Here is a 56,400-nt window from a genome sequence, read left to right as displayed (position 1 = left end):
GCTCACGGAGCTGGTGACGCAGCTTATTGAACTCAATGTCGGCACGTCCGCTGTTAGAGAGGCTGTCGATGCGGTCCTGAATGCGCAATCGCTCCGTTTCGAATTTGAAAAGCTTTGAGCGCTCTTCTTTGAGCGCTCCAACTCGGCCGATCTCGGACTGAACCTCCACCAGCTGTTTCGTCAGCGCCTGCACTGCGGTCACCAGTTGGTCGACGCCTGTAGATGCCGGCGAGTCCAGTTTTTCAACCAGCACATGGCGCTCCGCGCGCAGGTCCTTCAGAACCTCTTCGAGTTGTTCGATTCGCATCTCCGCCCGCAACGCATTTCGGTCAAGGTCTTTGAGTTGATCGCGAAGGTATAGCAGATTCTTGCCATACGACTCAGTGCTGCCGATGAAGAGGCCGCAGTTTGGGGCATTACAAATCTCACCAAACGAAGAGAACACGCGACGGGCCTCCTCGTTGAGACCGAGTGTCTTGACCTCGCCTTCAATCTCGGTTCGAATGGCGTCAATTCCTGAAACGCGACTTTGAAGGTCAGAAAGTTCGATTTGCTTTGACCTAATCTGCTGCTCCTTTTGCCGAAGGATTTCGGTTAGGGTAGAACTTGCCGTGCCCTTGGCATCGACCGAGTCGCGCAGGGCGGCAATTTGACCGGTCAGGTCCATTGCACGGCGCTCAAGCACCTCCTGGTTGGCAAGGCTATCGTCGACACCTCGAGATTGGTATTCAAATACGCGCTGCGCGGCAACGATCTTTCGGGTCTGCGCCTCCAGCGCCGCCCTTTCTTCAATGAGATTTCTTTTGACGTCGAACGAATGCTTGGGATTCAGGCCAAATACGAAGCGGACCATCTCGACGAACTGGTCCACAATAAACGGGTTGGCTGATTTGTAGGCTGCGGTATAGCCATCACCCTGATTCAGGTAGAAAACAGGCAGGACGGTTGATATGTAGGGTTGTGCAGCCTCCCCTTTGTTCGATACGAGTCGAGGAGGCTCCAAACCAAGGGCTTCAAAGAGCGCTAGCGAGAACGAGCCTTCATCGAAGTGCTCGGACTCCTCGCCTCGATAAGTCAAGGTCGCGTGGAAGTCACGATTGTTGGTTCCGAGAATCCGGTGAACGACGAACGGCTCACCTCCGTTCTCAGCCTCCAGAGTTACCGCCGCGCATTTGCTGAACATTTCATCGCGGAATCGCGGCGGGAATCCAAGGCTAGCAGCTAGCGATTGAATGATCGGTGTCTTGCCGCTGCCGTTCCTTGCAAAGATGAGCGTAGTCCGCCGTCCAAATTCGAGCAGCGGACTTTCCCAGCCGTTCTGTCCGAGCGGCTCAACTTTGAGTGACCTCAATCTCAATTGACTTCCCCCCTGACTCGAGCCTCGTCTCTTATGTACTGGTAGCTGAGTTCAATAGTTTCCATGGACATGGCCAACGGGCTCTCGCCAGCAATGGCGCTTTGGTAGACTTTCTTGCCAAGCTCAGTGGCAGAAATCCGCCGCGTGCGTTTGTCGACGCTGATCTGTCTCGTAGCTTCCAAGAAGGTCAGCGCTTTAATGGTCCGGATGCGCAAATTCCCAGACCAGCCGATGTCTTGCGATGACCCCTTAAAGCCGGGCACAGTACGTTCCAGGCATTCGCCGACCAGTTGGCCAATTTCCGGCAACAGGGGTTTTGCTGCCCCCTTGGTTATTGCCAGAATAGTCATCGCTAAAAGGGGCAACTGAAACAATGCCTCGTTGCTTAACGAATGCGCAGGCACCGACAACTCGGCCGGAAGGTCCAGTCGGAGATTGAGCCTTTTCGCTTCATCAAAGAATTCGACGGTATTCATCGCGTGGCCCTTCGAACAATTGATGCACAAAAACCACCGAGCAAAAGGTCGATGCTTAGCGGCGGAAACTTCCCGGCTAAATCTGATTTGAGCATTTCATCGATCGTTACTCGAAGATCCCCAAGTACGCTGCCGCTCAAAATCCATGCCTTACATCTGGCGTCGATGTCGCTGAGCAGCAGTTCAAGGTCGAACTCAGCAAACGTGTGACGGGCTGTGCGAAGCCAGACATCCCAAGAAACCTTCGCACGAGATGCAATTTCAATCATGCTGTCCGGCGCGCCAGCGTCCTTCAGTTGGCGTTGCAATATGGAAGCCGCCTTGATTGCTCCCGGGTCGCCTCCGCTGAGCAAGTTCCTGTAAACCGCAGTGGAGATGCTCAGCACCTCCAGTAGGTCATCAATCCCAACGCCCGTAACGATGTCGATCTTGTCTTTGGTAAGGCCGCTGATTGGTGCACAGGATTTCGACTCAACCAGCGAAACGAGACTGTTTGCTATCTCGTCGACCTCGTGCTTATGCAGGTCAATCTCACTGTGCTTCCAAATCGCGTTTCGCGCCGCGTCAGCAAACGGTTCGAGGGTTTCACCTAGATGGGAAACCTGCACGAGAGACAGCTTCGACGTTGCAGCCTTTAACTTGTCTTCGGACAGAGGTACGCCAGGCGAGAAAATTTCGCCGAACTTTTCGATGAATTGCGTGATGTACGCGCGATTCGACGCTCCGACCTTAAGGTGATCTTGAACCTCGAAAACGTCATCTTGAAAGTGGACGTTGCTAAGAACGGTCACCTCTCGGCACTCCTCGCCAAACTCAATCGTATGCACGAAAAGCTTGCCTGCGATGCTGTCGCGGATCGCCGTCAGCTTTTCCTCGGTGTCGAGCTTTCCTTTCTTCTTCAGCGAAAAAATCTCGTCAACTTTCCACTGCTGATTGGCTCGGCCTTTAGTCTTGACCTGGAAGAAGTGATATTCGACGGAACCGCCCACGTTGTGCCGCACGACAAAATCATCGTGATAATCGCAATAAACGCGGTCCACATCCCTACCGCTAAGAATCTCCAGAGCTGCGAATGCCGCAGCTTGAAATTGCATTCGAAAACGGTTGGTGGTCTCTCGGCCGACGGTCTCCCGCGGCGTCTTGTCATGGATTATGTTCAAGGCTTCTTCTCTGGTCTGCCTGCCTGCCATGGGGGCTACTTTTAACAGATTCGCGTATGTAGCACCATCCCATTTTCCGTGCCGTCGGGCCGGAAGGAAGGACAGGCGTGAGACGAGCATGTTCCCTCGCCCCCGCTGCGGGAGAAGAGCCTTCAAGAAGATAACAGGATGGATTCTCATGACTGTATAAATATACAGTCATTGGGCTTTGTTGCAGTTGCAATTCCGAACGAATTTGCGCCGTAGACCGACATGTGTTCGGACTCCGCTCTCAGCGACCTTATTTCGGCTCATCTAGGTTCCGACCAAATGCGCGCCAGTGGACCAGCGATGGGCGGCCGCATGGCCGCGGCACGCTGTGGTCGGCGACCGCAGCTCACATTCCGCAATCCGCCTGAAGCGGACATCCAAGTGACGATCCCGGCGGTCTGCTCCTGGCTGCACCGGACTTTAGGTAGTGGGCGACGGTCCGACCTGCTTATGTGCACCGGGGCTGAGCAAAATGTCGTTCTCGACTTGTGCTGCTCAGGCCGCCATTCGGTGTCCGTAGTAAGGGCGATAGCGATCGTCGAGGATCGCGTATTGTGCCGCGAGATTGCGTGGATCGGGATTGAGCCACGCGTCAATATGCTCCGGCTTGATGGGAATGATGCAGCGATCGTGGCCGGCTGCGGCAACTTCAGGGGGCGGCTCATCAGTGATGGCCGCGAAGGAGAGCAGATCAGGCTCGCCGGGGCTTTGCCAGTGCGACCCCAGGCAGGCGATAAGCATGTCCTGAGCAGGCTGCGGCTTGAATTCCAGGACCACGTTTTCCTCCAGTTCGCCTTCAGCGAGCTCGCGTCCTTCCAGGCGATGTCGTTTCACGTTTTCATAGAACGCATTCGCGACGATAAGACCGTGCGAATACTCAAAAAGTCCTTTCCAGAAGCCTTCAAGGTTGTCAAACCTGGCATTGTAAAGTCCGGGATATTTCTTGTCGTAGACCGCAGGCTTGCCAACCGGGCGACAGTGATATCGCATCGGCTTGATGACACGCTTGCCGTCTTCCATGATCATCACCGGAGCATAGTTGCCGGGGAAAATTCTCGAATCGCGGTCTTTCAGTTCGGTGCGCCGGAGATCGTCGATCCCGCGCAGCGCCGCCTCGATCTTGTTAATCGCGATCCGTTTGCTTTCGGTGGCCGCCTTCGTCGTTTTGCCCTGAAGTGTGCGTTCCGCGTCGGCGAGTCGCGCGCGCTGTTTGAACAATTCCTGCTCCAGTCGTGTTGCCTGCTCGACGTTGAACCGGTCGATCGCTTCCTTGATCCGCCGTTCCTCGTCGGTCTGGGGAGCCGAGAACGCGGCGTCCATCGCCTTCGGAATCCTGACATTGCTGCCCTCGGCGCGCTCCCAGTACAGCTGCGCGAACTCCCGGATGCTCATGTGCGCGCCAAACATCCTGACGTACTTGCGGTAGTCCGCCTGGATCTGGGCTGAATAGCACATGGTTGCTCTCCCTGAAGAAAGTTGCGCCAATATGGTACGCTGGTTCCTAATGGAAGTTTCGCGTCGACGTGACGAGCGTGCCCAGTAGGTGTGACATGTCTACCAGCCGCTGTGCAATCAGGTGTCGTACTTCCCCCTGGCATTGCCACGTACCATAGACGGCTAGCAGTGACGCACCCAGCGCTTCCTGCCGCTGTTTTTCAAGCAAACCCGGCCACACGATCACGTTCACGTTACCGGTCTCGTCTTCGAGCGTCACGAACATCACACCCTTGGCCGTGCCCGGACGCTGACGCACGGTGACGAGCCCGCAGCCACGGGCGAGTCGTCCATCGCGATAGGTGCGCAGCGTCGACGCCGGCATCAGCCTGTTCGCGAGGAGTTGCGGCCTGAGCAGTTCAAGTGGGTGCCGGCTAAGCGTCAGGCCCACTGAACGGTAATCAGCAACGATGTCGTTTGCCTCGGTTGGCGCACCGAGAGCTGGCGTCTCGTCCTGAACGGCCGCTGTCGCGAGCATGTCCTTGTCTGGTACCGCTGCAACGGATTGCCACAGCGCTTCACGGCGATTGCCGGCGAGGGAGGTGAGCGCGTTGGCATCGGCCAGTACATGAAGATCCTTGCGGTCCAGTTGCGCGCGGCGTGCAAGATCGTTGACGCTTTCGAAAGGCCGAACCGCGCGTGCATTCTCGATGCGTTCCGCCGCGCCGTCTTTCATGCCTCGCAGTAGCGACATACCGAGCCGGACGGCAGGTCTTCCGGCGCCTTGCAGATTTACCAGTGCGGAGTCCCAGCCACTGATTGTCACGTCGACGGGCAGGACTTTGACACCGTGACGTTGCGCGTCCTGCACCAATTGTGATGGTGAGTAAAAGCCCATCGGCTGTGAATTCAGCATGGCTGCCAGAAACGCCTCCGGCTCGTGGCACTTCAACCAGCTGCTTGCGTACACGAGCAACGCAAAACTGGCCGCGTGACTCTCCGGAAAACCGTATTCACCGAAGCCTTTGATCTGTTCGAAAATGGATTCGGCGAAGGCGAGGGTATAGCCGCGCTCCTGCATGCCATGAACGATCCGGTCGTAATATTTTTCCAGTCCGCCTTTACGTTTCCAGGCGGCCATCGCGCGGCGCAGCTGGTCGGCTTCGCCGGCGGTAAAACCGGCCGCCAGAATCGCGACCTGCATGACCTGCTCCTGAAAGATCGGAACGCCGAGGGTTCGTCCCAGTGCGGTCTTCAGCGCGTCGCTCGGGTACGAGACCGGCTCGAATCCCTGGCGTCGCTGCAGGTAGGGATGCACGGCGCCGCCCTGAATCGGACCTGGGCGGACGATCGCCACCTCGATCACGAGGTCATAGAAAGTCCGGGGCTGCATCCGCGGCAGCATGCTCATCTGGGCCCGGGATTCGATCTGGAAAACACCAACCGTGTCTGCAGCCGAAATCATCTCGTAGGTCTGCGGATCCTCGGCAGGTATGTCCTGCATTTCGAAACGCTCGCCGCGCTGCTCCGACACAATATCAAGCGCGCGCCGGATGGCCGAGAGCATGCCGAGTGCAAGGACGTCGATCTTCAGCAGACCGAGCGCTTCGAGGTCGTCCTTGTCCCACTCGATGACCGACCGGTCCTCCATTGCAGCATTCTCGACAGGCACGAGACGCGTCAGCTTGCCGCGACTGATGACAAAACCACCCGAGTGCTGGGAGAGATGGCGCGGGAAGCCAAGCAATTGCGATGTGAGCTTCGCCCACGCCTGAATCAGCGGCTTTTCCGGATCGAGGCCGGATTCCCTGAATCGCGCAAGCAGATCCTGACTCGTATCAAACCAGTGATGCGACTTTGCGACGACGTCAACGATCTGGGGATCAACGCCAAGCGCCTTCCCCGTTTCGCGCAGCGCACCGCGCGGTCGATAGGTTGAGACCGCCGCCGCAATTGCTGCGCGGTCGCGGCCGTACTTGCGATAGATGTACTGGATGACTTCTTCGCGGCGCTGATGTTCAAAGTCGACATCGATATCCGGCGGCTCGCCACGCTCCTTCGAGATGAAGCGCTCAAAAAGCATGTTGCCGCGAGCCGGGTCCACCTCGGTTACGCCGAGGCAATAGCAGACGGCAGAGTTAGCCGCGGAGCCGCGCCCCTGGCAGAGGATGCTCTGGCTACGTGCAAAGCGCACGATGTCGTACACCGTGAGGAAGTAAGGTTCGTACTGGAGGTCCGCTATCAGTTCAAGCTCATGCTCAATCTGTTCCTGCACCTTGTGCGGAATACCCGACGGAAAGCGTCGTTGTGCGCCGATGTACGTTTCCTGCCGCAGATAGGCGGCAGGGGTGAAGCCGGTCGGAACGAGTTCGTCCGGATACTCGTAGCGCAGTTCATCCAGCGAGAAAGTGCAGCGGCTTGCAATATCAACGGTTGCGGCAAGTGCGTCGTCGGGGTACAGGTTCGCCAGCCGTAGTCTGGAGCGCAGGTGCTGCTCGGCATTCTGTGTCAGGTCATAGCCGCACTCATGCACCGGCCTGCGAACGCGGATCGCGGTCATGGTGTCCTGCAGCGGCTTTCGCGAGCGCACATGCATGACGACGTTGCCCAGCGCGACAACCGGGACGTCGTGATTGCGTGCTACAAATTCGACCGAGCCCCGATGGATGTCATCCATCGCACGCTGGTGCAGCACAAGTCCCACCCAGGCGCGACCCGTGAACGTGTCATCGAGCCATTCGGCCTGTGCTGCCAGCACGTCTTCTTTCGCCGGAAAGTCCGGTACGAGAATGGCCAGGCAGTCGGGCAGGCCGCGCAGGTGCCGGTTTTCCCTGTCGGGCCTCGACAGGTCCTGCGGCGTCAGGCGGTATTCGCCTTTCGGTGCGCGTGTACGGGCCAGCGTAATCAGCTCGGACAGGTTGCCGTATCCCTCGCGGTTTCTGGCGAGGAGAATCAGCCCGAACGCGGGTGATCCGTCAGCGTTCACCAGACGGAAGTAGGACCCCACGATAAACGGCAGCTTTGCCTGCTTCGCTGCAACGTGTGCGCGCACGGCGCCAGCCAGCGAGCACTCGTCGGTGACGGCCAGCGCTGAATAGCGCAGTTGCTCCGCGCGCTCAGCCAGTTCTTCCGCATGGGAGGCGCCGTGCAGAAAAGTGAAGTTGGAAAAGCAGAACAGCTCGGCATAAGCCGGCAGGGTGGAAAAGGTGGCGTCCATGGCGTGTCATCCGAACAGGCCATGCAGGAACCACCGCTGGTCTTCTTCGGCGTCCCGACTGCTGACGCGTTCGCGGTATATCCAGAAGCAGCTCTGGTCTTCGCCCTGGGCGACGAAGTAGTCCCGGGTGACCAGTTCGCCATCAAACCACCCGGCCTCGATGCGCTCGCCCGGAGACACCATGCGTAGCGGCGAGCCGTAAAACGGCCGGTGTTTGCGCATGAGCAGACGCACCGGTTTTGCCAGAAGCCATGTGGGTCGTGGAAGTCCTTCAGGCAGCACGGTGCTTTTCGACGCACTTGCGACAGGCACCCATCGATTGGCAATTTCAGGTCTGTAATCCGCGGTTGGCGCAGGCCGGAGTACGTTCTCCTCGCCGAGTCGTGCAACCAGCAATTCGACAAGACGGGAGTGGTCCTCGGCCGAGCCGCCAGGCTCCGGGAACAGCGTGTCCGAAGCAGGCACTGCGGGTTGCACACTGGACGCATCGAGCCGCAAGGCAATGACTGGTGCAGTCAGCTCGATCCGTCCAAGGCGCTCCCTGATGAGGCGAACAAGATGATCCTCACGCCACGTTGGCTCGCCGAGCGCGATCCCGATCGGGGTCGGCTCAATTGCCTGCCGTCCGCGCTCGTGCTCCAGCAGGAGGGTCGCGCCTGTCAGGGCCAGCTGTTTTGCGCACAGCCAGCCACATAGCTGGACGACGAGACGATGCGCGCCAAAGAGCGCTGCTTCCGCATGCTCGATGCGGTCGGGCATTTCAATGCGGGCGGAGAACGTCGGGGGCAGTTCCAGCCAGTCAAAGAGTTCGGGCGCAGTGCCAAAGGCCCGGTCCAGCGAATCAAGGAGGTGTTCGCCGCAACGGCGCTGCAGACCAGCACGCGGCAACCGTCGTACATCGGCGATCGTTTCGCAGCCCAGTCCCGCGAACCAGTCAGCGAACGGTCGAACCTCCGGCACCGACAGCAATGGCAATGCGGACAGTTGCCGCTCAAGCGATTCCATCTTGAGTACACGCCGGTTCCGGTGTTTCGCGAGCAGCCATGCACCTTGACCTGTGGGCGCGGCACTTATTCGCGCGGTCAGTCCAATTGCGTCGAGTATCGCTTTCGCCTGGCGGCACACCGCAAGCAGACCGCCGAACAGACGCAGGCTCGCACCGATGTCGACGACCACGACGGCCTCGTCGAGCATGGCGACATCTGGCGAGAATCTCATGAGCGCGATCGCCACTTCCCGCTGCACTCCATATTCACGGCCCGGCTCGCGTTCGTACATCTCCACTCCCGGAGTGAGCGTCAGCACACCGCCGCGTTTCATGCCAACCCGCACGCCCGCAGACCTGGCTACCCCGTCTGCGATGAGCACCTTGTCCCTGTCCAGGACCACGCAGCCATGTGCGGGCTCAGGCAGCCACTTTGGTCGGAAGACCTCGAGTTGCAACCGGGGCAAGTGGACGGCGAGAAATACGCGCATGGTGCGAAAACAGAACAGGAGTTGGTTGAAGTGGGATGGACAGAGGTTCCGCGCGTGCTGGACCTCGTCGCTTCGCAATATCGACGGTCAGACCGTCGCGTTCTGGCCTGAGCGCCAGTCGTAAAACGGCAGGGGACGCATCCTGCGCGGCCGCCAGGGGACGAACCATGAAAAAAAGCGTCTCCGAAGACTGCGCGGCCAGATGTAGTCGCCGCAGTGAGGCCGTCTGGACGTACTGCGTCCAGAACAGCAACGCGCCGCAACTTCCGGCACGCAGAATCTGCTCGGCGGACCACAATGCGTCGGCCGTCTTTGCGGCGCGAATCTGCAGCAGCTTTTCCGGAGAAAGACCGATGTACTCGAGACCGAGGCCGTTCGGAACATGCGGCGGCTGAACCATCGCAACTGGCCGTTTGCCCAGTGTGCTGAGCGCAGGGCGAAGCAACCGCATCTCTCCCACGCCGGCCTGCTGGACCAGCAGGTCGATGAGCGCGCCGATCGGCCATCCGCCGCCGGGCAGCTCTGCTGAAAGCGCCGCGTAGCCGGTATCGACCGTCCTGCCACGACCGCGCGCAAGCTGCGCAGCCCGCCACAGGGACGGGTGTATTGCTTCCGGAATGGGGGACGGGACGGTCATTGAATTGCGCAAATACCTGTATGAATGTACAGTATCCTACACGGAAATTCGTAGCGATGAACGGACACTTTTTTCGGGAGAAGCTTCATGGATATGCGAGCTCGCAAAACCCGTCAGCCATCCGATGCCAGAAATTGCGGCGTTTGTCGCCGACATGAAATCTGCGTTTGGCGAGCATGAAATCGATGAAGCCATTCGTCGCGGACGAGCCGGGGAGCCGACGTTCTTTGCGTGCGAAAATGGCCGCTCGGTGGGTACCGCTAGTCCGGTGGAAACGGATGTCTGGCTTGTTGACGGTGCCGTGCGCGACCGCCACTACTGTGACGGCTGCGACGGGTCGTGCGTCGGAGGGGAGGTATCCTGCAGCGACAGATTGAATCGCATCGCCAAGGAGAAACGATAGTGAAACTGGTTGGATGCGGGTTGCTTTTACTGGCGTGTACTTCGCCCGTGTTTGCAGGTGAGCGCTACATAGAAATCTGGAATCCGCCCGAAACTCGAGGTGGATTGCTTCAGGGAGCGGGCGCGACGAATTCGCTTACGCACAAGCGGCGTGTGCCCCATTTGTTAAAAGCACGGGCGCATCGCACGCCGACCACCGCCGCCAGGCTCGCCGTGAAGCAGGGAGCTGCCGGTGCAGGTACGCGACGCGTTACGCCTGACGTCTCGGAAATCCCCCGTCTGATCACGCCCGAGGGAAATGTACTGCGTGTTGACGCTCACGACTCGTATGTTGAGGTTGTGCGCTGATGGAATCGGGAAGCTACAACGGATACCGCATCTTCGGTCACGCCATACTTCAGCAAGAGGACGTCCTTTCACCTGAGCAATACGCAGGCAGCGGAACCATCACCCGCGACACAAAGATAGTTGAAGCCTCGGGGGTACTCGGTGTTTTTGATACGGAAGAAGAGGCTCAGTTCGCCGGACTTGGTTGGGCACGTGCGTGGGTCGATAGCCACGGCTAGTACCTCGCTGGCGTCGGTCCGCGGCAACCTATGCAGGGACGAAATCAGTGCTCCAACGTCGGCGACGTGCGTGAAGCTCGTGCTCAAAAACACAGTGCTCCACTCCCAGCTGCTTCTGCTCCACGGCCAGCAGGTCGATGTGCGATCGCTGTTGCCCCCGTCTACACTCGATGTCAAACCGTAGGTCAGCGCGTGCGCTCCTTGAACTGCGGAGAGTTTCTTTCGGGGCCGGTCGTCTCGCAAACCGCATGGCCAACAGACTTTACAAGGTCTTCATCATGCATACGGCACTCGCCGGACAGAGTTGCGCAAACTGCATACTCGCCTGCAGTCCAGAGGACGCGCGGCCACGATTCACCGCTGCATATGCGGCTTGCGGGAAAAAGTCCGTAATCGTCGTTGTAAGCAACCGCAACTCCGATATGCCGGACGCGCTCGCCAGGTCTTCCGCGTGAGTCAGCAGCGGTGACAGACGTGCCCAGTAGGGCTTGCCAGAGAGGCAAGGGGTTCGTACCATGCCTGCACTCGACCGGTTGTCTGGATGGCGTAGAGAAAATTCGTTGTACGCCAAAAATTACAAGGCAGGTGGGCATGTACCGATTCGAAGATTACGACCTCATCATCGACGCGCGCAGCGAACGCGAATACGCCGTGGATCACATCCCTGGCGCAATCAACCTCCCCGTGGTCAGCAATGACGAATACGCCGAGGTCGGCACCTTGCATCGGACCGACAAAATGCGGGCATATCTGATCGGCGTGTCCTATTCGCTGAAAAACATTTCGCGTCACCTTGACACCGTAATTGCGGGCCGCCCACGTCATGGCAGGGTGCTTGTGTATTGCTTTCGCGGCGGAAAGCGCAGTCGACTTTGGTTTGATGCTCTCGATACGGTCGGCTATAAGGTGGACCGTCTACCTGGTGGCTGGAAGGGCTATCGACGGTGGGTCAATGAGCAACTGACAAAGCTACCGCGCGAGTTCTCGTATGTGGTCCTGTCAGGCTCGACTGGTTGTGGAAAGACTCGATTGCTCGATCAACTCGAAGCCGTCGGTGCGCAGGTCTTGAACCTGGAGGCGCTCGCGTCTCACCGGGGCTCGGTTATTGGTGCGATACCTGGTACCCCGCAGCCGACGCAGAAATACTTTGATAGCCTGCTGCAACAAAAGCTTAGTACTTTCTCGCCCGGCCGCACGGTGTGGGTGGAAGCAGAGAGTAAGAAGATTGGCAACGTGCAGTTACCGCAAGCGCTGCTCGAAACGATGCATACGAAGGGCAAGCCAGTCTGCGTGAATGCGCCGATGGTCCAGCGAGTCATATTGTGGCGAGAGGACTATCACCATTTCGAGCAAGATCCGGACGCCTTCGTATCGAAACTCGCCTCTCTGCGGAGCCTTATCGGAGGCAAAGAGTTCGAGGTGTGGCAGGAAATGGCCAGAACACGGCAAATACCCGAGTTGTTCGAGCGGGTTATGGTCGCGCACTACGATCCCGCCTATGCACGTTCGACACGGCGCAGTTATCCCGCACTTGCAGACGCACCAGTCGTTGACTTGCAGGAACTGTCGCCAGACAGTCTCCGCGCCGTGGCGCTTGCGCTCATTCAGCGCTTCGGCTAAACGACCCTTATCTCAATCTCACTAAAACCGTGTCATTGCCCATCGCCCCAGCGATACGGGTGGAATAGGGCATATTTGCCATGTCGTCTATGCGAGAAGCATATGGACGCAGAGAAATTTCCACCTTGTAGCAGTGGGTACCTTTCTTCGTGTTTCCGTTTGTAACTAAATTGGTGGAGGGGAAGGGAGGGCGGGTATGGTCATATCTTATGAATTGATCTAATCGGGACAGATTGACTGATTGGGATTGCTTCAAATATGACCACGACGATCGAAGACCGCATGATCTTGCTCCTGAATGAGCAGGCACGCCTCGCGCCAAGTGAAGACGAAAGGCCAAAGGGCGCACTTCGCAGGGCGTTCGGTACACTCCCGAGGCCCGAGCCTGGCCGGGGTTACTTGGAGCGGCTGACGGAATACACCCGTATTTCCATTCAGCGCTGGCGTAAGGTGTTTCATCGTCGACAACGACCCACGCCAGACATGATCGAGGCGCTGGCACGTCTTTTCCCGCACTATGCTTTCTGGCTTGTCACGGGCATTACAGACGCGGCCAATGGCCATGTTGCACCGGATAACGCGCAAACATTTCCGGAGCGCCTGTATGCGCAGTCAGATGGCGCATCCCACTATTTCCGCAAATCACTGGTTCTATTTCGTCGCCTGTTCGAGGAGTCGGGCGTCAATCTGCAAGATGACCATCAGCGCATGTATGCAGCGGAGCGCACCAGACCGCTCGCTCACTGGCACGACAGCCCGCTTGTCGATGCGGCTTACCGGATTTCTCAATCCTGGGAGTACTGCGAGCTGCATGAGATCTGGGAATCCCGCGAGAAGTACCGGGCTGATGACCTGAAACGCATCTGGCCAACATCCCCTAATGATCGGCCGTGGGTGCAGCGTGCGAAGGAAGCAAAGGAGCAGGGCCTTTCGTTTCCCATACTGGGCTTCGATCCCCGCACATCGCACCAGGACCACTGCGATCTTTACTACGTCCCGCGAGCGCGCTGTCCAACGCGCTTCGCATTGAGCGTTCTAAACATATCGCCGGCGGATCTGACTGACGAGGAGTTGAAGCGCCTGCGAACATGGTTGGAGCAGTTGCAGGACGATGACCTGTTCGTGTTCTTTCAGTATCTCGAGCATCACGGCATCGACCGCGAGTTAATTTTCCCGTTGGAGCCCGGAACCATACGATTCGCATGGCTCGGGATGGCCGACGCCGAGATAGAAAAGTTCGTTAATTACGTGCAAAGCCAGCGTTTGAGTGGACCGCGCGATAAGTATCCAGCGCGGATGGGCAGAAGGCTGGCGTAGCACTCGGGTGCATGACGTGGCCCGGCGATTCGCCGGAGTGAAGATGATTGTTGTATTGGAAACTATGAGCGACTGTATCAGCATTGTGTGCCCTTCTTGTGGGGCCGATCACGGTGATGATGGATGGGAAGTCTTGCAGGAAAACGAAGTCCATCAAATGAAGTGCGAAGTCTGCCGCGTGGAATTTTTCGTATCGATCTTCGAGTGCGAAAGATGCGTGGCCGACAATGTGATTTCGTCTCTGTCTGAGCATGAAGTCAAGAATCGGACGTGTCGAGCGTGCGGACATCGCCCCGAGATCGAAGGCGAGGATTATGAAGAACCTTGTCTATGAACGAGCCGTTAGTGCCGATGTTGAGCAGGTGGGCATTCGTCTCTATCAGGTGCCAGGCGGTTTCATTGCGGAAAGGTATTTGATTCAGGGTGACGAACTTATGCTGGTTCAGATTATGCCGATCTCATCAAAAGGCGAGTTTGAAAAGTTCGCGCTTTCGGACCCACATCATTCGGTGATGCGGGCGATTTATATGGAAGTGCGAAACATTGTCTGGGCGGATGGAATTGGTGAAGTAATCTAGATGGGTCGACCGTAATGGAACTGAGCTTTGATGCCGTTATAAACGCAGCGGATGAATTGGAGTTGATACCGCTTGTTAGCGACGCAATTCGATCGAAGGGAGCGGAATGGTTTGTGTTCGTTTCGTTGCATCCTACCGATCATTCAGCCAGTCGCTCCACTCATCGATTCCTGATCGGTTGTCGCCCTGAATGGTGCCAACTGTACAACGCGAACCGATGGTATTTGACGGACCCTTGTCTCGATTACGCACGATCGAACACTGCGCCGGTGTTGGGCTCGGAGTTGCCAGTCCGGACTGCTGGGCAAAAGCGGATGCTTGAGGTTGCCGCGGAACACGGATTTCTCAGCACGTTCCTCATTCCTGCGCACGCTAGCGAGAAAGGCCGGATCGGAGCTCTCTACCTCGGTTCGAGCGTGAAGCCCGAGGAAGGTGAGCCGAAACTCAGAGAGGGGAGGGCATTTTTCCGGGCCCTGGCGTTGGAGCTCCTCGATTGGTCATCGCGGGGAGTGCGAGAAGATGCGATCAGAAAGTGTGGCCTTTCACAACAGGACGTGCAGCTGATTGGATTCGTAAGATCTGGCTTCAATGCAGGTGCGATCGCCGATGAGCTGAAGGTGTCTTCGACGACTGTCTACAGGCAGTTCCAACGGATCAACGAAAAGATTGGCGTTTCGCACATTACCGCGGCGGTGCGGTTCGCGGAAGAAAATGACATCTTTGCGCAGCAATAAGGGCGGGTTCTGGCTGTCGACGCTATTACCAGCGACCGCGACGGCATTCTTCATTTACCGGCATCCCTGGCTGTTTTTGCTGTTCTTGGTTGCGGTGGTTCCGGCCGCTGACGCGCTTATCGGGCAGGACGTGGAGGTCACAAACCAGAGGGCGAGCCGAGCGCCGAGCGGTCCTGTAGTCCCGGTCACTTACATTTGCGTGTGGGGCGCTGCGGTGCTTGTTGCCCTCGAAAGAGCGATGACCGCGAGGACGCTGGAGTTTGCCGGCCTCGTTATTGCCTCGGGGGTGGTGAGTGCTTTCGCGATGGCGCACATTCACGAGGTAATGCACCGGGGCGGGCGTGTATCCAGGTTGATCTCCGACGTAGCGCTAGCAGTCGCTGGATACCCTCACTACCGAGTCGTACATCAACTCCACCACGGACATGTCGGCGATCCGCGATTTGGCTCAACGGCCCATGTTGACCTGTCGGTTTGGTGTCACGTCGGCCGCTCCTTCTTCTCGGCGCTGAGATCCGCTATTGCTTACGAGCTAAGTCAGGCCCGCAGTTGGAGGGGAAGCCGGCTCCTGCAGATCGTCCCGGTCAGCGTAGCCGTCGTGAGTCTTTTCGCGTGGTTTGGTGGGTGGCGTGGGGCGGTCTTCTACGCGGGGCAGGGCATAGTCTCTGTCTTCGTCGTAGAGGCGGTTGGCTACCTGCAGCACTATGGCCTGTGTGGTAGTCCTGACGACCTGGGCGATCAGATTGCGTGGGACGTTAATTTCTGGTTGTCCAATCGCCTATTCGTAAATAACGGGCTTCACACCCACCATCATCTTGAGCAAACGCAGGCCTATGATCGTCTGGTTCACGCCGGGAGAGCGCTTCCTGGCGGCTATCTGCACATGTTTGGCCTGGCGTTAATTCCACCGCTGTGGTTCTCAGTCATGAACCATAGGCTACCAAAGACAAGCGACTAGCATAAAACACTTGCGGCCGCAAGGCTAAGTGGGCCTCTTGAATTCGTCACATCATCTGTTGGAAAGTGTCACTACGGTGTTGTCTTGGTAGTGCGCTTGCGTGCGACAAGAGCGAGCATGCGTTCGGCGAACATCGTTATCTCATCTGGGGTCATGAGCTCGGCGAGAGACATCGTAGTGACGGTTTCGCGTAATTCGTCGACATCGGTATCGTCGCGGACACTGAGCTGGGGATAGGTCGACTCCAAACGCGCGACCAGCTCAGCGTTGAGTGAGCGCTGATTCTTCGTGGCGGATTCGTTCAACTGGTGGTAGAGGGACCACGGTAGCCGGAATTGTGAGCGGTAGCTGTCTTTCATAGTGACATTTGACACTACGTTGGCGCTGGAATATAGTGACAGTGTGTCACTGAATCGTAGTGACTATAAAGCACCAGAGGAGAGAGAATGGGTGACATCGTTCGCTCGCAGTGTCGACTCCCCCGAGAGCTAAATGAGTGGCTCATCGATCGGGCAAAGCACGAGGCACGGTCAAAAAATGCGCAGCTGATTGTTGAGCTTCGTACTCGTCGGGCCGAACTGGAAGATGAGGCAGTCTGCAAGGAGTGCGCGTCGGATGCGCCCCCCGCATCGCCAACGTCGCGACAGGAGGAGGTGTCAGAAGGAGATTAAGTTGGTTCGCATCGTGTGGGCCGGATCTTGGCGAGGTAACGCCAGACAGGGAAGGGCAGGCGTGGAGGTACGGGTAGTAGAAGCGGTCAGCGTCGATATTGCGAGCATTGACGCCGACCTGACCAGTTGCTGAAACCTGAGAGGTCGACAGTGGCTAAAGCCATTATATCGTTCGGGCGCAGCCAACGATCGAGCGTTGGTGAAGGGGGAAGTCATGCTTGATTTCAACTCCCTGGCCCAGCAATGCGCACCGAACGTCCACCCCACGACACTTCAGGCGGTCGTGAGAACTGAATCCGGCTTCAACCCATACGCGATCGGCGTCGTTGGTGGCCACCTTGTTCGCCAGCCGCGCGATCGCGCTGAAGCGGTGGTGACGGCGAAAGCGCTCAATGCACAAGGCATTAATTTCAGCATGGGGCTTGGACAGGTCAACAAGGCCAATCTTGCCCGCTACGGATTGACCTACGAAACGGCCTTCGATCCGTGTGCGAACCTGCGCGCGGGCAGCGCGATACTGCGCGACTGTTATGAGCGTGCGATTGCGGCATTGGGGCAGGGTGCGCCGGCATTGCGTGCTGCGATCAGCTGCTACTACAGCGGCAATTTCACGCGCGGCGAGTCAGCCGACGCTGGCGGCACCAGTTACGTACAGCGAGTTGTTGCCAACGCCCAGATGGCGGCAGGTTCAACCAACGTCGTTCCTGCGATTCCTGTTGTGATGGACAGTCAGTCCGACAGACCAGCACGCGCAGCAGCGCCCGATGCCAAAACATCTTCCGCGCACCGCAGTGGCGCAAAACAACGGCAGGACATACCGCACCCGTCATGGGACGCATTCGGCGATTCCGCTTGTGACAACGACTGCAACTGACCTGAGCCGCGACGACGCGGCCTGATCTCAACCACGTGAAAGGAGAAGACATGTATCGCAATACGAAGCCCACGACCGTGAAATTAGTACAACTGAAAGGTTATTCATATCGCATATCAATGCGGCGAATCGCAACCCATATGCGCCAGACGATAGCCTTCGGCATCGCAATCGGTCCGGAACTTGCATTCGCGGGTGGTGGGCTCGATTCGGCGACGCAGGGCGCGAACACCTTCAAGATCTGGCTCTACTCGTTCCTTGGCGTCGTCGCGGCCTGCGTGCTGATGTGGAAAGGGGCGGAGTGCTGGGCCGATCGCGCGCACTGGAGCGAGTTTGTGACGATGTGCGGCAAGGTGGCGGCGGTGGGCTCGGTGGTCGGCGTGCTCGCACCGTATCTGTGGAACATGTTCAGCTGAGCACGCCATGTCGGACGAAAAAACCCGCTATCCTGGATTCAACGGCCTTGGCCGCACGGCTGCCATCTGGGGCGTCCCCTATATGGCGATGCTGGTTGTCGTCGTCGCGTCGATGTTTGTCGGCGTGCTGATTTCCTTCTTCGTGGGACCAGGCGGTCTGCTATTCGTTTTCCTGGGCTTTCCGGTGCTGCTGTATTTCAAGCACATCTGCGAAACCGACGACCAAGGCCTGCGGATCATGTGGCTGGAATTGCGTTGCCGCTTCTACTTCTGGCAGCTGCGGGTCCGCGCGCGGCTAAATGCCGGGCGAGCCGCCCCACGCTTCGGCAATACCGCTACGCTCGCGCCGCTGCGATACGGACGGCAGCGCCGCGTCTATCGCGATTTTTTCAAACAGTTGTCCAAGGGTGAGCGCCGGCTGCGTGAGCCCGATTCGGAGGCCTGATGCAAAGCAGACCCGCCGTCACCAGCGAAATCCTCGGCGCGATCGGCGCCGTGGAAGACTGGATTCCGAAGTACGGGCATCCGGTCACGAAACACGTACAGCACCTTGAGGGCAACCGGTTCATGGTGACGCTGGCCATGCGCGGCGTGCCGTTCGAGGTGCACGAGAACGTCGCGATGGAGCGTATGTTCGATCGCGATACGGAAGCGTACAGCAAGCTTGGTCGCGACCTGGGTGGCCGCCTTGGCTATCACGCAACGTTCGTGCGACAGCGCGTGAGTTTTGATCGTGTGTACCGGTTCAAACAACGCTTCCTGCAGTGGTTCGTACGCGAGTACATCGGGCGACGTTTCGGAGACGAAAAGTTCTTTGAGAACCGATACTACCTGTCGCTGATCCTGAAATACGAGGAGTTCGACGACGGGCTGAAAGAAGTCGGGTCTCTCGCACAACAGGCGCTGCTGCAGTTCGCCGAGTATGAAGCCGAGTTGCTTGAAGTGTACGAGCGCAGGCACATGAACGGCACGAAGATGCTGTTCTCGCCCTTGTATGGGCTCGTCAGTTATCTCGTCAATGGAAAGTCTGGCGATCTGCCGGTCGCAGCGGAACCCGGCACCGATGTCATCCTGTCGAGCCATCTGCACTTTGGGTACAACACGCTCGAGATCGGGGCGAGCGACGTGCCGCCGTACCGGCGCGTTGCAACCTGCCTCGACCTTCGCAGTTGCCCGGAGAAACCGGGCTGGGGCCAGCTCGACCCGTTGATCACGTTGAACATGGAATTCACGATTACGCATACGTTCAACTGCATGACGGGCTTCGAGTCCAACCGGACCATCGATTCGGCAATCAACAAGCTGGAGTCGGCCGGTGACAAGGCGAAGCATCAGGTCAAGGAATTGCGCGACGCACAGGGTTATGTGAACACGGGTGAACTCTCGTTCGGCGAATATCACGGCGCGGCAGTTATCTACGGCGAAACAGCGAAAGAGGCACTGGAGAACGCCGACAGGTTTGCATCGCGCTCACGCAACGAGTGTGGGGTTGAATGGTCGCCCGCGACGGGTTCTGCTCCGTTCACGTACTTCTCGCAGGTCCCGGGCGCTGCGGTCAAACCGCGTCCGAAAGTGCAGTCCTCGCGCAATTTTGCGGCGATGTACACCTGCCATGACTACTCGTCGGGCAAGGCGGAAGGTAACCCGATCGGTGACGGGTCAGCCGTCATCCCGTTTCGCTCGGATTCGGGCGTGTACAACTACAGCTCGCACGCGAGCCGGCTGGGGGACATCAACGTCTCGGAGAAAGTGGCCGGGCATTTTGAAGCGAAAGGCACGACCGGCAGCGGGAAATCTACGGTCATCGTAGCGGCGACCGGCATGCTGTCCCGCTTCGATCCGATGCTGTACGTGCTGGACAAGGGGCGGGGCTGGGAAGTGTTCATCCGGGCGATGGGCGGCGCCTATGTCTATCTGGAGAAAGGCAAGCCGACCGAATGGGCGCCGTTCGAGCTCGCCGACACACCAGACAATCGCGAATTCCTGTACGGGCTCGTCGAACTGTGCGGCCGCAAGAACGGTTTCGACCATCAGGGTAAGCCAATCAGGATTGACCTGACGGCCGGCGAGAAGATTCACTGCCGCAACGCCGTCGATGCGGTAATGGGGGTCGATGACGTTCGGCTGCGCCGCTTCAGCCTGCTACTGGACAGCATTCCCGACGAAGGCGACGACGGCCTGCGCGCACGTCTGTCGATCTGGTGCAAGTCGGAGGGCGGCCGGTTCTGGTGGGTGTTCGATAACCCGCCCAATCTCTCATTGAACATGAGCGAGCAACGCTGGATCGGGTTCGATGTTGAGGCGTTTCTTGTCGAAAACTATGAGCCGTCGGAGCCCGCGTTTGCATATCTGTTCCATCTCAAAAAACTGATGCGTCGGGAAGGCACCCTGATGCTGACGGTGATCGAAGAGTACTGGCTGCCGCTGCGCTTTCGCACGATCCGCGAGCAGATCGAGGAAACGCTGGCTAGCGGGCGTAAGGAAGGTGAATTTATGGGACTGATCACGCAACAGCCGGAGCAGGCGCAGCGTGCGGCAGACCTGTTTCCCGCGCTGCGCAGTCTGGTCGCGACGAAGATCTGGCTGGCCGATCCGGCGGCCGAAGAAGAGGCTTATCTGCGTGACGGCATGACCCGCAAGGAGTTCAAGGAATTCAAAAAACTCACGCCACAGTCGCGCCGATTCCTGATCAAGCAGGGCACCCAGTCGGCGTTCGCCAGTTTCGACCTTAACGGGTTTGGGGACGCGATTGCGGTGTTCTCTGGCGATCGCGAGAACGCACTGATCTGCGACGGGGTGCGCGCCGAGTTTGGCGACGATCCGGACGTCTGGCTGCCCGTCTATCTGGAACGCGTGTTCGAACGCAAGCTGCGCACGCGGCTCGCGGCGAAGCACGGCGCCGATGAGTGCTTGTGGTCCGCCGAGCTGCAGCGCGGCCTCGAGCGCAAGCGTGCCGAGCTTGCGCAGATTTATCCACCGGGTAATCAGCCGGTTGACGACGAAGTTTTTGCCTGATGTGCTGCAACCCAAGGAGGGAACGATGAACAGCACCGATGTCTATCCGGCCGTGCGCCGGCCGGTTGACCCAGCGATCTGGAACCTTCGCGAGGCGCTGCGGGCACGATCAACGCGCGCCGGCATGAGCGCCTTTGCCTACCTGCCGGGAATGACGCTTTGGCCTCGTCGGATTCTGGTCGCGTTGTTGTGCGCGTGTGCGTTTTCACAGGCTCACGCGCAGGGTGTGCCGACCATCTCGCCGGCGGAGCTCGCGCAACAGATGATGCAGGTCGAGCAGCTGGGGCAGCAGATCCAGAATCAGGAAGACCAGTACCGTGCGCTGACTGGCAACAGCAGTTTCGGCAACATCATGAACGATGCGTCGCTGCGTAACTACCTTCCGGAACAGTGGCAAAACATTTACGACCAGGCGAAAAACGGCGGTCTCTCGGGTATCAGTTCGTCGATGCGGTCGATCGAGCAGCAGGAAAGCATGACCGGCGCCAGCACGCCCGGTCAGCAGCGCTATTACGACACGCTCGCGGCCAACAAGGCGATGAACGAGCAGGCGTACAGCGCGACGATGGCGCGCCTGAACAACATCCAGGCGCTCATGCAGCAGTCCAACATGACGCAGGATCCGGCGCAAAAGGCTGATCTGCAGAACCGGATGGCGGCCGAAGAGGCGATGGTCACAAATGACCAGACGCGCCTGCAGCTCACCGCGCAGTTGCAGAAAACAGAGCTGCAGCTTGCCGAACAGCAGCGCGACCGTGAATTCGACAACGCATTCCTGGGGAAAACCAATGGTCAATAAGACACTTCTAGGCTCAATCATCGCTTTGCTGGTCGCGATCGCCGGCTACCTCGGATACCTCGCGTGGGATCGTCACCAGCACAACCTGCAGGAAGAGCAACAGCGGCAGCAGGATCTGAAGTTCGATGCGGCGTTTCTCGGCACGACGCCTGAGAAACTTGCCGCTGAGCGTAAGGCGAAGGGTATCAACGCTGCAAGCGACGATGCCGAAGCCCGCGCGGCCGGGCTGAAGTAATCCGGCTCGTCCATCAATCACTGACCGAAGCAGGAGATATCCGTGGCAGACGTCCAGCTTTTCACCTCAATGACCAATTCGTTCGACAAGAACGTTTTGAACACGATCTCGACCGGTTCGAGCAACATCATTGCGCTGATCTCGCCATTGATGGCCACCTGCTTCAGCATCTATGTCCTGTTGATTCTCTGGACGTACTGGCAGGGGCGCAACGACGAGCCGATCAACGATTTCCTGATGCGCATGGCAACCTGGGCGCTCATCCTGACCTGCGGGATGAACATCCGGTTCTACAGTGAGTACGTCGTTCCATTCTTCAATGGTTTTGGCGAACAGATGGCCGGCGCGTTGACCAACGGTAGCAACCCGGTGTCCGGCCTCGACAACCTGCTCAATGCGTACATCAACGCAGCGCAGGCGATCTATGCACAGGCGTCCGGCCTGAAGGTTATTGCGGCCATCTGGACGATCGCGCTGATGATCGTTTTCGGTGGCCCGTTCATGGCGATAGCCATTGCGTACATCATTCTGGCGAAGTTTGCGCTTGGGCTTCTGCTCGCACTCGGTCCGTTGTTCATCTCAGCGGCGCTCTTCCCACCATCGCGACAGTTCTTCTGGAACTGGGTCGGCCAATGCATGAACTACACCCTGCTGGTCGCGCTCTTCGCGGCTGCATGTGCACTCGAAGTCAATTTCGCGATGGGCGTGGTGCCGCTGAATGGATCTCCCTCTATCGCGCAGGTTATTGACCTCGACATCATGGGGCTGGCCTTTTGGGTTATCTCGCTGAACCTGCCGGGTTTGGCTTCGTCTCTCGCGGGCGGTGTCGGTATCTCGACGATGGTGGGCAAGCTGGGTAGCGTCGCGAGATTTGCCGGCTCGCTTGGAAAAATGGGCGGCGGCGGATCGCCGAAGACCGGCGGTCGCTTGAGTGAGGCGTAAAAGATGATCAGGTTATTCAGGACGATCGCACGTTGGTGGCTTATCGCGGCGGTTGTGGCAACGATCGGCGCGATGGTATCGATCAAGCTGTTTTACTAGATGCCACGCAAAACGCCTGTTTTGCTCAATCCAAAGGAGAAACGGAGACCATGAAATCTCCTGTCGCTATTTTACTGATGGCCTGCGCGCTGCAGGCGTGCAGCGCGGCGCCAAAGCCACCCGAGCCGACTGGTCAGTGGGTACCGGTCAATCAACCGTTGGCCCAGCAGTCGGGCCATACGGAACCGAAGTGAGGAACAGGATGGCATCGACTATCAGGCAATGGTTTGCGTCGGGAGCGAACGCGTGCAAACGTAAGGGAAGCCCGGGCGGGTCGACCACGCGCGCAGACGAGCCGGTGAGCGGTGTTGAGTCAGGTGAGCGCGATGTGGTCAGCTGGTACCTGAAACAGGCACAGGCCTTCGAGAAGTCGAAGGTCGAAGCAGCCGAAGAGAAGGCCCGTATTGCGGACAGGCGCTCGGTGTTATCGGGCGTTGTCGCTCTCGCCGCTGTTTCTGGTATGGGGGCTTTAGGACTCCTAAAGCGGCCGAATCCGCCGGCTGTGCTGCGCGTGGACTCGTCGACCGGTAAGGTCGACGTGCTGCCGACAACCGCGAACGGACACGTTACGTTTTCTGAGAAGACCGATCGCGCGGATTTGCATCGTTACGTCGAACTGCGCGAGAGCTACGACTGGGAGACGATTTCGGACACGCACGCCGCGGTGATGTTCATGAGCGACGACCACGAGAAGGAAGCCTATGACGGGCTGGTGCGCGGCCCGGTGGGCCCGCTCAAGCTTCTGAAGGATCAGGCGCGTGTCATCGCACACGTCGGCTCGATCACGTTCGCGCCCGCCGCACAGGTATTTTTCTCGCGCCAGCTGGTTCCGCTGAATCCCGCAGCGAAACGGTCTGATCCGACGTACTGGATTGCGACGGTCGCATTCGAGCGTGTGAATGTTCCGGAAAAGCAGGATCAGCAGGATCTCAACGCGGACGGTTTTCGCTGCACGAGCTACGAGGTCACGCGAGACTGGACCCGGGCGCCCGCTGATGCTGCGCCGGCGTCGAGCTCTGCGGCAGCCGGAGGTGGAACATGAAAGGACGAACGATCCGGATGTCAGCGAGCGCAGCGGCGGTCGCACTGGGCTTCGCGTTGGTGCCGATTCGCGCGCGAGCGCTCGAAACGCCGCGCAGCTGCGGTTCAGACCCGCACATCCAGTGCGCGACCTACGATCCGGACCAGGCCTATCGTGTGGCTACCATGCCGGGGCGTGCGGTAATGATCCAGTTCGAGCCAGGTGAACACATCATCAACAGCGGCGAGGGCATCGGAGACGGCAAGGCCTGGCACGTGGCCATCAACGACAGTGGCGCGATGCTCAAACCGGGTGCGCCGCAGCCGGAAACCAATCTTCTGCTGGTCACCAACCGGCGCACCTATCCGCTCTCGCTTGTTGACGTGTCGGCCGCACAGCCGGCGACATGGATACTGCGTTTCGACTATCCGGACACGCGTGCCAAAGCGGCGAGCGCGCAGCTGCGCCGTCAGCAGGCGGTAAGCGCTGCACTGGGCAGTCAACAGGACAATGGGCCGGCTATTCCCGCATCGATCGTGAGCGTGGGAGTGGCGAAATCCACGCCTGTGGCGTCGGTTCCCGCAGCCAATATCCAGTACATGATGCGCGGCGATCGTGCACTCGCGCCGACCGCGCTGTGGGACGACGGCCGATTCACGTTCTTCAAGTACTCAACCGCGCGTGACCTGCCGACGATCTTCACGAAGCTTCCCGACGGTGGCGAGGCGACGGCGAACTTCCATATGGAGGGCGATACGGTCGTCGTGCACGAAGTGTCGAAGTCGTTTGTCATCCGCTACGGTCAGTCGGTGCTGGGTATCCGCAACGACGGCTATTCGCCTGATGGCCATTACAACCGTGCGGGCTCGTCGGTGCCGGGCAGCGCGCGCATCGCACGTGACCATACCGATGCATCGACGAACTGATCAGGGAGCAAACAGGGTATGACTGAACGAAACGAAATGGAACATGCGGGGGCGACCGACGTCGGCCCGCAGCCTTCGCTCGACCTGCCGGGCCGTCGCAAAACGCGCGTGGGCAAGCTGCGTCTGGTGCTGGTCGCGCTCGCCGTTATTGCGCTGGGTGCATCGGGCGTGACGATCTATCTGCAGCGCCTGTTCCAGCAGCATCAGGACGCGAAACAGGCGGAGCTGACAAAACCGAAAGACAGCGGCGCGAGTGACGCCGGTGCGGAACTGGAGACGCAGAAGGAACGTATCAAACGCGCGGAAGACCAGGCCCGTGCAGCGTCGGAGGCTGCGGCCGCCGCTGCCGCGAATTCCCACCTCGCGACGCCAGCCGGCGCGGCATCGCAGACGAACGGGCAGGCGGTGGCCGTGAGCAACCAGCCGCGGCCGCTCACGCCGGCCGAGCGCCGCCTGCAGGGCAGCGTGCTCGTCGCGAGCGGCAACAACGATTCCGGCCAGAGCAAAGATGGTCCCGTGGCATCAAATGAAGCCGCTGGCGACGGCGACAGTGGCAGCACTGGAGCCGTCGGCCACGATGCCGGTGGTCTGGCAGGTCTGGCGAAGTCGATGGGCATGTCAGCGCTGCGCGGCGGCAGTGCAGGCGGTGCGCCCAGCTCAACCAGCAAGGCGGACGCGGGCGACGGTAAGGGCTCCGCGATCGACCAGTCGTTGCAGCCATCGAAGCTGCAGCCGATGCAGGCCTCGTTCCGACCGAACAGGCATTACCTGCTCGGTCGCAACACGATGATCCGCTGTGGTCAATCGACGGCGATCCGTACAGACCGGCCGGGCCTGATCGGGTGCCCGATCGCGCAGGACGTGTGGTCCGACGATGGCACGACGCTGCTCGTTCGCAAGGGTGCGATGGCGAAGGGCGAGCAGCGCGATGCGGTCCTGCAGGGGCAGGGCGTGATCGGCGCGATCTGGGATGAGATCGACGACGGCGACGTGCACATTCCACTGAACTCGCCCGCTACCGATCCGCTCGGTGCCGCTGGTATTCCGGCCTACGTCGACGAGCACTTCTGGCAGCGCTTCAAAGGAGCGCTGATGGTTAGCCTTATCGGTGACTTCGGCCAGGCGCTCGCGAACAAGGCAACCGGGTCCGGCCAGCAGATCACGTTCTCCAACAGTTCGAACGCCACCCAGGACGTGGCCGCGGAGACGTTGCGTAACACCATCAACATCCCGCCGACGGCGTACTCGAACCAGGGCTCGGTCATCAATATCTTTGTAGCGCGCGACATTGACCTGAGCAGCGTGTATGAAAACGTCGACGCGCAGGGCAACCCGGTTAGCCAGAACCGGGAGCAATGAGGAGCGGACCCATGAACCTGAAGATCACCTACCCGGACGATTTCCCGCTGCATGGCCTCGATCGCGACATGTTCGAGACAAAGCTACGCAACGCCCTGCGTTTCTGTTTCTACGGCAACACGGTCCGCCAGCTGGCCGAGCGGGTGGATGCACGGCGCGCGCGCGAGGTTCCCGATGCGTTGCCACTGCGTCAGATCGCCGACGAGCACGCGTTCGAAGAGTGCATGGCGCTCGATGGGTGCCGGATCGACGACATGTCAGCGCCGCTGCGACGCAACCTGTTGCGTAACGTCGGGGCGCGTTTCGGGCTGACGATCTCGGAGTGGGGCGACAGCGCATTGCCGTCGCTCGATGAGCCAGTCAATCACGCGGCCGATCACGCAATGGAAACGCGCGCAACTAACCGTCAACCCGTCGAGATCCCGGCAATTTACGATCGCCAGGCGCCACGCACATCGCGCGTCCTGCTTGCAGCGGGGTTCTGCGCAGTGGCGATCGGCGGTGCGGCCTGGAAATTGACCCGGCCGGCCGCGCCTCTGAGCGCAACCGTGGTTTCCACGTCGCCGGCGCAAACGCTCCGCGAGCTTGCCAGCAGCGTGCCGGACGATCGACGCCCGTATCGCGTGTCAGTGCAGATCGAGCCGCAGGATACGGGCACCACGCCTCGCTGAACCTGCGCGGCACTTTGATTAACTGATGGGACCCTAAATCATAAAGGAGTGCGAATGAGCGCAGCCGTAATCGATGTGATCGAGAAGGGCACGATCGCCCGCAGCTTTCTCAAACAGATGGGTATCTCGAACTTCTTCGACGGGGGCCTCACCGAGGTGGCGATCAACCGTCCGGGTGAGATCTGGACAAAAGGCGGTGCCGGATGGCGACGACACGACGCGCCTGCCTGCTCGCTCGACGCGTGCTTCAAGCTCGCGAACGCCCTGACGGTGATGAAGGGCGGCAAGTTCTCGACGAAGGAGCCCATTCACCCGGTGGTGCTGCCCGATGGGCAACGCGGGCACGTTCTGATGCAGCCGGCCTGCGAGCAGGACACTATCTCGATCACCATCCGTATCCCGTCGAATGTGCGCTTTACGGCTGAAGAGTATGAGACCAACGGATGGTTTGAGGGATATCGCGACGTCTCGCCGCGCCGCGACATGCCACCGGGGCTCGACCTGCAGCCGTTCGAGCTCGGGATGCTTGAGGCGCAGGGTCAGCGCAACGTCAGGCGCATGCTCGAGCTGGCGGTCACCAACCGGTTGAACATTGCGCTCGTCGGCGGCACCGACTCGGGCAAGACGACACTGAACAAGGCGCTCTCCGACCTCGTGCCGTCCGATGAGCGGATTGGCACGATCGAGGACACGCCGGAGCTATCGCTGCCGAATCACCCGAACCGCGTGCATATGTTCTTCAGCGACACGCTGCCGGCGAAGGAGCTGGTGCGCTCCACCCTGCGCATGACGTTCGATCGTGTTTTTCTCGCCGAACTGCGAGGTGACGAAACATGGGACTACCTGACGCTGCTGAACACGGGCAAACCCGGCGGCATCACGACGGTGCATTGCAACGATGCACGTTCGACCCATTCGCGCATCGCGACGCTGGTCAAGCAGAGCGCGGTCGGCCAGACGCTCGACTGGCAATTCATTATGGACCAGGTGCGGGTCACGGTGGATCTCGTCCTGTTCATGCGCAACAGGCGACTGGCCGAGATCTGGTACGACCCGATCGGCAAGGCGCAGCTGCTGGGTTGTGTCTCATGAGCGCCGATGCAGCGGCGCAGATGATCGAACAGATCGCGATCAGCCTGTGCGGCGCGCTCGCCGTGTTTCTGTCGCAGGACCGGCGTGCGCACTGGCGGCGCTGGGCCTGCATCTTCGGGCTGGCCGCGCAGCCGTTCTGGTTCGACATGGCGTGGCGAGCACATCAGTACGGCGTGCTCGCGCTGTGCTTTGTCTATGCGGCGTCATGGGCGCGCGGTTTTATGGCGCACTGGCTCGTCCGCAGGGAGGACCGTGTATGAACTTCGCGATCAGCGATATCGAGGCGGCGATCGAGGGATGGCGCGTGCGGTCGCCGTCGGACGAAGCATTTGCTGCCAGCACAGAGGTCCGCGCGCTGGCGCGGCTCTACGGCGCCGTGATCGTGCACGGCCGTAAGGGTATCACCGACGCCGGGCTGGACGACGCGCAGCGCGACGCCTTGCGGATCCTGTCCGCCGATCCACTCGGAGAGTTCCCGCAATGAAGGCAGATCTTCCGGTTCCCGCGATTGCCGATGCCGCGGGGTCGTACGATGACAGCCAGTGCAAATGGCGACCGTCCGGCGACTTTGCGCTGGTCCACCCGTCGGGCTGGACGATCGCGCGGTACTCAGTCTATGACGAGTGGCACTACCTGCTGTGGGAGCCGATCAATCGCTGTACGGCGGACAACAGCAACCAGTTCCTTGGACCCTTCGGTAACGTGCGCGACGCGATGCGCCTGCATCGCGACCTGAGCGCGCATCTGCGACAACAGGAGATGGCCGCATGACAACGCATCTGAAATTCCAGGCCGCTATCGACGCGGCCGCGCACTGAGGACCGACCATGCCAAAACCGCTTCGAATTCTGATCCCCGTCGTGGTCTTCCTGCTGATCCTGTGCGGCTTCGCGTTCCTCGGGCAGTTCGCCGGTGGCCAGCTCTTCGCGAAGATACAGAAGCTGCCGGAGGGCAGCGCGGGCGTGTTCACGCTGTACGACTACTGGCATGCCTACGGTGACGTGCCTGCGGTGGTGCGCGCGCTCAAGGTGTGCACGCTGCTGTCAGTGGTCATCACCGGCCTGCCGGTGGCCGTGATCACGATGGCGCTCGTGTCGGGCCGCAAGCGCCTCGCGCAGTTTGGCGAGGCACGCTTCGCAAGCCGTAACGACATCGTCAAGGCTGGCCTGCTGGAGAGGAAATAGCCATGACCACTTCACAACATCTGTATCCGCCGTTCATTGTTGGCAAGTACAAGGGTGAATACCTGAAGTATTACGGCCAGGATTTCCTGATGACGGCCGCCGGCACCCGGTCCGGCAAGGGCACGTCGCTCGTGATCCCGAATCTTCTCACCTATCCCGATTCCGTCGTGGTCGAGGACATCAAGGAAGAGAACTACCACTATACGTCCGGCTATCGGCGGGCATGCGGCCATGAAACCTATCTGTGGGCGCCGTTCTCGGAAGACGGACGCTCTCACGCGTACAACCCGCTCGAATACATTGCAGGCCGACCCGCATATGCGCGCGTGGGCGACGTGATGACGATCGGCGAACACCTGTATCCATCCAACGTCGACGCGCGCCTGAAGTACTGGAACGACAACGCCCGCAACCTGTTCATCGGGATCGTGCTGTATCTGCTGGAAACGCCCTCGCTGCCGTGCACGTTCGGCGAGGTGCTGCGGCAGGCCTCCGGCAAGGGCAGGGCGATCCGTGAACACATCTCGTCGATCGTCAGCACGCGCGTGAACGCGACCGGCGTGCTGCCAGCGCTCACCTTCGAATGTCTCGACGCGCTGAACCGCTTCCTGTCGCAGTCGAAGGAAGCCTTCGCGAACATCGTATCGACGATGACTGCGCCGCTGAACGTCTTCAGCAATCCGGTGGTCGACGCGGCAACCAGCCGCTCGGACTTCGATCTGGCCGATGTGCGCAAAAAGCGCATCTCGATCTATGTGGGCATCAAGCCGGGCGACCTGAAGGCCGGTGCGCTGCTGGTCAATCTCTTTTTCTCGCAGCTGATCGACCTGAACACGCGCGAGCTGCCTGCCGAGAATCCTGCGCTCAAATACCAGTGCGCGTTGATTCTGGACGAGTTTGCAGCGCCCGGCAAGATCGACATCATCGATACGGCCAACCCGTTCATCGCGGGCTACAACCTCCGGCTGATGCTGATCTTTCAGGGCATGTCCCAGCTCGAGGATCCGAAGCTGTACGGCAAGCACGGCACTGAAACGCTCGCCATCAATTGCAAGATGCGCAGCCTGTATGCGCCGCGCACGGTCAAGGAGTCGGAAGAGTATTCGAAGATGCTGGGGACCTTCACGCTGATGGCGCGCTCGCGCAGCCGCAGTCGCGGCCGCAGTTCGTCGATCAGCACCAATGAGTCGGAGCACGGCAGGGCACTGATGATGCCGCAGGAGCTGCGTGCGCTGAAGCACAACAAACAGATCATCACGATGGAGGGGTGCGAGCCGATCCTGTGCGAGAAGGCGTTTTTTTATGAAGACGCCGAACTCGTCGACCGGCTCGTGCGGCAAAGCCCCTACCTGCAGGGTGTGATGGCGAAGCTGGAGAAGAGCAACCGTCGTCGCGCATGGTTCGGTTTCGGTTCGAAGTTTCCGGACGAAACGCAGATGAAACATGCTGCGTTCGTCGCGCGCGAGCTATGCGCGCCCGTGCCAAAGATCGACGTCGAGCGGTGGTGGCAGGCACAGAACGCGGCCCGACGTGCGCAGCAGGCAGCGGCGGCCGCAGACGCCGCCAGACAGTCGGCCGGTCAGGGGCGTGACGTCCGGGAGCACGAAATCGGAGTGCTCGCGCCTGTCCACCTGGCCAACCGTAACAGCATCCGCGCATCGCTGTTCCAGTTGATGCCTTATCTGCGAAAAGTCCTGCCGGACGCGGCGGCCGCCGTGTCGGCGCAAACCGCAGCAACTCAATCACAACCTGAACCGCAAGGAGTGACCGTATGAACGAGATCGAATTTCCCGCTGACGGGATCGACTACCGCGAACGCGACGCGGCAAACGCCGACGATGCGTCGACCATTCGCGCGCGCGTCACGCCGCCGGCGAACGAGCCGGACGCGGGCGCTGTGCCCGGCGCTCCAGAAACGTCGGTCGATGACGCAACCGAAGAGCGCCTGAAGAAGATCCGCGCGGCCGATCGGGAGAAGGTCGAGAAGCTGCTCAAGCGCGACTCATCGACCGACGCAGCGACCAGCACAGCCACCGACGAGGCGGTGAAGCCGGCCGCCGGCACCGGCAAACCGCTCGGGAAGAAGGGCGAGCAGCCGGAGAACACCATTCGCCCGAAGCCGGTTTTCGAGAAGACTGGCTATGAAGTGCCGAAGTCGGTCACTAACCGGTACGTGGCGCATGAGGGCAAGTTTCTCGATCGCAAAAGCGAGACGGTGCACTTCGAGGACAAGGGCCGCTCTCTGTCGACGGCCAGCGAGGACCGCGACGTGATCGCGCACATGGTCGAAGTCGCGAAGGCAAAGAACTGGGGTGAACTGCAGCTTAAGGGCAGCGAAGAGTTTCGTCGGCAGGCTTGGATCGCGGCCGAACTCGCCGGTGTACCGTCGCGTGGCTTCAAGCCTGGTGCGCAGGATCGGGCGGCACTGACCGCTGCGCGCGAGGCGATGCGCATCGGGGCCGGGGACAAATCCAATGATACGGACAAGGCGCGCACGAATGAGATGGAGGCACCAGATGCAGCGGGGCAAAAGCAACCCGCAGCGCCGGGGTCGGCGAAAACGGCCACAACAGGGCGTGAAAACGCCGCGCCCGGAGGCAACCCGACGACCGCCGCGCAACCATCTGCGGCTGCGCCGGCGAGTCCCGTTCAGGGCACGCCAACGCCGGCCGGTGTCACGGCGGGGGTGCTGGTGGCGCACGGTCCCGCCCCGTTCAACCACGATGAAAAGCAGAACGCCAGCTACTACGCGACGGTGCGGACAGAGGATGGCGAGCGCACCGTCTGGGGACTGGACATCGAGCGCGCGATCGGCGAAACCGGTGTGCAGCCCGGTCAGCGGATCGAGCTGGAAAAGGGCGGCAGCAAGACGGTAACAGCGCAGCAGCGCCAGTTCGACGAGAAGGGTACCGAACTCGCGCCAAAGTCAGTCGAGAGCCGGCGTAACGAATGGCTGGTGTTCTCGCCCGATGTGCCGGGTCTGCCCACGCGCGAGCAGCGCGAAGCGCTGACCAGCGCGCGGCGCGAAGCTGATGAGCGCCGACAGATCAATGAGGCGCGTGAGCGGTTCCTGAGCGGAGACTGGAAATTCTCGAAGGAACAGCAGAAGACGCTCGATGAGGCACGCGAGCGCATCAAGGCGCAGGCCGCGCGCGAGGTGCTGCGTGACGAGATCAAGGGTCTGCCGGAGCAGCAGCAGGAGAAGCTAATGGGGGAGTTCGAAAGCGCCGTGGCCGAGGCGCGCGAAACTAACCGGCCACTGGACGTGCCCATGCCACAGGTAAACGAAGCAACGATCGCGGCCGTGCGCGAGCAGATCGAGCGGGAGCAACGGGGCCAAACTCCCGCAGCACAGCAGACCACCCGACAGGCGACGCCGGAGCGCGGACAGGACCCGCAGTCGCAGACCGCCGAACACGACGGGCCGACGCTCGACATGGAACCATAAAGCGGCGCAGAACAACGTGCGGCCGCGATCACTTCGCGACCGTCATCGTCAATTCGAACAACAGGAGCAAACCATCATGAAGATCGCTGTAATCAACTTCTCAGGCAATGTTGGCAAGAGTACCGTTGCACATCATCTTCTCGCGCCACGGCTGGAAGGTGCCCAGGTGATTCCTGTCGAGTCGATCAACTCAGACGACAGCGAAAAAGGATCGGCGATGCGTGGGAAGGAGTTCGGGGAACTGCAGGACAAACTCATGACCTTGCGGCATGCCGTGGTCGATATCGGGGCATCGAATGTCGAAGACTTTGTCTCGCTGATGCGTGACTATCAAGGTTCTCATGAAGACTTCGATGCCTTTGTGGTACCGACCGTTCCTGCGCTTAAACAACAGGTCGACACAATTTCGACATTGCGCGCACTCACCGGAGAAATCGGTGTACCGGCAAACCGCATTCGCGTCGTGTTTAACACAGTCACCCCGAAAGACGACGTGTCAAAGATTTTCTCGAAAATTTTCGACTACTACGCGGAAAACCGCAATTTCGTCTTGAATCGTGATGCGGTGATGTATGAGAACCCTATCTACGAAAAGATCAAGGCTTTCGATCGCTCCATCATCGATATTCGCAACGATCCGACCGACTATGTCGCGATGAACGCCAAAGCAATGGAGAGCGGGGAGCCCGAGGAACATCTTGCACAGATTCGCCAACTGGTTGCAATCAAACGTCTGGCCACACGGGTAACCACCGAATTGGACGCAGTCTTCAAACTCGTGGTGCATTGATGGGCGCATCGGACGATTCGATCCGCGAGGAACTGATCGGCGCAGTACTGGGTGAGCTATCGCTGCTGCGACGGGACGTGAAGGGCCTGTCCCAGCTGCTCGATACCACGGGCAAGCAGTTCAAGGACGACGGTGAACTTACGCTGCTGCGCTTCACGTCCCGCTACGAGCAGTTCCTCGACCAGTTCGCAACATCGAGCACCGATGTGCTGGCCGAAGCGGGACGGTTTTCGGAAGCCCGGGATCAACTGCTTGGCGAGATCTCGCTCAGGCAGTACGACGAAGCCAACGGCCGAAGTCGCGATCTGCTACGCGACGTCTTGCGCGAAGAGCGCATCCGCGGCATCGGCCGAATCGAACTAGCCGTATGGACCGCGTGCGCCATGCTTGGCTCAGCGGTGCTCACGGTCGGGGCCCTTGCGGCGCTGCGACTGCTGTCCATCTGACTGGAGATCTCATGAAACTATTGATCGCTGCATTGATCTGCAGCGCGGCGGCCATCCCGAAAATGGTGACGGCCGACGACGACAACACCTCGGCCTGCGGTGTGGTGCTGTGCCTGGCAGGGCTCATGGACGGTGGCAATGGCGGCGGCCAATGCAATCAGTATGAGCGTGACTATTTTTCGATTGTGCGCTATCACCGCGGGCATTTTGATCTGAGTGGCACGTCGAGCGCCCGAGGAGATTTTTTGAATCAATGCAAATCCGTCGGGAGTGACCAGAAGAGTTCCGTGAATTCGAAATACGGTGGTGTCGAGAACGGCCCCTGAAGTGCGTCTCTCAGCCCGGCACGTCTGCCCTCGTGGATGCCGGGATTTCACCGTCGTTGGCACCGTCGGCGACGGCGTTTTTTTTGCAGCACATGATGTACGAACATTATTCGCCGAATACAACCAACCCTGCACGAATCGCAGGTCAAAGATCGATCAAAGGGCTGGACACGACGCGCCCCGTATGAATCCGCTCATCCAGAGGGTGGACGATCGCAAACCCCATGGTTAGTGGCAAGTCGTCGTGGGGGCTCTCATGCGGCGGCAACCAGTTTGGCAGCTTCGCTACACCCGAAGACGCAATGCATGCATCATGCAGCGCTGTGGGGCGTTGGGGGAAACGGCGAATAAGAAACGCGCGGTAAACTGCGTGTTGATGTTTAGGAAACCTCGATGAAACTCACTTCCGGGAGCCTGCTCCGGCTTATGGAGCCAGCGGAGACCTACCAGGCAAACGAACTCGCGGTCCGCTTCGACGCGTCGACGGCCCAGGTTGCGCAACCGGCGCCTCGTTCACGCAACCTGACGCAACTGCAGATGTCCATCCTTGCGTGGCCTGTGCCGCGGGCCGAGACAGAATCCATGACAGGGATTCGCTATAATTTCCCGCGTCCCCTAAAGCCATAACTTCAAAAATGTCATCCAGGCAGAACAAGTCGAGCCGCGGTCAAGGTCATCGATCCCTGACAAAAGCGCATCTGTTGCCGATGGACCGGTCTTCTGCCCTTGAACGTTCACTAGCCTGCCATCTGGCGCTGGTTGCATGCCGCGACGGCCACGGCAACACCCATCTGATCAATGAGCTCATGCGTGCGGTGTACCTCGGCTGGTACCTGCAGGGGGCCGGCTATGGGAATCTGCCGGCCGAGCAGTTCAAAATCGCGGAATATGCCGTCGAGAACACGTTGGCTCACGCTCACGAAACTGGCGAATGGCGGCTCGAGCCTGACGTCATCAGCGACTTTGAAGCGCTGCTGTGCCTGCATGACGCCCAGATCGCGAAAGCGCGACTTCACGAAGTGCAGGACGCTGAGCGCCAGTTGCTGCATTTCTTGAAGGGGAAGAGCGACTCTCCGATTCCGGGGTCGCCGTAGCAGAGTCTCTGACGAGTTAATTGTCGTCCGATGTATAGATAGGACCGCTAAATTTTACATAAAAGAAATTATCACCAGGACTGGTGTTAGTCCAAAGTTCATCTATGGCCAGCCCGAATTTTTCTATGGCCAGCCCGAATTTTGCAACCGACGCTGCCTTCGACATCGAAAAATTTAGCGTCATCGGGAAGGGAAACCATAAAGATGAACGGACGGTTCACCCGTGGGCTGACCAACTGGAGCACCGCAAAAGAGACGGCACATCCTGGGGCAGATTACGGGTTCTCCTGCCCGAAGGAGTATTTCTTTCCCTTCCGGCCATTGGACCGATCGTCGTGCTTGGGCATCTCGGCGCGATGCTTGTTTCTGTGACAGAAACAACCTCAGAAGACGCGGTCTTTCACAAAAGCCTTTCAGCGCTTGGAGCGGCACTTTTCTACTACGGGGCTCGCTGGGACATTGCAATCGAGTGTGAAGCGGCCGTAAAAGGTAACCGCTTCCTACTCATCGGGTATGGCACCACAGATGAAATGGTTCGGGCGAAGACAGTCGTGGACGCTGTTGCTCCTCGGAGCGTTGTTATGCAGGAGGGCGTATAGCGCTTAATCGTGCGCGTGACCGGTTCAGATAGAGAGGGCCCAGCCAAAGGTTGTCGTTTTATCGGAGCCTGAGGCGATCGACCTGTTGCCGTGGAAAGGGCGGCCGCAAACCGCGCGACACCTGTCCTGTGGGCCGCGCGCTGGGGAAGTAAATGCCCACCTCCCTCTACGTGACGGGCCCCGGCTTGTCTTGCACAAACTGTGTCCCGGGGTTATCCGGCGTTACTCCAAGAAGACTCATCGTTCTCGCTGCGATGTCCGAGAAAGTGGGTCCTGCTACGGCCCCTCCGAAATGCGACCCTTTCCGGGGGCGGTCAATCGAGACTGCAATGATCACCCTCGGATGCAACGCCGGGACGATCCCTACGAACGAAGCCCGGTACTCACTACGGTCGTAGCCTCGCGCGGTCCAGCGATATGCTGTTCCGGTCTTGCCTGCAGCCGTATAGCCGGGCACGGCCGCCTGCGGCGCCGTACCGTCCTCCGACACCACGGACTCAAGCATGGCGAGAACTTCCGCGGCAACGCGTGGCGAATAAATGCGTCGACCAGGTAGTGGCATTCCGACTCCCGCACGAATCGTTGCGGGTACAAATACCCCGTCATTGCTAAACACCGTGTACATCTGGGCGAGTTGCAGCAGCGAAGCGGATAGACCGTAGCCGTACGCCATGGTCGCCTGTTCGATGCGCCGCCAATTCCGGTAAGGACGTAGCGTGCCCGCTGCCGCGCCCGGCAGCCCCGCGGGCGGCTTTCGTCCAATGCCGACATCGTGGAAATTGATCCACATTTGGCGCGGCTTCATTAGCAGCGCAATTTTCGCCGTGCCCACGTTGCTCGATTTTTGCACAACCGCACTAACGGTGAGCGTGCCGAAATTCCTGTCATCGTGAATTACAGCACCGTCGAGCCGCAGCGTCCCGCCGTTGGTTGGTACCATGGAGCCTGGCGATACGGCATTGCGTTGCAGCGCAAGCGCGACCGTCACTGGCTTCATTACTGAACCTGGTTCGAATACATCGGTGGCAGCGTGATTGCGGACGTCATCACCCGCTCTCCGGCGCCTGCTATTCGGATCGAAACTTGGCCAGTTCGCCATGGCGAGAATCTCGCCCGTGTGCGCATCCAGAACGACTGCCGAACCTGAATGCGCATCGACTCGTTCAACGGTGTCCTGCAGCGCCTTGAACGTCGCAAACTGGATCGGCTGATCGATGGTCAGCGTTACGTCCTTGCCGGCAACGGCATGCTGCAGCGCGAGCGTATCGACCACCTGGCCGCGAGCGTTTCGCAACACACGGCGGCTGCCATCCAAACCGGTCAACAGCCGGTCGCCAGCTTTTTCAATGCCCTCCAGGCCCAAGCCATCGACGCTTGCGAAACCTGTAACGGGTGCCACAATATTGCCTTCCGGATAGTATCGACGATAGTCAGGTTGGGCATGGACGCCGGGCACATCGAGCAGCAATGCCTGCTTCGCGACATCAAGGGGGACCTGCCGCTTAAGGTAGACAAATGATCTGTGAGATGCCGCAATCGCGTCGATCCGGCCAGAGTCAACGTCGAGTAATTCCGCCAGCGCCATTGCCTGGCTGGACGAGACACGGTTCACACCTTCCGCATCCATCCAAACGGAACGCGTAGGGAGGCTGAGTGCCAGCACGCGTCCATCACGATCGAGAATTCGTCCGCGCATCGCGTGAATGCCAAACTCGCGCACCTGACGCAGTTCACCCTGCCTCTGATAAAACCCGTCGTTGATGCCTTGCACCCACACTGCCCGGCCGGCAATGACGACAAATCCCAATGAGAAAGCCGCCCCTAGCAGGCGCGAACGCCATCTAGGCAGGCCGCGTGGAGCGTTCGGGAATGGAGCAAACCTGAAAGGCTTTGAGCGAAAACGCATTCGGTAATTTCCGGAGAAGGAGATTTTTGCCACCTTCAGGAGAACAGACGCCGCTTTTTGCGACAAAAAAACATCAGCATCCACGAATCAGATGCTAGCCCGTAGATCGCGCGGCAGATGACCTACAGACAGCCCTTGATAAACGACATATAGATGTGGTCAGTGGAGCGCTCCTGAAAGAACTGAACATGGGTATGCCCGGCCATTCGAAACACTCTGGCACCGATGGATACGCCCCGAAAGAACGTTTCACCCTGCAAACGCACACTCGTACCAGCCTCCGAACGACGCAGGCTTCGGGTACTGCGTTTCCAGCGATCCGCAATACATTCGACCACGGCCGGCACGCCCTGCCGCGTCACGCCCGAATAAACCGGCGCGCCTTCAAATACACCCTGCGACCGCGAGCACGACGCGAGCGCCGCGCACCCGATTGCCACGCAGAGTGTCAAGCGCTTTGGACTCCATCGTTGAGGATCAACTCGCGTCGTTGCATATAAGGGAGCCCGTGAGCCAACCTCACGCCGAACGCGAAGAAAAAAGATCAACGCACGTTGCGTACAGAACCGATCGAACACGGCGTGTATACTCATAGCCCTTTGCCCCACGAATCAATTGCCCACGTCGACCCTGCTAGCGAATGAAGGTTACCACCACTCTCTTTTTTCTCCTCATATCTTGCTGGACTTATCATCGGGCGCACGCGCAGGCAGAGTCCGCACCGTTGACCGACTATGCCTTTCTCAGGCGCATCCATGTTCGCGAAGCGGTTGTCAATTGCATTGCGGCCTTCGACCAGTGGGTACGAACCGAGCCCCGTTACGATTCGTTCGTCGTGTCAGAACGGAATGCTCTACGCGCAAAGGTGCTTCCTGTCACGCTCACGCAAGGCCCTGACGAGTTGCCTGCGGTCGATGCAAATGTGCGTATGCTGGCGTTCGCGAAGCTGCGCCAGAAATACGTCTGGATCCCTGTTACGGCTTCGTGCGGTCTCTGGCACAAACACGTTGTCTCCTTCTCAGTAAAATCCAAAGGCCCACGCCCGTAAGGTAGGGACGCGCTGATTCCGCACTCAATGCCGACGGGCGACCGCGCGGATAGTCATGCCCCGTTCCAGAGCGCCTCATTTAGGGCGCAAAGACATCTACAGCAAAACGAACGCCACACACGCGGTCGCAGTCGGAAGAATGGCACTTGCCAAACGGGGCGAGCGCGCTGACGGACTCATCGGAGAATCCCCGACGCACGATGGCGAGCCCTGCGGGATTTGGCGCATTGGCGATGACCGTTAGTCCTCCCCCCGTCACCGCACCAGCGACCAGCAGATACTTTGCTTCATTGGACAGACCTTCTATCAGGGATCCGAGGTAGGTGATCGCAGCGTTATCCATGATCGCAGTCAGGCCTGTCGCTCCAATATAGAGCACCTGCGCGTCCATTGAACGGACAACGGGCTGAAGCCACCATTGCTGTAAGCCGCCCAACACGACCAGTCCGCTCAGGAAGAATGCGACGAGAAGGCTCTCACGCAACAACAGCGGCGTCTGATACCGTTCGTAAGCCTGCGTGAAACCCAAGAAAAAAAGAAAGGCCGCGACAAACATGATCGCGTGATGGGCGTTGAGAATGACGAATATCAGAAAAAACAGATGTGCCAACGTTACGCCCAGCGGTATCGGCTCGTTTTCAGGTAACTCAGGAGAGGCACTGTCGCCTACTGGAATCTGCCGTGCAATGGCAAGCAGGAGCACTGTCGCATTGATCACTACTGCGATCGCCGCTTTCCATCCAAAAGTCGCCGCCATGAACGCCGTGTTCCAGCCCCATGCTGAAGCAACCATCAGCACCGGTGGCGCAGCGTACGCTGTCAACGTACCGCCGATCGAAACATTAACGAATAGTACAGCGAGAGCACTGTATTTGGATGGCTCCCTGACAGACAGCAGAAAGAGACGATCACGCAGCAAGAGGGCCGCAAGGGTCATTGCCGCCGGCTCCGTGATAAATGATCCGAGAAGGGGTACGACGCTGACCGACAGCCAGACAATCACCAGTTCGGCGCGCAATGGTAGTAACTTTGCGACGCCTAACAGCAGTCTGGTGACAGACTGAAGGACTGGCTTGCTTGCCGCAATAACCATGACGACAAAGACGAATGCGGGTTCAGTGAACTCACGAGCTTCAAGGTAATCAACTACAGCCCCTTTGCCTGCCGCAGCCCAGATAACCACGCAGAGGACAAGCGCCCAGAATCCAAAAACTACCTCTACCTCGCCGAGAAAATGAAACAGCCCCGAGTGCGCCGGATATCGGGTTGCCAACGCCTCGATCCGTTTGCCCGCGAACGTATGAATTAAAGCAAGCGAAAAAATGCAGGCGGCGGCGACTTCGATGGCGTGGGACATCCGTCAGGCGGTCCTTACAATGCAGGGAGGAAAAAATGTAGCGCGCCATTCATAGGCGAAACGGTCGGCGGACGGCACAGGTCTCATCGTTGCAATCGACGGGCACCCACGATCAGCGCTGCTTTGCGGCGCCGCCGGTATATCTCTCCGACAAGGCTTCGTACAAAGGCGGCGCAAAAAGCCGTGAAACCTGGCTCGCGATCAACGCGGTCGCCATCAGCGAGATAACGAGCGCATGCCCGTTGATCATCTCGATCACAATGACGAACGATGTAATTGGACTCTGCGTCACGGCCGCTAGATAACCGACCATGCCGAGGGCAATCAGCATTGGCAATTGCATCTGGGAAAACACGAGGTGAAGCGCATTACCGATCCCCGCGCCTATTGCAAGAGAAGGTGCAAACAGACCGCCCGGAGCCCCGGGCAAATACGAGCCGATCATCGAGGCCATCTTGAAGACCGGATACAGAATCGTAAGATGGGCGTTCCCCTCGAGCATGTCCCTCGCCTCCGCGTAGCCACTGCCAAAGGTGTGGCCACCCGAGAACACGCCGATAGCCGCTATGACGAGTCCGCATCCTGCGCCAAACAGGATCGGGCTCCGCGTGCGGCAGTCCAGAACAACAGACGGCATCCATCGCCGGGTATTGAGCAGTAACCAGCAGAAGATGCCACCCGCGCTCCCCGCAATAACCCCGATGAGGACGACCGCAACGGCAAGCAGATCCGGGAAGCGGGTTCCGACGTCGATTGTTCCGAAATAGGTGTAGTTACCCTGTATGCCCAACGCAACGATACCTGCAAAAATGATTGCGGTGATGAGCACACCGCTCGTTCGCTGCTCGAAGCTGCGGGTCAATTCCTCAATGGCGAAGACTACTCCCGCCAGCGGCGCATTGAATGCCGCTGACAGGCCGGCCGCCGCCCCGGCTAACGCCAGCCTGCGCTCCAGCGCACCTCCTCGCATGGCACGAAATCGTTTTGGATAAAACGCACGCAGATTGAACATGAGCGCCGCACCAACGTGAATCGTCGGCCCCTCGCGTCCGATAGTGAATCCGCCGAGTATGGCGAGAAATGAGACCAGTATCTTGCCGACGAGAATTCCGGGCGTAAGAAGGCGCTCACCGAGTCCGCTCCGGTCGTGCAAGGTTGCGATGACCTGGGGGATACCGCTACCCTCCGAACCGGGGAAGAAACGTAGCGTCAGCCAGACACAGGTCGCGCTAACAGCAGGCGTGACCAGTAACGGCAGCCAACGGTATCGCGTGGCGTACTGGAGGAATTCTCCATAGCCGAAATCGATGAGCCGCGCGTAGGCGACCGCAAGAAGCCCGACCGCCACCGCACCGAGCCAGAAAACACCGTAGTGAAGCCATAACCGATGCGCACGCTGCAGGGTTCGTCTATCAACAAATGAGCGCAGGAGCATGGCAGCAAAGGGAAAGAAAACTGTGAGTATAAAGGCCGAAAAAGGGTCTGGCGAACAGTGCTGACGAAATCAGATACGCGGATCTCCCGGGCGAGTGGGAGGTAGCCTTCCATTTTCGAAATCACATTTTCTCCTTGATTCCTTTCCGGATAAGCCACCAGTTGACCGGATACGTTGTCAGGAAGCCCACGACCATCGCCACCTGCATCATCAACCAGTACGCCCAATCTGTTGGCTTCAGATGCGGATAAAACGCGGCTCGAAACGTCATCCACGCGAACATCCCAACTTCGTATGCGACAAGCGAAAGCGTGTCGATCTTCACTGCAGTCACGATGCCCTTCATCAAGCTCAAACCACGCATTGGTGCGACCGAGAAGTACTGAAAGACAATGCCGAAGAGGTACGCAAGCACGAATCCAATGAGTATTTTTCCCAGCAAGTCGGAGCCGAAAACCGTGAGCGACAGGCCAAACGCCAGCCAGTCCCCCACGAAATCTCCCAGCGCACAACCTGCGCCACAATGGGACGCTCCAGAAAACGTCGCCTGCCACATGGGACGATCGCCATGACCAAGGCCGCTCGCCGGGCCTGCTCGCCCGAACCAGTAATAAAAAATGAGCCCAACCGGACCCCAGTAAAGCATTGTCAGCGGCCAGACAGTCTCCATGATTTTCATGTGCTGCCGGTGTCCGCGAATGAAGATGTCGACGACGACCGCAACCGCCGACGCAATCGACAATGCGATGTAAAGCTTCGCAACCGTATCCAGCGTGTCGTGTGTCATAGGCAACCCGAAAACTTGAGCTCGTGCGAGCAACGCTCGTTCCAGACAGCTTTGTTGAGCCATGAATAAGCGCCCGACGCAACGGCCCCGAAGAGCCAGATCGCCTCGTCGAGGCGCACAACGTCACGGTCGTGTGCAACTTTTGGACGCGTTACGCATGTGCCAGACATCTTGCTGGTTCGGATAAAAGCCGCGGCGATCCGGGTTACTTTCTGCGGTCCAATCCTGCGCGGAATACTGCTGATGCTTCTACGTCCACTTTCCTATACCCGGCGTCACGGTTTCGATCCGCGTCGCATCCGATCTCCCTCAAATGCTGCGCTTTGAGCATCGTGCGACGGTCCCATCACGAAGCGGTTTCACGCAAACAGCCCAAGCGCGACATGCTTGAGAAAGGATGCGGTAGCGCCTCACCAGTCGCTGCAGCGTCCTGTGCACGACCGACGACCTTGAAGCCATACTGTGACCCGGATATATCGTGACGCAAGAGGAGCGGATGAAAGTCAGCCTGCACATGCTGGCCTGTGTACAATTTGCCTCAGGGCATCCCTCCTGTTACCCCAGAACGGAACGTGATTGTCAGCGAGCCACCACCGTCCCCGGCGGATAGGGAAATTGTCCAATGCCCGCCCCGGCGAAACATTAGAGAGACCCTACGCGTGCCGTTAAGCCGGAGTAGATACCGAGGAGCATCCGATATGAGTATTCAAAGCGCCTCGTAAGCCTGGCCGAATGGAACGATTGATGCGCCCGAAAACCCTGTGGTCGTTGAGCCCGAAAAACGCTACGGCGCATATCGGGAACTGAAAATAATTGCACATCTGGTCATCTGTTCATTCATAAAATGCCCGGGTGCAATTCAGTGTCATCCTGCAGACACCAGGCCATGTCGTCTGCAGGAGACCCGCGCGATGATTCGACCTGGCCAGAAGTCGGTGGTGCCCACTCGAGCATGAGCCATGCGGTCGGCGCTCCCACATATAGACAGTGAAATCCGCCAGCCGTCCGGTAATCAATCTTCCACGCCTGCTCCTGGCAGGAGCCCATGGTCGCCGCCCGGCCTTCGAGACGGAACAGGAACAGATTCAGTACGCATTCCGCACGGAGAGGTAAATTATGAAGAACGGATAGCAATTTCATGCACCTTTCCCGTCGCGGTACCTACCACCGAATTGTACGAATGATGTTACTGGCCGACAGTCCGATGAGGCCGGCGTCGAGACTCCCCCGATACAGACCGCTTTCACTGGATGGACGACTTCTTCAAGTCGCGCGAAAAGCGGCCCTCCGAATTCTCCGGCGAAACTGGGCAGGCACTTAGCGTGGCGCTGGCGATGAAGAGTGCGCTCGCCGATCAACGCGCGGCCACTACCTCAAAGGGCCCAACTGAGCACGGCATGTCCTTTGCGGCTGGCGCCTCGACAGTAAATAATCGCCGCAGAACTTCCTCGCGCCCAGCCTGTCAGCGCGCTCTACACTCTGTCGCACGGGGTCCACACATCGATCCAGTTGCGCGAAACCAAGGTCCTCTATCACCTCGTCACAACGGGCTGTGGCCCGCTCAAGCGACGCCGCAGTGCGTCACGCGCACGGTCTAACGCCTGGTCCAGCGCGATCCGTTCCATCACATCCGACTGACCCGACCCGGTGAACGGTTCAATGCAGGCGTACACCGTTTCACCCGATACCGCATGCCTTGCCAGCGTATCCACCCACACACAACCGATGGAACATTCTTCCGGTGTTGTCTCGCTGATAATTTCAAAATCAGCATAGACGGCTGAGTCTTTCATGTAACCCTCATCCCGAAGCCGTTGACCCGGCTACCGGCACGAATTCCATTCAGTCGGTCTGCAACGTGCATCAGATCTCCCTGTTAATCAGATCGTGCCGCACTCGAGGATTCTGCGCGGACCACTGTCGCGAAACTGCGCCAACGGCCATGTCAATGCAGCAGGCGATCTAATATCGGCAGCCGCCGGGGCTGGCGCAGTCTGTTACAAATACCTGACGTGAATCATTATATGTCACTATGTGAAGTAATTTCGAACGCGCCTGAAGTTTTCTCGTTTTTCGCGTGCGATCAACGAAGGTGGCTTCGAGCGGACGGCATTCGATCGGTGCGCCGAAGCCGAGCTAGCGTACCCTTCTCCCGCAGAAAAGGGACGCGAAGCGCGCATGCCCCCGATCAGCGCCAGTTTGACCACGCGGTACAGCCATAGAAGCCAACTTTGCGTTCCGCGTGCTCCTCGCCTCCTGCATGATTCTGTTTGCCGGAGTTTGGCCTTGCGCCACCGCTATCGCATGGCCGTTAGCCGCACCCTCCTGCACCGCGCGAACGGTCCGCCGGTGGACGAATGACTTCCACGACTGCGGTCATCTCCATCTATGCGAAAGCACGTGGCGCAACATCGGTCCGATCAACCTTTGATCCAATGAGGGGTCGATGTTCTGGCAACCTAAAACTCGCGCAACCGATCAGACAGGCGAGTCTTGGCTTCCCGCGTTCCAGAGCCCAACCCCATCGGCCCATAGATGCAACGCAATCGACGGGAACTTTTCGGGACGTAATCCACCAGACAGGTGGTTGTAACAATTTGCGACACCGATCCGTTCCGACGATGTGAGGAGCATTTGGATGAAAAAGTGGCTGGATTTGAACGCGTTTCTCGGCGTACCTGCGACGGCGTGGCTTTCTGCCGTCGTCGCGCTGATCGCATGCTACTTCATACTGACAATCGTGTTGCGCTTCGTGACGGCCCGCGTGGAAGCGCTGGCTGGAAAGACTTCGACGAAGCTTGATGACATGATCGTGGAGGTGCTGAAAAGCACACGGCGCGCGACAATACTGATCTCAGCCCTACTGTTCGGCGCTGGATTTCTTGGTTTGAACGAAAAATGGGACGCACGAATCAATCACGTCTGGTTTCTCGTGATCGGTATTCAGCTCGCGATCTGGATTAACCGTGGCGTGACCGCCTGGACAGCCGGACGACTTACAAGTCAGGGTGCTTCCGCACACAACCCCGTCATTACGACGATGCTGTCCTGGATGCTCAGGGGGTTATTGTGGTCCGTTCTGCTACTCGCAGTGCTGGCAAATATGGGCGTCAATATCACCGCCTTCGTAGCGAGCCTGGGCGTCGGCGGTGTGGCCGTTGCGCTTGCAGTACAGAGCATTCTGAGCGCCCTGTTCGCCTCGCTCGCAATCGGTCTGGATAAGCCGTTTGAAATTGGCGATTTCATCGTGTTCGGAGACATTGCCGGGAGCATTGAACATATTGGCCTCAAGACGACCCGCATCCGAAGTCTGAGTGGCGAAGAAATTGTCTGCAGCAATACCGAACTGCTCAAGAATACGATCCACAACTATAAACGCATGTCCGAACGGCGAATCGTTTTCGGATTTGGCGTGACTTACGACGCGCCCCCTGAACAGCTTCGTCTCATACCGGACAAGGTCAGGCAGGCGGTAGACGACGCCGGCGATACGCGGTTCGATCGGGCTCACTTCAAACAGTTTGGCGAAAGCTCGCTCGACTTCGAAGTCGTCTATTACGTGACCGATCCTGGATTTAACCTCTACATGGACATCCAGCAAAAAATCAACCTGGCGCTGATGACCGAATTTGCTGAGGCCGGCGTTGAATTTGCGTTTCCGACTCAAACGCTTCACGTCGCAAGCGCGCCCCAGGAATCCTTTCGCGCAGCCGGCCAACCTGCAGCGCACCGTGTTGCGTTCCAGAACTGACGCTGTCCCGGCAGTTTCCCAGGAAACCCCTGGCGAAAGTTGGCGGGACGGCAATAGCGATGGCTGCGAAAGGAAATTCTCAATACCCGAGACCGCAAAAAAAGCCCGGCATTTCTGCCGGGCCATAAAAAGGTCGCCCCGCAGCTTCGGAGCGGGGCTGCCCTGACGTGATTCACGAATGCGGCGTCGTGCAGAGGTAACGTAACGTCATTCACTTAAGCGCAGCTTAAGTAGCACCCGATTCCGCTTTAAAAGCTGGCATTTGCCGCGTTGCCTGCCGTCGACAACTGCGCGTCTCATTCTGTCGCTATAGGCCGATGAAATAAGGTTGCACCTCCATTTCTTCGGACCATATCTGGACGTCAAGCATCTCCTCAAACTCCACCGCGACATCGCGATACATGCAGCAGAAACCCCGCGCCGTCCGATAGACGATCACCCACTCTGACCGCACGTCGGCCTCTGCCCCCGAGTGCATCTCGAATGCGTGCCTGATCGTGTCGAGATGCAACACCTTGCCGAGGCGCCTGCATGCCACATCCACATCGTGTATCAGTTTCACCGGTTCCTCCTTCAACTACGGGGCATTCGGGCCACGGCAAATGATCACCATGCATCATCGCGCCAAGACTCACCCAGGAAATATCCGGATGCTCCCCGCGACGGAGTCCGCAATGTGCTCTTTCGCGATCACACCCAGCACACGAACCGGACCGGGTCCTTCATTCTGCCCGACCACGATGGCCATTACCGCGTGCTGCTTCCAGAGTCGCGATATGACGCTGAAAGCGGCATCCTTCTCCCGCACCACGATGAAGTTACGCTGCGCAAGGGTGCCGAGTTCAATGTCCGACTCGCCCTGACTTACCGCGCGGCGCAGCCCGGTGTTGATACGCAAAACGCCGTAGATTTCATTCTCCCTGGTGACGACGACATGCCGGAATGCCGGCCCGTCAACGCGGGTCATCAATTCACGAAAAGGGACCCGCGTGTCCAGGACCAGCACATCAGTCTCCATGATCTGGGCCGCGTTCTGGACCAGAAACATATTGGCGTGCAGGGCATTGGGAATCGGATGACCACGCCGCACAAGCTTGAGCGTATAGATGCTTTCGGCAGAAAGAAGCCGGCGCGCTCCCAGACTGACTGCAACGGCGATGATCATCGGCAACACAATGTCGTAGTCGCGCGTCATTTCGAAGATCATGGCTACGGCAGTCATGGCCGCGCCCGTGCCGCCACCTACCATCGCGCCCATGCCGACCATCGCAAAGGCAGGCGCGCTGACGGGCGCGCCCGGTACGGCCATTGCAATGAAAGAAGCAAAGGCGGCACCCAGCGCGGCGCCAATGAAAAGCGACGGCGAGAACACTCCGCCCGACGAACCAGATCCGAGGCTGACCGACGTCGCGAGCGTCTTGCACAAGGCAAGCAGCAGCAGGAATCCCCCACTTTGAAGTTGGCCATAAAGGGTCGCCTGGATGGCGGCATAGCCCACACCTTCGACGTAGTAATGTCCCGCGTATCGCCAAAGCAGATACATCGTCAGGCCGACGATCAGCATGCCGAGCGCGTGGCGGCCATAAGGCCCCGGAATCCGGTCGAACGCGTCTTCCGCCCAATGGAGTGAGCGAATCAGTAGTGCGGCGGCCGCGCCGGTCAGCGCGCCTAACAGCGCATAGAGAACCAGCGTAAGAACACTGCCTGGCTCGTTCGGAATTGCGCCAAGTTGCGCCGGCACTAAAAACGCCGGCGCGGCGCCGAAAAACAGACGGCCGAGGAACGTTGCCGTTCCAGTGGCCAGCGCGACTGGCAAAAAAGTGTTGACGCTGATCTCCGGCATCATCAGTTCAGTGGCGAATAACACTCCGCCAATGGGAGTATTGAACGTCGCGGCGATCCCCGCACCTGCACCAGCCGCGACAAGCGTGATGCGCTGACCCGCAGTCATTCTGACCAGTTGTCCAAGCGTCGAACCAAGCGCGGAACCAATCTGGATGATGGGGCCTTCACGACCGACGGCAGCCCCTGACCCGATCGCGAGAGCAGACGCAATGGATTTCACAACCGCGACGACCGGCCTGATGACGCCACGCTTGTAGTAAATCGCGTCCATCACCTCCGGTACGCCATGCCCTTTCGCTTCGGGTGCGAACGTACCCACAATCCACGTGACAGCCGAGCCACCTACCACAGGTACCAGAATGACAAACACGCCCCACGGCGACGCGGGCGTGAAATGGCTTGCATCGTAAGCAAACGAGAGGTGCCCAAGGAAAAACGCATTGTGGACAAGCCCGATCAGGCTGCGAAATACCACGGCTCCCAGTCCCGTCACGATTCCCACAACGACGGCAAGCACACACAGCCAGCGCAGACCGAGCGGAGCGATGGAATCATCTTCGTGCTGCACTGCCGGCTGAGGTTGCACCGGCGATACCTTGACGTGGCGCGGATTGATGGTAGCCGTGCTCTCAGGCCGAGCCGATCCGTCGTTCATGACTTGCCCCTATCGAAGCGCCAGATCGTCTGTGCGTCACGAAAAGCCGCTGCCTCATTGACCCTTCAGACGAGGCGCGCCGACTACAGAAGCGAGAGCCACAACAGCGGTAAGTTCGCTTCGTTCATTCGCGTCGCCGCAGCAGATCGGATCGCGCTCGCGTCTCGCATTGCCACAGTACCACTGCCATTACACCCCACTACGCCATTGCACCAGCCGTCAGGTGCGCCTCTACCGATTCGCATTTGAGGGCCTTCGTGTGACGCAGTTGTACTGCATAGTGTAGAGCACGAAACTGATTGCTACCGGAGGCAGAACTCAGCCCGGTTGCGATCGGCACGCCTACCTCCGCTCCCCAGCAATTTCCTGACCTGTGGGCGGGCCGTAAGGACACTGCGTCAAGGCTCGTCAGTTTCAGCCTTGAAGGCCCACCCAAACGACTGGACTTCAGTTTTATGCAGCAGCGCAAGCCGGGCTAGGCATCGCTCTCCCTTTTTCAACAGGTGTACTTCAACTTGCCGCCGATCTTCATCGCTGGGCCTCCGGGCAACAAGGCCTGCCGCTTCGCAGCGTGAAACCAGAGCGACCGTGCCATGCGGTGAGGCTTGCAGCCGCTCGGCCAGTTCACCCACGGTCGCCCAGTCCCGTCCCGGAAATCCTCCGATATGAAGAAGCAACATGTATTGCAGCGGCGTAATGCCCTCAGCGTGGACTATTTCTTCCGAAAAATGCAAAAACCGACGCAACCGATAGCGGAACTCGGACAACTCCTCCAGTTCCGGCTTCGTTAGTTGTTCAGTCTCCGCGCGTCTTCTGGAAACCATCGCCTCATTCTCCTGTGTTGCCATCGAAAACTGGAAATGTGTCACTCCGTGACCTAATATACGGTGACCTCTTCTACATTTCGACCACCTTATCTGTGAACGGTACGGAACGGAAGAGGCGTTGCGCCCCGGCGGCAAGCACAACAGGATTCATAAAGCGAACGACCGCATTCCAGATGGCGCGACGCTAGCGATGAACCTGGAATCAAATGATGAAATCCCTGATTATCGCCTTGGCTGCCGCGCTCTCAGCGCCAGCCACCATCACTACCACCGCGGCAGAGCCGGGACACGTCATGCTGGTCGGGATGGCCGACCCCGCGACCGAGGGTCCCGACTCGCCGGCCAGCGCCTCTGCCACCTCGGCCGCGATATCGCCTGTCACGTACAGCGTGCCGCCCTTGCCGAAACGCAGTCTTGTCCCCGCTTCGCTGAGAAAGCTGGACTTCCACGGCGCGCATCCCGCCCGGCAGCTTGATGGACAAGGATTTGATTGGGAACCGGCTGCAGTCGGCAAATGATACCCGGTCCGGAGAGGTTTCCAGGCCACCGCGATGCCTAGGCAGATCCGACACGAATCCGCATAAATCGTGTGTTGGGCATGTTTCCTCACGAGAGGGACAGTCCGAGCTGTCCTGGGGCCGGCTTGGCCCGTGTCAATCCGATCCTCGCAAGAGTCCAGACCGTTAAAAACTGGCTTCAGTAGGCGATCATGCCAATGCCACTGCATCAAACTGCGTCGACTATCGTTTACATTGGTCACGATGTGACATAAAGTGGAGGTGAGGCTTTCTCTGACTGGTCCTGAAGCGAGTTGATGCGAGCCAGCACACAACGATGGCTGGCCGCATGCTGGGCACTCATGGGGGAGCGGCCCTCTTCTTCGCGGATTGTCGCCGGCCATGCAGAAGGCCTCGTGATCATTGGTGGCCAGCGGGTTTTGCCGAACGGCCGCGGGTGCAGTGGCTCAGTCGACGGTCGTGGTAGCGGGCGACACATACAAGTGGCGCGGACAGGCGTCGTACTGCTATCCGGTCCTAGTCTTAAGGAGACTTCATCATGCTGATCACTTTCCGGTCACCTGCCGCACCCGACGTGGTCATGCTCAAGAACCTCGCTCAATACCTGCTCAGCCTTATTGGCAAGCATCTCGGACCAAGGGGCGTCATTCAGCACAATGAGCTACCAGGCGCGATTGTCCGTCTCGAAACAGCGATCTCCGAAGAAGCGCAGGCGGACGTTGCACTCGAATCGCTGTACCACGTACCCGACGCACGTGGCCGCACCGTAGACGAAGATCATCGCGGGCTCGCACAACGGGCGTGGCCGCTGCTGGATATGATGCGTGAAGCACGCAAAAAGGACGCGGACATTATCTGGGGAATATAGGCAGCGCAATACCCATCAACCCGAAATGAAAAACTCGCGAGCCGCAGTTCTTCTCTTTGCGGTAGCGGCAATCAGATTTGTAGGGCTTGCACGTCAGTTTTCGCTCTGTCGGTGCCGCGACTTATCACGGATTTCAAAATGCCTGCCGGAACCCTTGCACGCGCTATGACTGCCATTGCTTTCTTCGGCGTGGTCATTTACACAGGTGCTTCCACCGCGCGTGCGGGCCCACAAGCCAACCTCACGGCACCTGCGCCGAACGGAGCGACGGCTGCCGGGCACTTGCGTGTACACGCAAAGCCCGCTGAACAAGGCATCGATGCGGTTCTGAAATATTCGACTGACATCACGGCGGTCGTGACGGACGCATACGGTCTCGGTGCTCTGGGCGTACTCCCGGTTGGTCCTTTTATTTTCACCAGAAGGCAGATGGGATGTCGTTCCGAAACGGATGGACGAAGTTCCGCGAACTGCGGTCAAACCAGCCCTGCAAACGCCTTGCATGTCACGTTTGTCTGGCCTGCGACCTGAATTGCCGTAACCGCGTCGCCACGCTGGCGGCGTATCCGGCTTCTAGCCGACCATCTCAAAGAGGACGCCACAGGACACACGATCCAGCAACTCGAGGTGACTTCCGCCCGCCAGCCAGCGAGTCACAAAACCGCCTTGGCGATGACCAATAACAATCAGATCGGCCTGCAGGGAGTTTGCGAGCTTTGCGATCTGTTCCGTGGCGCTTCCTACTGAGAAATGGCCGGTCGCAGTAATGCCCCATGACTCGAGCTTCGCGATTCCTTCCTCGAGTATTTCTTTCGCAGCCTCCTCGTCGACATCGAATTTCATCGACGAGAAGGCGTCGTAACCGGCCGGCCACCATGCCAGACGAAGAACTGACAGAAGATGCGTCTCGGCGCCCAGCTGTTTTGACAATGCGGCGCCGCAACGCAATGCATGCTGTCCTTCAGGTGTTGCGTCGTAGCACAGAAGAATGCGTTCGAATGGCGCCGTCATCGGTTTCTCGGGAAGAGTGTCTGCAGACCGTGTTGCCGTGCCAACATTTCGAAATGGCTACGTGAACATCGGCACCGCCTCAATCAGTGCCACCCCCAGAATGACCCCCACCACTGCGCCGATCAGCTTCGGATGCCATCTATCAAGGTGCAGCGCGGCAAGGAGGCTACCGAGCAGAATGACCCCGAGAAATGCAAACGCAATCACCAGATAGCCGAATTCGAAGTCGTTGTTGATGACCATGACTCTCCTCCATTTGCCAACCGTAGCGCTCGCTGACTCATGACAGGACATAGCGCTACATCGATTTGGAATCGCACTGGGTATGCTGGCAGCGGCGCTATTACATTATATGTCACTCCGTGATATATGTCAGCTCGCGTGACTACTTCGACTCCGACCGTTGCCAGCCATTTTCATATCGACGATCGATCCCGCCGGCAAGCCCTTCAGCAGCGCCCATTCTTGAGATTTAAGGGCTAATTAAGAGACGCGGACTAACTTTGTATCGGCAGTGACGTATCGCCGCCCGACGGTCCAATGACGACAGATATCCCCAGGTTCTCGCCTCGCTTCGCGACCTCACACGCAGGAATCTTCTCCACCGTCGTCCTTAAAGGAGATGCAAAATGTTCAATCCAGGCATGAAGAAAAGTACGGCGTTGTTCGCCGCCGTGGTCACAACCTGCGTCTGCAGTATGGGGAGCGCGATCGGCGCGCAGTCGCCCGCGAGCCAGACGGCGGATATGGGAAGACTATCGTCCAGTGGCAGCCAGGCCTTTGACGAAATCCAGCAGCCGCGGCTTGCAATTTTCGGCGGCCGGCCCGCCCTGGCGACAAAGCTGGTCAAGGAGGCACAGCAATCGATGAAAGCTGCACAGGCAGACAACACCGCATTCATGAAAGCAGAGTCAGATCTCAAGATTCCGCCGTCAATGACCTATCAATCCAGTTCCACAAAAAGTACGACACCGATTTCCTGGCTGCCCGTCGGTGCCGATGTGACCGTAACCGACGACTTTGCCGCCAGGCCGTCTCACGCCAAGGCGGTAGCGTCCGCAAACGAACAGTTGAAGAAAGGTAAGCCCAGTGCTGCAATGCAGCTGCTCAAACTTGCCGACGTAGATGTGTCCTACACGATGGAGGTCGTCCCTCTCAGGGAGACCGTTTCGGACGTAGACAAGGCAGCCGGATTGCTTTCTGCGGAAAAATATTACGAAGCCAATCAGATGTTGAAGCAGGTACAGGACAGCGTTCGCTATGACTGGGTCAACCTGAAGGCATTGCCGCAAACGGGGAATGTCGTTGAAAAAAATGCGAGTGGCACCGCGGCTGCCGGAACAATGGCAAGATGAGAACCTGCCCCGCAGGCGGCCCAACTGGCGCGGCGAGGGCAGCCTGAGGCGCTCGCGCTGCGCTTCCGCCACGGGTCGTGCTTTTGAACGCGAGCCTTAGCGGCTACACTGCGGCTTTCGGATGGCATCACGTCCTCAGCGGGTCGCTCCACAGTCCGCGAAGGAGAGTGTGCTCAGGGCTCCTGGATTGACAGATCAACATCGACATCCCATTCGCGCGGTCAGAGTTGCAGCGCTGCTTGTGCTTGCGCAACTGCCTTTTGCAGTGGCCTCGTACGCCGGGCAGCCGGCGTGGCTAGACGCGCGTGTTTCCCAGGAGACAATCAATTCGACAATCTGCCACCGAGGGCACATCGCTCAGGTGATGCCATCGATTGACGACCAGATCCGACTGAAAGTCCAACTTCTTGAACAGCGCGGCATCGACCCTTCGTCGGCCTCCGACTATGCGCTTGATTTCCGCATGCCGGTGCTGCTGGGTGGTTTGCCTGATGCACAGGAGAACCTTGACGTACTTCCATGGGAGGGTGACGGCGGTGAGCGCAGAAAACGCCGGCTTACGGTCTTCCTGCGGCATTGTGTCTGCGCAGGTGAACTCTCCCTGAAACGTGCCCGGACCGCCATTTCCGGTGACTGGTCGCGTACGTATCCCAATCTCTGGGCATTGACCTGTAGGGACATTCAGTGACGCAGGCCACCACGCCACAGATTCATGTAAGTGCAGATGGGATCTCAAGCTGAATTTTCACACTGGATACGTTGCCCGCCGCGTCGTAACGCAGGCCCACGGAAAGCAGGTGCAGCGTTGAATGCGGCAAGATGAGTCAACGCCTGCGGGAAATTGCTGGCCAGGTGGCAACCCGGCACGTTGCGCTATTCGGCGAGCAGGCCCAGATGGTTAGCGACTGCAAGCGGGCCCTCGAACAGTTCCCGAGCCTCCTGATCACAGTCCCTGCAAGGAACACCCCCTCATTTCGCCCATCTGCCCTCTGCCTCTTGCGGCGAATCGGTCCGCCTTCTGAGATTTCGCGCTCGATCGTCGCATTTGTCGAGGCCATCCGCGGATTGTCAACTGGGAAGAAGCCGCAAGCGGCAGGAGTAGAAGGCCTGCATCCAGTGTTTCACAGTGTTGCGTGAGCGTGGCAAGACCTTCGCACGAGCCCTCCCGATAGATCTCGTCCGGCATAGTCTGGCGAGCGCCGTGATCTGGGCTAACAGATCGCGATTAGCCAGACCACTTGTCGCGCACCGGTTGACAAAGCGGTCGGACGCTACCCACACCATGACTTTCGAACAGGTCTAGTGGCGAGGTTCGGCTCGAGACTCCCAAACGCAGGAAACTTTCGTTTGCGAGATCGTTTCGAGATACCCGATGAGTGCCGGATAGATTAAAACGCGACGACAGGGCCGCGGTATCCCAACGGTTTGGCAACCGATAGAATTGCCATGCCGGTCAACGCATTGCTGAGCGGCGGAGCGAGGCAGGTATCTCGCATCGATTAGTCAACGCGCCGTTCGAAAAGCCTATACCGACCTATGCCTGCTTCCGACACGCCGCGTCACGAACCGCACACACCGACCTCGTCGTCGCATGATTCAGGTCCAAACATTGAGACCCGCGGCGGCTGGTTGCCCTCGCTGATATGGTTAATTCCACTGATTGCGGCGCTGATCGGTATCGGACTTGTGATCCAGGCGGTAACAGCCCGAGGGCCGATCATTACGATCACCTTTGTAGGTGCTGAAGGTCTCGCGCCCGGCAAGACAAAAGTCAAATACAAGGACGTCGAGATCGGATCAGTCAAGTCTGTCAATCTTTCGAAAGATTTGTCGCATGTACTTGTGAGGGTTGAGCTGACCAGAGACGCGCGAAACTTCGCCGTCAAAGATACCCGGTTCTGGGTGGTGCGACCGCGAATCGGAGCAGGCGGCGTTTCAGAACTGGGGACGCTTCTGTCGGGCGCATATATCGGTGCGGACGCGGGACACTCCCCCGATGCAAAGCAAAGTTTTGTTGGGCTCGAGACACCTCCCATCGTCGTGGGCGAAGAGAAAGGGCACCGATATACGCTTCATGGTGGCTCGCTTGGTTCGCTCGATATCGGCTCGCCGGTTTTCTACCGCCGAGTACAGGTGGGACGGGTGGTGAGCTTTTCGCTCAACAAGGACGGCACCGGCGTAACGATAGGCGTGTTCATTGCGGCGCCATTCGACCAGTATGTCGGCACCAACTCGCGCTGGTGGCATGCGAGCGGCGTGCACTTCCAGCTGGATTCAGGCGGCTTCAAACTCAGTACACAATCGCTGGCAAGCGTCATCGTGGGAGGTATTTCGTTCCGGGCACCTCCGGGCGAATCCGCCGGGAGGCCCGCACCTGAAAAAGAGACCTTCCGTCTTGATTCAGACGAAGCTCGCGCCATGCGGAAGCCGGATGGAGTCCCATTGCACGTCGTTATGAACTTCAGCCGGACAGTGCGTGGGCTGTCGATCGGCGCGCCGGTCGATTTCCGTGGGATCGTGGTGGGTGAAGTGACGCATATTGGCATCGACTACGACCCACGCACCCGCAGTTTTACGATGCCGGTAATGATGCGTCTATATCCAGGGCGCCTCGGCAACCGGTTCAGGGAGAATCTCCCCACGCCGGGCAGCGCCATCGATCAGGAACTACTCGCGCAACTCGTTAAACGGGGGTTGCGGGGACAGTTGCGCACAGGCAACCTTCTCACGGGCCAACTCTATGTCGCGCTCGACGTTTTTCCCAAGGCGCCTGCCGCGAGGCTGGATCTCTCGGGTGATCCGATCGAATTGCCAACGGCCCCGAACACGCTGGACGAGTTACAGACGCAGATTGCGGACATCGCGCGAAAACTCGACAGGATCCCACTCGACCAGATTGGAGACAACCTCAGCAATTCACTGAATGACGCCGATCGCCTGTTTCAGCGTAAGCGGCTCGGCCGGACCGTCTCCCGATGCTGATTTTTCCAACGCATGATGGGCGCGTTTAGATTGACGGAGCCAGTCAGCCATGTCGAACGCAGGGAACCGTGCCCATTCCCATCGCA

At 59.0% G+C, this 56,400-nt stretch carries 56 protein-coding genes and 2 pseudogenes (1 of these 58 only partly in view); 39 read left to right on the top strand and 19 right to left on the bottom strand.

The window, feature by feature from the left end; translation table 11 throughout:
* The 7 genes from ABQJ48_RS26740 to imuA all read right to left on the bottom strand — a co-directional run.
* A protein-coding gene (locus tag ABQJ48_RS26740) for an AAA family ATPase (RefSeq protein ID WP_367840971.1) crosses the window boundary here: on the bottom strand, positions 1-1,351 show its 5' portion. It extends 422 nt beyond the left edge of the window; only the first 1,351 of its 1,773 coding nucleotides appear in the window; it begins with the start codon at positions 1,349-1,351; the stop codon falls past the left edge of the window.
* A gap of 2 nt (positions 1,352-1,353) precedes the next feature.
* Positions 1,354-1,833, bottom strand: coding sequence for a hypothetical protein (locus ABQJ48_RS26735; RefSeq protein ID WP_367840970.1), 480 nt, complete (start codon positions 1,831-1,833; stop codon positions 1,354-1,356).
* Positions 1,830-3,023, bottom strand: coding sequence for a dsDNA nuclease domain-containing protein (locus ABQJ48_RS26730; protein ID WP_367840969.1), 1,194 nt, complete (start codon positions 3,021-3,023; stop codon positions 1,830-1,832). Before ABQJ48_RS26730 ends, ABQJ48_RS26735 begins: the two co-directional genes overlap by 4 nt.
* Before the next feature lie 495 nt (positions 3,024-3,518).
* A complete protein-coding gene (locus ABQJ48_RS26725) occupies positions 3,519-4,478 on the bottom strand; it encodes an SOS response-associated peptidase family protein (protein WP_367840968.1) in 960 nt (319 codons plus the stop codon).
* 46 nt (positions 4,479-4,524) lie between these two features.
* The gene (locus ABQJ48_RS26720) at positions 4,525-7,674 is read right to left on the bottom strand and encodes an error-prone DNA polymerase (RefSeq protein WP_367840967.1); all 3,150 of its coding nucleotides are present in this window, start codon (positions 7,672-7,674) and stop codon (positions 4,525-4,527) included.
* 6 nt (positions 7,675-7,680) lie between these two features.
* Positions 7,681-9,150: a Y-family DNA polymerase gene (locus ABQJ48_RS26715; RefSeq protein WP_367840966.1), complete on the bottom strand. Its 1,470-nt coding sequence runs from the start codon at positions 9,148-9,150 to the stop codon at positions 7,681-7,683.
* The gene (gene imuA, locus ABQJ48_RS26710; RefSeq protein ID WP_367840965.1) at positions 9,080-9,787 is read right to left on the bottom strand and encodes a translesion DNA synthesis-associated protein ImuA; all 708 of its coding nucleotides are present in this window, start codon (positions 9,785-9,787) and stop codon (positions 9,080-9,082) included. The genes ABQJ48_RS26715 and imuA overlap by 71 nt, the downstream gene beginning before the upstream one ends.
* A gap of 4 nt (positions 9,788-9,791) precedes the next feature.
* On the opposite strand from imuA, the gene ABQJ48_RS26705 reads away from it, so the two are divergent.
* The 7 genes from ABQJ48_RS26705 (at position 9,792) to ABQJ48_RS26675 (ending at position 15,962) form a co-directional block, all read left to right on the top strand.
* Positions 9,792-10,190: a hypothetical protein gene (locus tag ABQJ48_RS26705; RefSeq protein ID WP_367840964.1), complete on the top strand. Its 399-nt coding sequence runs from the start codon at positions 9,792-9,794 to the stop codon at positions 10,188-10,190.
* A 346-nt stretch (positions 10,191-10,536) separates the two neighbouring features.
* Positions 10,537-10,755 carry a hypothetical protein gene (locus ABQJ48_RS26700; RefSeq protein WP_093646340.1) on the top strand — a complete coding sequence of 73 codons (219 nt, stop codon included), beginning with the start codon at positions 10,537-10,539 and terminating at the stop codon, positions 10,753-10,755.
* Positions 10,756-11,346: 591 nt separating this feature from the next.
* Entirely contained in the window at positions 11,347-12,375 is a 1,029-nt protein-coding gene (mnmH, locus tag ABQJ48_RS26695; protein WP_367840963.1) for a tRNA 2-selenouridine(34) synthase MnmH, read from the top strand.
* A gap of 258 nt (positions 12,376-12,633) precedes the next feature.
* Complete coding sequence (locus tag ABQJ48_RS26690) at positions 12,634-13,692, top strand: hypothetical protein (protein WP_367840962.1); 1,059 nt, start codon at positions 12,634-12,636, stop codon at positions 13,690-13,692.
* A 314-nt stretch (positions 13,693-14,006) separates the two neighbouring features.
* Complete coding sequence (locus tag ABQJ48_RS26685; RefSeq protein WP_367840961.1) at positions 14,007-14,270, top strand: hypothetical protein; 264 nt, start codon at positions 14,007-14,009, stop codon at positions 14,268-14,270.
* A gap of 14 nt (positions 14,271-14,284) precedes the next feature.
* Entirely contained in the window at positions 14,285-15,004 is a 720-nt protein-coding gene (locus ABQJ48_RS26680; protein WP_115783671.1) for an autoinducer binding domain-containing protein, read from the top strand.
* Positions 14,982-15,962, top strand: a complete 981-nt coding sequence (locus ABQJ48_RS26675; protein ID WP_367840960.1) for a fatty acid desaturase — start codon at positions 14,982-14,984, stop codon at positions 15,960-15,962. The genes ABQJ48_RS26680 and ABQJ48_RS26675 overlap by 23 nt, the downstream gene beginning before the upstream one ends.
* A gap of 71 nt (positions 15,963-16,033) precedes the next feature.
* Here ABQJ48_RS26675 and ABQJ48_RS26670 read toward each other — a convergent pair whose 3' ends face one another.
* A complete protein-coding gene (locus ABQJ48_RS26670; protein WP_097397551.1) occupies positions 16,034-16,321 on the bottom strand; it encodes an Arc family DNA-binding protein in 288 nt (95 codons plus the stop codon).
* 526 nt (positions 16,322-16,847) lie between these two features.
* On the opposite strand from ABQJ48_RS26670, the gene ABQJ48_RS26665 reads away from it, so the two are divergent.
* From ABQJ48_RS26665 to ABQJ48_RS26550, 24 genes are all read left to right on the top strand, one after another.
* Complete coding sequence (locus ABQJ48_RS26665) at positions 16,848-17,507, top strand: lytic transglycosylase domain-containing protein (protein ID WP_367840959.1); 660 nt, start codon at positions 16,848-16,850, stop codon at positions 17,505-17,507.
* 140 nt (positions 17,508-17,647) lie between these two features.
* Positions 17,648-17,923: a hypothetical protein gene (locus tag ABQJ48_RS26660; protein WP_367840958.1), complete on the top strand. Its 276-nt coding sequence runs from the start codon at positions 17,648-17,650 to the stop codon at positions 17,921-17,923.
* A gap of 7 nt (positions 17,924-17,930) precedes the next feature.
* Positions 17,931-18,368: a VirB3 family type IV secretion system protein gene (locus tag ABQJ48_RS26655; RefSeq protein ID WP_367840957.1), complete on the top strand. Its 438-nt coding sequence runs from the start codon at positions 17,931-17,933 to the stop codon at positions 18,366-18,368.
* Positions 18,368-20,938: a VirB4 family type IV secretion system protein gene (locus ABQJ48_RS26650; RefSeq protein WP_367840956.1), complete on the top strand. Its 2,571-nt coding sequence runs from the start codon at positions 18,368-18,370 to the stop codon at positions 20,936-20,938. Before ABQJ48_RS26655 ends, ABQJ48_RS26650 begins: the two co-directional genes overlap by 1 nt.
* A 25-nt stretch (positions 20,939-20,963) precedes the next feature.
* Complete coding sequence (locus tag ABQJ48_RS26645; RefSeq protein WP_367840955.1) at positions 20,964-21,737, top strand: TrbJ/VirB5 family protein; 774 nt, start codon at positions 20,964-20,966, stop codon at positions 21,735-21,737.
* On the top strand, positions 21,727-21,972 hold the full coding sequence (locus ABQJ48_RS26640) for a hypothetical protein (protein WP_367840954.1): 246 nt from the start codon (positions 21,727-21,729) through the stop codon (positions 21,970-21,972). The genes ABQJ48_RS26645 and ABQJ48_RS26640 overlap by 11 nt, the downstream gene beginning before the upstream one ends.
* Positions 21,973-22,041: 69 nt before the next feature.
* Positions 22,042-22,914 (top strand): TrbL/VirB6 family protein, encoded by an 873-nt coding sequence (locus ABQJ48_RS26635; RefSeq protein ID WP_367841046.1) that lies wholly within the window; start codon positions 22,042-22,044, stop codon positions 22,912-22,914.
* Between the two features lie 35 nt (positions 22,915-22,949).
* Entirely contained in the window at positions 22,950-23,207 is a 258-nt protein-coding gene (locus tag ABQJ48_RS26630) for a hypothetical protein (protein ID WP_367841045.1), read from the top strand.
* Positions 23,208-23,215: 8 nt separating this feature from the next.
* Positions 23,216-24,055, top strand: coding sequence for a VirB8 family type IV secretion system protein (locus tag ABQJ48_RS26625; protein ID WP_367840953.1), 840 nt, complete (start codon positions 23,216-23,218; stop codon positions 24,053-24,055).
* Positions 24,056-24,072: 17 nt separating this feature from the next.
* Entirely contained in the window at positions 24,073-24,960 is an 888-nt protein-coding gene (locus tag ABQJ48_RS26620; protein WP_407673249.1) for a TrbG/VirB9 family P-type conjugative transfer protein, read from the top strand.
* 18 nt (positions 24,961-24,978) lie between these two features.
* Positions 24,979-26,319 carry a TrbI/VirB10 family protein gene (locus ABQJ48_RS26615; RefSeq protein WP_367840952.1) on the top strand — a complete coding sequence of 447 codons (1,341 nt, stop codon included), beginning with the start codon at positions 24,979-24,981 and terminating at the stop codon, positions 26,317-26,319.
* Between the two features lie 11 nt (positions 26,320-26,330).
* A complete protein-coding gene (locus ABQJ48_RS26610) occupies positions 26,331-26,990 on the top strand; it encodes a hypothetical protein (RefSeq protein WP_367840951.1) in 660 nt (219 codons plus the stop codon).
* Between the two features lie 54 nt (positions 26,991-27,044).
* A complete protein-coding gene (virB11, locus tag ABQJ48_RS26605) occupies positions 27,045-28,082 on the top strand; it encodes a P-type DNA transfer ATPase VirB11 (protein WP_367840950.1) in 1,038 nt (345 codons plus the stop codon).
* Positions 28,079-28,342, top strand: coding sequence for a hypothetical protein (locus ABQJ48_RS26600; protein WP_367840949.1), 264 nt, complete (start codon positions 28,079-28,081; stop codon positions 28,340-28,342). Before virB11 ends, ABQJ48_RS26600 begins: the two co-directional genes overlap by 4 nt.
* A complete protein-coding gene (locus tag ABQJ48_RS26595; RefSeq protein WP_367840948.1) occupies positions 28,339-28,566 on the top strand; it encodes a DUF3717 domain-containing protein in 228 nt (75 codons plus the stop codon). Before ABQJ48_RS26600 ends, ABQJ48_RS26595 begins: the two co-directional genes overlap by 4 nt.
* Positions 28,563-28,853 (top strand): hypothetical protein, encoded by a 291-nt coding sequence (locus tag ABQJ48_RS26590; RefSeq protein ID WP_367840947.1) that lies wholly within the window; start codon positions 28,563-28,565, stop codon positions 28,851-28,853. The genes ABQJ48_RS26595 and ABQJ48_RS26590 overlap by 4 nt, the downstream gene beginning before the upstream one ends.
* Before the next feature lie 56 nt (positions 28,854-28,909).
* The gene (locus ABQJ48_RS26585) at positions 28,910-29,266 is read left to right on the top strand and encodes a hypothetical protein (RefSeq protein ID WP_367840946.1); all 357 of its coding nucleotides are present in this window, start codon (positions 28,910-28,912) and stop codon (positions 29,264-29,266) included.
* A 2-nt stretch (positions 29,267-29,268) separates the two neighbouring features.
* Entirely contained in the window at positions 29,269-31,041 is a 1,773-nt protein-coding gene (locus ABQJ48_RS26580; protein ID WP_367840945.1) for a type IV secretory system conjugative DNA transfer family protein, read from the top strand.
* Entirely contained in the window at positions 31,038-32,714 is a 1,677-nt protein-coding gene (locus tag ABQJ48_RS26575; RefSeq protein ID WP_367840944.1) for an LPD7 domain-containing protein, read from the top strand. Before ABQJ48_RS26580 ends, ABQJ48_RS26575 begins: the two co-directional genes overlap by 4 nt.
* A 76-nt stretch (positions 32,715-32,790) precedes the next feature.
* Positions 32,791-33,504 carry a StbB family protein gene (gene stbB, locus ABQJ48_RS26570; protein WP_367840943.1) on the top strand — a complete coding sequence of 238 codons (714 nt, stop codon included), beginning with the start codon at positions 32,791-32,793 and terminating at the stop codon, positions 33,502-33,504.
* Positions 33,504-33,950: a hypothetical protein gene (locus ABQJ48_RS26565; protein ID WP_367840942.1), complete on the top strand. Its 447-nt coding sequence runs from the start codon at positions 33,504-33,506 to the stop codon at positions 33,948-33,950. Before stbB ends, ABQJ48_RS26565 begins: the two co-directional genes overlap by 1 nt.
* 11 nt (positions 33,951-33,961) lie before the next feature.
* Entirely contained in the window at positions 33,962-34,276 is a 315-nt protein-coding gene (locus ABQJ48_RS26560; protein ID WP_367840941.1) for a TrbM/KikA/MpfK family conjugal transfer protein, read from the top strand.
* A 707-nt stretch (positions 34,277-34,983) separates the two neighbouring features.
* Positions 34,984-35,370, top strand: coding sequence for a hypothetical protein (locus tag ABQJ48_RS26555; RefSeq protein WP_367841044.1), 387 nt, complete (start codon positions 34,984-34,986; stop codon positions 35,368-35,370).
* Between the two features lie 104 nt (positions 35,371-35,474).
* Positions 35,475-35,969: a DUF1269 domain-containing protein gene (locus ABQJ48_RS26550; RefSeq protein WP_367840940.1), complete on the top strand. Its 495-nt coding sequence runs from the start codon at positions 35,475-35,477 to the stop codon at positions 35,967-35,969.
* A gap of 166 nt (positions 35,970-36,135) precedes the next feature.
* Here ABQJ48_RS26550 and ABQJ48_RS26545 read toward each other — a convergent pair whose 3' ends face one another.
* The gene (locus ABQJ48_RS26545) at positions 36,136-37,959 is read right to left on the bottom strand and encodes a peptidoglycan D,D-transpeptidase FtsI family protein (protein ID WP_367840939.1); all 1,824 of its coding nucleotides are present in this window, start codon (positions 37,957-37,959) and stop codon (positions 36,136-36,138) included.
* Between the two features lie 556 nt (positions 37,960-38,515).
* Here ABQJ48_RS26545 and ABQJ48_RS26540 point away from each other — a divergent pair.
* Entirely contained in the window at positions 38,516-38,923 is a 408-nt protein-coding gene (locus ABQJ48_RS26540) for a BspC domain-containing protein (RefSeq protein WP_367840938.1), read from the top strand.
* Between the two features lie 96 nt (positions 38,924-39,019).
* On the opposite strand, the pseudogene ABQJ48_RS26535 reads toward ABQJ48_RS26540, so the two are convergent.
* From ABQJ48_RS26535 to ABQJ48_RS26515, 5 genes and pseudogenes are all read right to left on the bottom strand, one after another.
* A pseudogene (locus tag ABQJ48_RS26535) lies at positions 39,020-40,280 on the bottom strand (putative Na+/H+ antiporter).
* Positions 40,281-40,392: 112 nt separating this feature from the next.
* On the bottom strand, positions 40,393-41,715 hold the full coding sequence (locus ABQJ48_RS26530) for a chloride channel protein (protein WP_367840937.1): 1,323 nt from the start codon (positions 41,713-41,715) through the stop codon (positions 40,393-40,395).
* A gap of 121 nt (positions 41,716-41,836) precedes the next feature.
* Complete coding sequence (locus ABQJ48_RS26525) at positions 41,837-42,565, bottom strand: DUF4396 domain-containing protein (protein WP_367840936.1); 729 nt, start codon at positions 42,563-42,565, stop codon at positions 41,837-41,839.
* A gap of 774 nt (positions 42,566-43,339) precedes the next feature.
* On the bottom strand, positions 43,340-43,642 hold the full coding sequence (locus tag ABQJ48_RS26520) for a hypothetical protein (protein ID WP_367840935.1): 303 nt from the start codon (positions 43,640-43,642) through the stop codon (positions 43,340-43,342).
* 392 nt (positions 43,643-44,034) lie between these two features.
* Positions 44,035-44,295, bottom strand: a complete 261-nt coding sequence (locus ABQJ48_RS26515) for a hypothetical protein (protein WP_367840934.1) — start codon at positions 44,293-44,295, stop codon at positions 44,035-44,037.
* Between the two features lie 845 nt (positions 44,296-45,140).
* Between ABQJ48_RS26515 and ABQJ48_RS26510 the strand changes: the two genes are divergently transcribed.
* Complete coding sequence (locus ABQJ48_RS26510; RefSeq protein WP_367840933.1) at positions 45,141-46,253, top strand: mechanosensitive ion channel family protein; 1,113 nt, start codon at positions 45,141-45,143, stop codon at positions 46,251-46,253.
* Positions 46,254-46,560: 307 nt separating this feature from the next.
* On the opposite strand, the gene ABQJ48_RS26505 is transcribed toward ABQJ48_RS26510, so the two are convergent.
* From ABQJ48_RS26505 to ABQJ48_RS26495, 3 genes are all read right to left on the bottom strand, one after another.
* Complete coding sequence (locus tag ABQJ48_RS26505) at positions 46,561-46,815, bottom strand: hypothetical protein (RefSeq protein WP_367840932.1); 255 nt, start codon at positions 46,813-46,815, stop codon at positions 46,561-46,563.
* A 69-nt stretch (positions 46,816-46,884) separates the two neighbouring features.
* A complete protein-coding gene (locus ABQJ48_RS26500) occupies positions 46,885-48,753 on the bottom strand; it encodes a chloride channel protein (protein ID WP_367840931.1) in 1,869 nt (622 codons plus the stop codon).
* 398 nt (positions 48,754-49,151) lie between these two features.
* Entirely contained in the window at positions 49,152-49,577 is a 426-nt protein-coding gene (locus ABQJ48_RS26495) for a MarR family winged helix-turn-helix transcriptional regulator (RefSeq protein WP_367841043.1), read from the bottom strand.
* A gap of 209 nt (positions 49,578-49,786) precedes the next feature.
* On the opposite strand from ABQJ48_RS26495, the gene ABQJ48_RS26490 reads away from it, so the two are divergent.
* From ABQJ48_RS26490 to ABQJ48_RS26480, 3 genes are all read left to right on the top strand, one after another.
* Positions 49,787-50,098: a hypothetical protein gene (locus ABQJ48_RS26490; protein WP_367840930.1), complete on the top strand. Its 312-nt coding sequence runs from the start codon at positions 49,787-49,789 to the stop codon at positions 50,096-50,098.
* 538 nt (positions 50,099-50,636) lie between these two features.
* Positions 50,637-50,966 carry a DUF1840 domain-containing protein gene (locus tag ABQJ48_RS26485; protein ID WP_367840929.1) on the top strand — a complete coding sequence of 110 codons (330 nt, stop codon included), beginning with the start codon at positions 50,637-50,639 and terminating at the stop codon, positions 50,964-50,966.
* A 138-nt stretch (positions 50,967-51,104) separates the two neighbouring features.
* Complete coding sequence (locus ABQJ48_RS26480) at positions 51,105-51,497, top strand: hypothetical protein (RefSeq protein WP_367840928.1); 393 nt, start codon at positions 51,105-51,107, stop codon at positions 51,495-51,497.
* A gap of 42 nt (positions 51,498-51,539) precedes the next feature.
* On the opposite strand, the gene ABQJ48_RS26475 is transcribed toward ABQJ48_RS26480, so the two are convergent.
* Together ABQJ48_RS26475 and ABQJ48_RS26470 are read right to left on the bottom strand one after the other, a co-directional pair.
* A complete protein-coding gene (locus tag ABQJ48_RS26475) occupies positions 51,540-51,977 on the bottom strand; it encodes a universal stress protein (protein WP_367840927.1) in 438 nt (145 codons plus the stop codon).
* Positions 51,978-52,034: 57 nt separating this feature from the next.
* Positions 52,035-52,220, bottom strand: a complete 186-nt coding sequence (locus tag ABQJ48_RS26470) for a hypothetical protein (RefSeq protein WP_367840926.1) — start codon at positions 52,218-52,220, stop codon at positions 52,035-52,037.
* 386 nt (positions 52,221-52,606) lie between these two features.
* Here ABQJ48_RS26470 and ABQJ48_RS26465 point away from each other — a divergent pair, with 386 nt between their 5' ends.
* From ABQJ48_RS26465 to ABQJ48_RS26455, 3 genes and pseudogenes are all read left to right on the top strand, one after another.
* Positions 52,607-53,332 (top strand): YfdX family protein, encoded by a 726-nt coding sequence (locus tag ABQJ48_RS26465; protein ID WP_367840925.1) that lies wholly within the window; start codon positions 52,607-52,609, stop codon positions 53,330-53,332.
* A 187-nt stretch (positions 53,333-53,519) separates the two neighbouring features.
* The gene (locus tag ABQJ48_RS26460) at positions 53,520-54,020 is read left to right on the top strand and encodes a hypothetical protein (protein ID WP_367840924.1); all 501 of its coding nucleotides are present in this window, start codon (positions 53,520-53,522) and stop codon (positions 54,018-54,020) included.
* Between the two features lie 848 nt (positions 54,021-54,868).
* Positions 54,869-56,281, top strand: a pseudogene (locus ABQJ48_RS26455) (PqiB family protein); the annotation flags it as partial.
* Positions 56,282-56,400 lie beyond the last annotated feature (119 nt).

This window comes from Paraburkholderia suaedae (genome assembly GCF_040812055.1).
Taxonomy (GTDB): domain Bacteria; phylum Pseudomonadota; class Gammaproteobacteria; order Burkholderiales; family Burkholderiaceae; genus Paraburkholderia.
The sequence above is the reverse complement of the archived record's forward strand: the minus strand, read 5'-3'. Positions and strand labels throughout refer to the sequence as shown.

What these genes read in the sequence shown, in the direction of transcription:
- ABQJ48_RS26735 (WP_367840970.1), bottom strand. Translation starts at nt 1,833, where the DNA reads ATGAATACCGTCGAATTCTTTGATGAAGCGAAAAGGCTCAATCTCCGA.
- ABQJ48_RS26730 (WP_367840969.1), bottom strand. Translation starts at nt 3,023, where the DNA reads ATGGCAGGCAGGCAGACCAGAGAAGAAGCCTTGAACATAATCCATGAC.
- ABQJ48_RS26725 (WP_367840968.1), bottom strand. Translation starts at nt 4,478, where the DNA reads ATGTGCTATTCAGCCCAGATCCAGGCGGACTACCGCAAGTACGTCAGG.
- ABQJ48_RS26720 (WP_367840967.1), bottom strand. Translation starts at nt 7,674, where the DNA reads ATGGACGCCACCTTTTCCACCCTGCCGGCTTATGCCGAGCTGTTCTGC.
- ABQJ48_RS26715 (WP_367840966.1), bottom strand. Translation starts at nt 9,150, where the DNA reads ATGCGCGTATTTCTCGCCGTCCACTTGCCCCGGTTGCAACTCGAGGTC.
- imuA (WP_367840965.1), bottom strand. Translation starts at nt 9,787, where the DNA reads ATGACCGTCCCGTCCCCCATTCCGGAAGCAATACACCCGTCCCTGTGG.
- ABQJ48_RS26700 (WP_093646340.1), top strand. Translation starts at nt 10,537, where the DNA reads ATGGAATCGGGAAGCTACAACGGATACCGCATCTTCGGTCACGCCATA.
- mnmH (WP_367840963.1), top strand. Translation starts at nt 11,347, where the DNA reads ATGTACCGATTCGAAGATTACGACCTCATCATCGACGCGCGCAGCGAA.
- ABQJ48_RS26690 (WP_367840962.1), top strand. Translation starts at nt 12,634, where the DNA reads ATGACCACGACGATCGAAGACCGCATGATCTTGCTCCTGAATGAGCAG.
- ABQJ48_RS26685 (WP_367840961.1), top strand. Translation starts at nt 14,007, where the DNA reads ATGAAGAACCTTGTCTATGAACGAGCCGTTAGTGCCGATGTTGAGCAG.
- ABQJ48_RS26680 (WP_115783671.1), top strand. Translation starts at nt 14,285, where the DNA reads ATGGAACTGAGCTTTGATGCCGTTATAAACGCAGCGGATGAATTGGAG.
- ABQJ48_RS26675 (WP_367840960.1), top strand. Translation starts at nt 14,982, where the DNA reads ATGACATCTTTGCGCAGCAATAAGGGCGGGTTCTGGCTGTCGACGCTA.
- ABQJ48_RS26670 (WP_097397551.1), bottom strand. Translation starts at nt 16,321, where the DNA reads ATGAAAGACAGCTACCGCTCACAATTCCGGCTACCGTGGTCCCTCTAC.
- ABQJ48_RS26665 (WP_367840959.1), top strand. Translation starts at nt 16,848, where the DNA reads ATGCTTGATTTCAACTCCCTGGCCCAGCAATGCGCACCGAACGTCCAC.
- ABQJ48_RS26660 (WP_367840958.1), top strand. Translation starts at nt 17,648, where the DNA reads ATGCGCCAGACGATAGCCTTCGGCATCGCAATCGGTCCGGAACTTGCA.
- ABQJ48_RS26655 (WP_367840957.1), top strand. Translation starts at nt 17,931, where the DNA reads ATGTCGGACGAAAAAACCCGCTATCCTGGATTCAACGGCCTTGGCCGC.
- ABQJ48_RS26650 (WP_367840956.1), top strand. Translation starts at nt 18,368, where the DNA reads ATGCAAAGCAGACCCGCCGTCACCAGCGAAATCCTCGGCGCGATCGGC.
- ABQJ48_RS26645 (WP_367840955.1), top strand. Translation starts at nt 20,964, where the DNA reads ATGAACAGCACCGATGTCTATCCGGCCGTGCGCCGGCCGGTTGACCCA.
- ABQJ48_RS26640 (WP_367840954.1), top strand. Translation starts at nt 21,727, where the DNA reads ATGGTCAATAAGACACTTCTAGGCTCAATCATCGCTTTGCTGGTCGCG.
- ABQJ48_RS26635 (WP_367841046.1), top strand. Translation starts at nt 22,042, where the DNA reads ATGACCAATTCGTTCGACAAGAACGTTTTGAACACGATCTCGACCGGT.
- ABQJ48_RS26625 (WP_367840953.1), top strand. Translation starts at nt 23,216, where the DNA reads ATGGCATCGACTATCAGGCAATGGTTTGCGTCGGGAGCGAACGCGTGC.
- ABQJ48_RS26620 (WP_407673249.1), top strand. Translation starts at nt 24,073, where the DNA reads ATGTCAGCGAGCGCAGCGGCGGTCGCACTGGGCTTCGCGTTGGTGCCG.
- ABQJ48_RS26615 (WP_367840952.1), top strand. Translation starts at nt 24,979, where the DNA reads ATGACTGAACGAAACGAAATGGAACATGCGGGGGCGACCGACGTCGGC.
- ABQJ48_RS26610 (WP_367840951.1), top strand. Translation starts at nt 26,331, where the DNA reads ATGAACCTGAAGATCACCTACCCGGACGATTTCCCGCTGCATGGCCTC.
- virB11 (WP_367840950.1), top strand. Translation starts at nt 27,045, where the DNA reads ATGAGCGCAGCCGTAATCGATGTGATCGAGAAGGGCACGATCGCCCGC.
- ABQJ48_RS26600 (WP_367840949.1), top strand. Translation starts at nt 28,079, where the DNA reads ATGAGCGCCGATGCAGCGGCGCAGATGATCGAACAGATCGCGATCAGC.
- ABQJ48_RS26595 (WP_367840948.1), top strand. Translation starts at nt 28,339, where the DNA reads ATGAACTTCGCGATCAGCGATATCGAGGCGGCGATCGAGGGATGGCGC.
- ABQJ48_RS26590 (WP_367840947.1), top strand. Translation starts at nt 28,563, where the DNA reads ATGAAGGCAGATCTTCCGGTTCCCGCGATTGCCGATGCCGCGGGGTCG.
- ABQJ48_RS26585 (WP_367840946.1), top strand. Translation starts at nt 28,910, where the DNA reads ATGCCAAAACCGCTTCGAATTCTGATCCCCGTCGTGGTCTTCCTGCTG.
- ABQJ48_RS26580 (WP_367840945.1), top strand. Translation starts at nt 29,269, where the DNA reads ATGACCACTTCACAACATCTGTATCCGCCGTTCATTGTTGGCAAGTAC.
- ABQJ48_RS26575 (WP_367840944.1), top strand. Translation starts at nt 31,038, where the DNA reads ATGAACGAGATCGAATTTCCCGCTGACGGGATCGACTACCGCGAACGC.
- stbB (WP_367840943.1), top strand. Translation starts at nt 32,791, where the DNA reads ATGAAGATCGCTGTAATCAACTTCTCAGGCAATGTTGGCAAGAGTACC.
- ABQJ48_RS26565 (WP_367840942.1), top strand. Translation starts at nt 33,504, where the DNA reads ATGGGCGCATCGGACGATTCGATCCGCGAGGAACTGATCGGCGCAGTA.
- ABQJ48_RS26560 (WP_367840941.1), top strand. Translation starts at nt 33,962, where the DNA reads ATGAAACTATTGATCGCTGCATTGATCTGCAGCGCGGCGGCCATCCCG.
- ABQJ48_RS26555 (WP_367841044.1), top strand. Translation starts at nt 34,984, where the DNA reads ATGGACCGGTCTTCTGCCCTTGAACGTTCACTAGCCTGCCATCTGGCG.
- ABQJ48_RS26550 (WP_367840940.1), top strand. Translation starts at nt 35,475, where the DNA reads ATGGCCAGCCCGAATTTTTCTATGGCCAGCCCGAATTTTGCAACCGAC.
- ABQJ48_RS26540 (WP_367840938.1), top strand. Translation starts at nt 38,516, where the DNA reads ATGAAGGTTACCACCACTCTCTTTTTTCTCCTCATATCTTGCTGGACT.
- ABQJ48_RS26530 (WP_367840937.1), bottom strand. Translation starts at nt 41,715, where the DNA reads ATGCTCCTGCGCTCATTTGTTGATAGACGAACCCTGCAGCGTGCGCAT.
- ABQJ48_RS26525 (WP_367840936.1), bottom strand. Translation starts at nt 42,565, where the DNA reads ATGGCTCAACAAAGCTGTCTGGAACGAGCGTTGCTCGCACGAGCTCAA.
- ABQJ48_RS26520 (WP_367840935.1), bottom strand. Translation starts at nt 43,642, where the DNA reads ATGAAATTGCTATCCGTTCTTCATAATTTACCTCTCCGTGCGGAATGC.
- ABQJ48_RS26515 (WP_367840934.1), bottom strand. Translation starts at nt 44,295, where the DNA reads ATGAAAGACTCAGCCGTCTATGCTGATTTTGAAATTATCAGCGAGACA.
- ABQJ48_RS26510 (WP_367840933.1), top strand. Translation starts at nt 45,141, where the DNA reads ATGAAAAAGTGGCTGGATTTGAACGCGTTTCTCGGCGTACCTGCGACG.
- ABQJ48_RS26500 (WP_367840931.1), bottom strand. Translation starts at nt 48,753, where the DNA reads ATGAACGACGGATCGGCTCGGCCTGAGAGCACGGCTACCATCAATCCG.
- ABQJ48_RS26495 (WP_367841043.1), bottom strand. Translation starts at nt 49,577, where the DNA reads ATGGTTTCCAGAAGACGCGCGGAGACTGAACAACTAACGAAGCCGGAA.
- ABQJ48_RS26490 (WP_367840930.1), top strand. Translation starts at nt 49,787, where the DNA reads ATGATGAAATCCCTGATTATCGCCTTGGCTGCCGCGCTCTCAGCGCCA.
- ABQJ48_RS26485 (WP_367840929.1), top strand. Translation starts at nt 50,637, where the DNA reads ATGCTGATCACTTTCCGGTCACCTGCCGCACCCGACGTGGTCATGCTC.
- ABQJ48_RS26480 (WP_367840928.1), top strand. Translation starts at nt 51,105, where the DNA reads ATGCCTGCCGGAACCCTTGCACGCGCTATGACTGCCATTGCTTTCTTC.
- ABQJ48_RS26475 (WP_367840927.1), bottom strand. Translation starts at nt 51,977, where the DNA reads ATGACGGCGCCATTCGAACGCATTCTTCTGTGCTACGACGCAACACCT.
- ABQJ48_RS26470 (WP_367840926.1), bottom strand. Translation starts at nt 52,220, where the DNA reads ATGGTCATCAACAACGACTTCGAATTCGGCTATCTGGTGATTGCGTTT.
- ABQJ48_RS26465 (WP_367840925.1), top strand. Translation starts at nt 52,607, where the DNA reads ATGTTCAATCCAGGCATGAAGAAAAGTACGGCGTTGTTCGCCGCCGTG.